Annotated in this window: 53 protein-coding genes and 2 pseudogenes (1 of these 55 only partly in view); 26 read left to right on the forward strand and 29 right to left on the reverse strand. The window is 63.4% G+C overall.

Features of this window, described 5'->3' with window-relative positions; genetic code table 11:
• Window positions 1–192 precede the first annotated feature (192 nt).
• Window positions 193–1,908, reverse strand: a complete 1,716-nt coding sequence (aceK, locus tag KY379_RS22030) for a bifunctional isocitrate dehydrogenase kinase/phosphatase (RefSeq protein WP_261241434.1) — start codon at window positions 1,906–1,908, stop codon at window positions 193–195.
• A gap of 160 nt (window positions 1,909–2,068) precedes the next feature.
• On the opposite strand from aceK, the gene KY379_RS22035 reads away from it, so the two are divergent.
• Window positions 2,069–2,944, forward strand: a complete 876-nt coding sequence (locus KY379_RS22035; protein WP_133328068.1) for a DMT family transporter — start codon at window positions 2,069–2,071, stop codon at window positions 2,942–2,944.
• A 108-nt stretch (window positions 2,945–3,052) separates the two neighbouring features.
• Entirely contained in the window at window positions 3,053–3,511 is a 459-nt protein-coding gene (locus KY379_RS22040; RefSeq protein WP_261241435.1) for a DUF4265 domain-containing protein, read from the forward strand.
• A 4-nt stretch (window positions 3,512–3,515) separates the two neighbouring features.
• Here KY379_RS22040 and KY379_RS22045 read toward each other — a convergent pair whose 3' ends face one another.
• Window positions 3,516–4,397 carry a DMT family transporter gene (locus KY379_RS22045; RefSeq protein WP_261241436.1) on the reverse strand — a complete coding sequence of 294 codons (882 nt, stop codon included), beginning with the start codon at window positions 4,395–4,397 and terminating at the stop codon, window positions 3,516–3,518.
• A gap of 471 nt (window positions 4,398–4,868) precedes the next feature.
• On the reverse strand, window positions 4,869–5,804 hold the full coding sequence (locus tag KY379_RS22050; protein WP_133328032.1) for an aspartyl/asparaginyl beta-hydroxylase domain-containing protein: 936 nt from the start codon (window positions 5,802–5,804) through the stop codon (window positions 4,869–4,871).
• Between KY379_RS22050 and KY379_RS22055 the strand changes: the two genes are divergently transcribed.
• The gene (locus tag KY379_RS22055) at window positions 5,803–5,934 is read left to right on the forward strand and encodes a hypothetical protein (RefSeq protein WP_261241437.1); all 132 of its coding nucleotides are present in this window, start codon (window positions 5,803–5,805) and stop codon (window positions 5,932–5,934) included. The genes KY379_RS22050 and KY379_RS22055 overlap by 2 nt on opposite strands.
• A gap of 42 nt (window positions 5,935–5,976) precedes the next feature.
• Here the strand turns inward: KY379_RS22055 and cysK are convergent, their stop codons facing one another.
• Complete coding sequence (gene cysK / locus KY379_RS22060; RefSeq protein ID WP_133328030.1) at window positions 5,977–6,951, reverse strand: cysteine synthase A; 975 nt, start codon at window positions 6,949–6,951, stop codon at window positions 5,977–5,979.
• Between the two features lie 146 nt (window positions 6,952–7,097).
• On the opposite strand from cysK, the gene KY379_RS22065 reads away from it, so the two are divergent.
• The 3 genes from KY379_RS22065 (at window position 7,098) to KY379_RS22075 (ending at window position 10,440) form a co-directional block, all read left to right on the forward strand.
• Complete coding sequence (locus tag KY379_RS22065; RefSeq protein WP_133328028.1) at window positions 7,098–8,171, forward strand: DUF748 domain-containing protein; 1,074 nt, start codon at window positions 7,098–7,100, stop codon at window positions 8,169–8,171.
• Between the two features lie 231 nt (window positions 8,172–8,402).
• Window positions 8,403–9,248 carry an AAA family ATPase gene (locus KY379_RS22070; protein WP_133328026.1) on the forward strand — a complete coding sequence of 282 codons (846 nt, stop codon included), beginning with the start codon at window positions 8,403–8,405 and terminating at the stop codon, window positions 9,246–9,248.
• Between the two features lie 13 nt (window positions 9,249–9,261).
• A complete protein-coding gene (locus KY379_RS22075; RefSeq protein WP_196174000.1) occupies window positions 9,262–10,440 on the forward strand; it encodes a vWA domain-containing protein in 1,179 nt (392 codons plus the stop codon).
• A 74-nt stretch (window positions 10,441–10,514) separates the two neighbouring features.
• On the opposite strand, the gene KY379_RS22080 is transcribed toward KY379_RS22075, so the two are convergent.
• The 3 genes from KY379_RS22080 to KY379_RS22090 are packed head-to-tail and all read right to left on the reverse strand — an operon-like array spanning window position 10,515 to window position 12,328.
• Window positions 10,515–11,036, reverse strand: coding sequence for a DUF2937 family protein (locus KY379_RS22080; RefSeq protein WP_133328022.1), 522 nt, complete (start codon window positions 11,034–11,036; stop codon window positions 10,515–10,517).
• A gap of 9 nt (window positions 11,037–11,045) precedes the next feature.
• The gene (locus tag KY379_RS22085) at window positions 11,046–11,819 is read right to left on the reverse strand and encodes a class II glutamine amidotransferase (protein WP_133328020.1); all 774 of its coding nucleotides are present in this window, start codon (window positions 11,817–11,819) and stop codon (window positions 11,046–11,048) included.
• A gap of 14 nt (window positions 11,820–11,833) precedes the next feature.
• Entirely contained in the window at window positions 11,834–12,328 is a 495-nt protein-coding gene (locus KY379_RS22090; protein WP_133328018.1) for an MFS transporter, read from the reverse strand.
• 94 nt (window positions 12,329–12,422) lie between these two features.
• On the opposite strand from KY379_RS22090, the gene KY379_RS22095 reads away from it, so the two are divergent.
• Window positions 12,423–14,465, forward strand: a complete 2,043-nt coding sequence (locus KY379_RS22095; RefSeq protein ID WP_261241438.1) for a S9 family peptidase — start codon at window positions 12,423–12,425, stop codon at window positions 14,463–14,465.
• 5 nt (window positions 14,466–14,470) lie between these two features.
• Here the strand turns inward: KY379_RS22095 and KY379_RS22100 are convergent, their stop codons facing one another.
• Window positions 14,471–14,752, reverse strand: a complete 282-nt coding sequence (locus KY379_RS22100; protein ID WP_133328014.1) for a hypothetical protein — start codon at window positions 14,750–14,752, stop codon at window positions 14,471–14,473.
• Between the two features lie 130 nt (window positions 14,753–14,882).
• On the opposite strand from KY379_RS22100, the gene KY379_RS22105 reads away from it, so the two are divergent.
• The 3 genes from KY379_RS22105 to KY379_RS22115 all read left to right on the forward strand — a co-directional run bounded on the left by KY379_RS22105 (window position 14,883) and on the right by KY379_RS22115 (window position 16,273).
• Complete coding sequence (locus tag KY379_RS22105) at window positions 14,883–15,254, forward strand: YajD family HNH nuclease (protein WP_133328012.1); 372 nt, start codon at window positions 14,883–14,885, stop codon at window positions 15,252–15,254.
• Between the two features lie 72 nt (window positions 15,255–15,326).
• Window positions 15,327–15,797 (forward strand): RNA methyltransferase, encoded by a 471-nt coding sequence (locus KY379_RS22110; protein WP_133328010.1) that lies wholly within the window; start codon window positions 15,327–15,329, stop codon window positions 15,795–15,797.
• Window positions 15,798–15,931: 134 nt separating this feature from the next.
• Window positions 15,932–16,273 carry a YgaP-like transmembrane domain gene (locus KY379_RS22115; protein WP_133328008.1) on the forward strand — a complete coding sequence of 114 codons (342 nt, stop codon included), beginning with the start codon at window positions 15,932–15,934 and terminating at the stop codon, window positions 16,271–16,273.
• An 18-nt stretch (window positions 16,274–16,291) separates the two neighbouring features.
• Here the strand turns inward: KY379_RS22115 and KY379_RS22120 are convergent, their stop codons facing one another.
• The 7 genes from KY379_RS22120 to KY379_RS22150 form a co-directional block, all read right to left on the reverse strand.
• Window positions 16,292–17,503: a hypothetical protein gene (locus KY379_RS22120; protein ID WP_261241439.1), complete on the reverse strand. Its 1,212-nt coding sequence runs from the start codon at window positions 17,501–17,503 to the stop codon at window positions 16,292–16,294.
• A gap of 40 nt (window positions 17,504–17,543) precedes the next feature.
• Entirely contained in the window at window positions 17,544–17,993 is a 450-nt protein-coding gene (locus KY379_RS22125) for a YcgN family cysteine cluster protein (protein ID WP_133328003.1), read from the reverse strand.
• A gap of 115 nt (window positions 17,994–18,108) precedes the next feature.
• A complete protein-coding gene (locus KY379_RS22130; protein ID WP_261241440.1) occupies window positions 18,109–19,041 on the reverse strand; it encodes a D-2-hydroxyacid dehydrogenase in 933 nt (310 codons plus the stop codon).
• A 74-nt stretch (window positions 19,042–19,115) separates the two neighbouring features.
• A complete protein-coding gene (locus tag KY379_RS22135) occupies window positions 19,116–19,409 on the reverse strand; it encodes a YcgL domain-containing protein (RefSeq protein ID WP_261241441.1) in 294 nt (97 codons plus the stop codon).
• Window positions 19,406–20,539: a ribonuclease D gene (rnd, locus tag KY379_RS22140; RefSeq protein ID WP_261241442.1), complete on the reverse strand. Its 1,134-nt coding sequence runs from the start codon at window positions 20,537–20,539 to the stop codon at window positions 19,406–19,408. Before rnd ends, KY379_RS22135 begins: the two co-directional genes overlap by 4 nt.
• 120 nt (window positions 20,540–20,659) lie before the next feature.
• A complete protein-coding gene (locus tag KY379_RS22145; protein ID WP_133328402.1) occupies window positions 20,660–22,297 on the reverse strand; it encodes a phosphoethanolamine transferase in 1,638 nt (545 codons plus the stop codon).
• A 152-nt stretch (window positions 22,298–22,449) separates the two neighbouring features.
• Complete coding sequence (locus tag KY379_RS22150; protein ID WP_133327995.1) at window positions 22,450–22,815, reverse strand: 5-carboxymethyl-2-hydroxymuconate Delta-isomerase; 366 nt, start codon at window positions 22,813–22,815, stop codon at window positions 22,450–22,452.
• Between the two features lie 117 nt (window positions 22,816–22,932).
• Between KY379_RS22150 and KY379_RS22155 the strand changes: the two genes are divergently transcribed.
• Complete coding sequence (locus KY379_RS22155) at window positions 22,933–23,169, forward strand: YdcH family protein (protein WP_133327993.1); 237 nt, start codon at window positions 22,933–22,935, stop codon at window positions 23,167–23,169.
• Window positions 23,170–23,229: 60 nt separating this feature from the next.
• Here KY379_RS22155 and KY379_RS22160 read toward each other — a convergent pair whose 3' ends face one another.
• On the reverse strand, window positions 23,230–24,411 hold the full coding sequence (locus tag KY379_RS22160; RefSeq protein ID WP_133327991.1) for a trans-sulfuration enzyme family protein: 1,182 nt from the start codon (window positions 24,409–24,411) through the stop codon (window positions 23,230–23,232).
• Between the two features lie 114 nt (window positions 24,412–24,525).
• Here KY379_RS22160 and KY379_RS22165 point away from each other — a divergent pair, with 114 nt between their 5' ends.
• Window positions 24,526–24,987: an Lrp/AsnC family transcriptional regulator gene (locus KY379_RS22165; RefSeq protein WP_133327989.1), complete on the forward strand. Its 462-nt coding sequence runs from the start codon at window positions 24,526–24,528 to the stop codon at window positions 24,985–24,987.
• Between the two features lie 82 nt (window positions 24,988–25,069).
• On the opposite strand, the gene KY379_RS22170 is transcribed toward KY379_RS22165, so the two are convergent.
• A complete protein-coding gene (locus tag KY379_RS22170; RefSeq protein WP_261241443.1) occupies window positions 25,070–27,400 on the reverse strand; it encodes an FdhF/YdeP family oxidoreductase in 2,331 nt (776 codons plus the stop codon).
• A 284-nt stretch (window positions 27,401–27,684) separates the two neighbouring features.
• Here KY379_RS22170 and moaA point away from each other — a divergent pair, with 284 nt between their 5' ends.
• Together moaA and KY379_RS22180 are read left to right on the forward strand one after the other, a co-directional pair.
• Complete coding sequence (gene moaA, locus KY379_RS22175) at window positions 27,685–28,689, forward strand: GTP 3',8-cyclase MoaA (RefSeq protein ID WP_133327985.1); 1,005 nt, start codon at window positions 27,685–27,687, stop codon at window positions 28,687–28,689.
• A gap of 20 nt (window positions 28,690–28,709) precedes the next feature.
• Window positions 28,710–29,609, forward strand: a complete 900-nt coding sequence (locus KY379_RS22180) for a bestrophin family protein (protein ID WP_261241444.1) — start codon at window positions 28,710–28,712, stop codon at window positions 29,607–29,609.
• A gap of 45 nt (window positions 29,610–29,654) precedes the next feature.
• Here KY379_RS22180 and moaB read toward each other — a convergent pair whose 3' ends face one another.
• On the reverse strand, window positions 29,655–30,194 hold the full coding sequence (gene moaB, locus KY379_RS22185) for a molybdenum cofactor biosynthesis protein B (protein WP_133327981.1): 540 nt from the start codon (window positions 30,192–30,194) through the stop codon (window positions 29,655–29,657).
• 140 nt (window positions 30,195–30,334) lie between these two features.
• On the opposite strand from moaB, the gene KY379_RS22190 reads away from it, so the two are divergent.
• On the forward strand, window positions 30,335–31,222 hold the full coding sequence (locus KY379_RS22190) for a LysR family transcriptional regulator (protein WP_133327979.1): 888 nt from the start codon (window positions 30,335–30,337) through the stop codon (window positions 31,220–31,222).
• Here KY379_RS22190 and KY379_RS22195 read toward each other — a convergent pair.
• Entirely contained in the window at window positions 31,210–31,992 is a 783-nt protein-coding gene (locus tag KY379_RS22195; RefSeq protein WP_261241445.1) for an AraC family transcriptional regulator, read from the reverse strand. The genes KY379_RS22190 and KY379_RS22195 overlap by 13 nt on opposite strands.
• A 378-nt stretch (window positions 31,993–32,370) precedes the next feature.
• Here KY379_RS22195 and KY379_RS22200 point away from each other — a divergent pair, with 378 nt between their 5' ends.
• From KY379_RS22200 to KY379_RS22220, 5 genes are all read left to right on the forward strand, one after another.
• A complete protein-coding gene (locus KY379_RS22200) occupies window positions 32,371–33,984 on the forward strand; it encodes an APC family permease (protein ID WP_261241446.1) in 1,614 nt (537 codons plus the stop codon).
• Window positions 33,985–34,007: 23 nt separating this feature from the next.
• Window positions 34,008–34,934 carry a 4-hydroxyproline epimerase gene (locus KY379_RS22205; protein WP_261241447.1) on the forward strand — a complete coding sequence of 309 codons (927 nt, stop codon included), beginning with the start codon at window positions 34,008–34,010 and terminating at the stop codon, window positions 34,932–34,934.
• Between the two features lie 42 nt (window positions 34,935–34,976).
• Window positions 34,977–35,924, forward strand: coding sequence for a dihydrodipicolinate synthase family protein (locus KY379_RS22210; RefSeq protein ID WP_133327973.1), 948 nt, complete (start codon window positions 34,977–34,979; stop codon window positions 35,922–35,924).
• A 168-nt stretch (window positions 35,925–36,092) separates the two neighbouring features.
• On the forward strand, window positions 36,093–37,670 hold the full coding sequence (locus KY379_RS22215; RefSeq protein ID WP_261241448.1) for an aldehyde dehydrogenase (NADP(+)): 1,578 nt from the start codon (window positions 36,093–36,095) through the stop codon (window positions 37,668–37,670).
• A gap of 3 nt (window positions 37,671–37,673) precedes the next feature.
• Complete coding sequence (locus KY379_RS22220) at window positions 37,674–38,924, forward strand: NAD(P)/FAD-dependent oxidoreductase (protein WP_133327969.1); 1,251 nt, start codon at window positions 37,674–37,676, stop codon at window positions 38,922–38,924.
• A 30-nt stretch (window positions 38,925–38,954) separates the two neighbouring features.
• Here the strand turns inward: KY379_RS22220 and xenA are convergent, their stop codons facing one another.
• Window positions 38,955–40,046, reverse strand: a complete 1,092-nt coding sequence (gene xenA / locus KY379_RS22225; RefSeq protein WP_133327967.1) for a xenobiotic reductase XenA — start codon at window positions 40,044–40,046, stop codon at window positions 38,955–38,957.
• Between the two features lie 50 nt (window positions 40,047–40,096).
• Between xenA and KY379_RS22230 the strand changes: the two genes are divergently transcribed.
• Entirely contained in the window at window positions 40,097–40,432 is a 336-nt protein-coding gene (locus tag KY379_RS22230) for an ArsR/SmtB family transcription factor (protein WP_133327965.1), read from the forward strand.
• A 93-nt stretch (window positions 40,433–40,525) separates the two neighbouring features.
• Here the strand turns inward: KY379_RS22230 and mqo are convergent, their stop codons facing one another.
• The gene (mqo, locus tag KY379_RS22235; protein WP_165976058.1) at window positions 40,526–42,163 is read right to left on the reverse strand and encodes a malate dehydrogenase (quinone); all 1,638 of its coding nucleotides are present in this window, start codon (window positions 42,161–42,163) and stop codon (window positions 40,526–40,528) included.
• A 322-nt stretch (window positions 42,164–42,485) separates the two neighbouring features.
• Here mqo and KY379_RS22240 point away from each other — a divergent pair, with 322 nt between their 5' ends.
• From KY379_RS22240 to KY379_RS22255, 4 genes are all read left to right on the forward strand, one after another.
• Window positions 42,486–43,025, forward strand: coding sequence for a sigma-70 family RNA polymerase sigma factor (locus KY379_RS22240; protein WP_261241449.1), 540 nt, complete (start codon window positions 42,486–42,488; stop codon window positions 43,023–43,025).
• Between the two features lie 4 nt (window positions 43,026–43,029).
• Window positions 43,030–43,995 (forward strand): FecR domain-containing protein, encoded by a 966-nt coding sequence (locus KY379_RS22245; RefSeq protein WP_261241450.1) that lies wholly within the window; start codon window positions 43,030–43,032, stop codon window positions 43,993–43,995.
• 108 nt (window positions 43,996–44,103) lie between these two features.
• Window positions 44,104–46,545, forward strand: a complete 2,442-nt coding sequence (locus KY379_RS22250) for a TonB-dependent siderophore receptor (RefSeq protein ID WP_133327957.1) — start codon at window positions 44,104–44,106, stop codon at window positions 46,543–46,545.
• Window positions 46,546–46,667: 122 nt separating this feature from the next.
• The gene (locus KY379_RS22255; RefSeq protein WP_133327955.1) at window positions 46,668–47,285 is read left to right on the forward strand and encodes a LysE family transporter; all 618 of its coding nucleotides are present in this window, start codon (window positions 46,668–46,670) and stop codon (window positions 47,283–47,285) included.
• Window positions 47,286–47,314: 29 nt separating this feature from the next.
• Here KY379_RS22255 and KY379_RS27485 read toward each other — a convergent pair whose 3' ends face one another.
• From KY379_RS27485 to KY379_RS22290, 8 genes and pseudogenes are all read right to left on the reverse strand, one after another.
• Window positions 47,315–47,872, reverse strand: coding sequence for a methyl-accepting chemotaxis protein (locus KY379_RS27485; RefSeq protein WP_409977292.1), 558 nt, complete (start codon window positions 47,870–47,872; stop codon window positions 47,315–47,317).
• 312 nt (window positions 47,873–48,184) lie between these two features.
• Window positions 48,185–49,207 (reverse strand): annotated as a pseudogene (locus KY379_RS27490) (cache domain-containing protein); the annotation flags it as partial.
• 59 nt (window positions 49,208–49,266) lie between these two features.
• Window positions 49,267–49,986, reverse strand: a complete 720-nt coding sequence (locus KY379_RS22265) for an ABC transporter ATP-binding protein (protein WP_133327951.1) — start codon at window positions 49,984–49,986, stop codon at window positions 49,267–49,269.
• Window positions 49,983–50,783, reverse strand: a complete 801-nt coding sequence (locus KY379_RS22270) for an ABC transporter ATP-binding protein (RefSeq protein ID WP_133327949.1) — start codon at window positions 50,781–50,783, stop codon at window positions 49,983–49,985. Before KY379_RS22270 ends, KY379_RS22265 begins: the two co-directional genes overlap by 4 nt.
• Window positions 50,780–51,646 (reverse strand): branched-chain amino acid ABC transporter permease, encoded by an 867-nt coding sequence (locus tag KY379_RS22275; RefSeq protein WP_196172164.1) that lies wholly within the window; start codon window positions 51,644–51,646, stop codon window positions 50,780–50,782. Before KY379_RS22275 ends, KY379_RS22270 begins: the two co-directional genes overlap by 4 nt.
• The gene (locus KY379_RS22280; protein WP_196172165.1) at window positions 51,639–52,532 is read right to left on the reverse strand and encodes a branched-chain amino acid ABC transporter permease; all 894 of its coding nucleotides are present in this window, start codon (window positions 52,530–52,532) and stop codon (window positions 51,639–51,641) included. The genes KY379_RS22275 and KY379_RS22280 overlap by 8 nt, the downstream gene beginning before the upstream one ends.
• Window positions 52,533–52,594: 62 nt before the next feature.
• Window positions 52,595–53,713, reverse strand: coding sequence for an ABC transporter substrate-binding protein (locus KY379_RS22285; protein ID WP_133327943.1), 1,119 nt, complete (start codon window positions 53,711–53,713; stop codon window positions 52,595–52,597).
• A gap of 192 nt (window positions 53,714–53,905) precedes the next feature.
• Window positions 53,906–55,207, reverse strand: a pseudogene (locus KY379_RS22290) (OprD family porin).
• Between the two features lie 500 nt (window positions 55,208–55,707).
• On the opposite strand from KY379_RS22290, the gene KY379_RS22295 reads away from it, so the two are divergent.
• Window positions 55,708–56,118, forward strand: the start of a protein-coding gene (locus KY379_RS22295) for a LysR family transcriptional regulator (protein ID WP_261241452.1). It continues 543 nt past the right edge of the window; only the first 411 of its 954 coding nucleotides appear in the window; its start codon is at window positions 55,708–55,710; its stop codon lies beyond the right edge, outside the window.

The following is a 56,118-nucleotide window of genomic DNA, read 5'->3' on the forward strand; positions in this document are numbered from 1 at the left end:
GGCCAACCTGGTGAAAATCAGGGCCTGCCTGGCGGCAGGCCATTACCGGCCCGAACACAAAAAAACTGACAGTCCCGGACCGGCCTCTTCGCGGGCAAGCCCGCTCCCACAGGATCGCCACAGCGCTCGATAGCTGTGGTAAACCTGTGGGAGCGGGTTTACCCGCGAAGAGGCCGGCACAGTCAACCTCAATCACCGCCCCCTGCGCCGATACGGAAACACATCGATCACCCTCCCCTCACGAATCGCCGCCTGCAACCCCTTCCAGTAGTCAGCGTCATACAGCTCCCCATGCAACCGGCTGAACAACCGACGCTGGCCCATGTCAGCGAACAGAAACGGCGGAAACTCCTCGGGAAACACATCGTGCGGCCCGATCGAGTACCAGGGCTCGCCCGACATCTCATCCTCCGGATAACGCGGCGGCGGGATGTGGCGGAAGTTCACCTCGGTCAGGAAACTGATCTCGTCGTAGTCATAGAACACCACCCGACCATGACGGGTGACGCCGAAGTTCTTCAGCAGCATATCTCCGGGAAAGATATTGGCCGCGGCCAATTGCTTGATGGCCAGACCATAGTCTTCCAGAGCCTCCAGCACCTGGGCCTCGCTGGCATGCTCCAGATACAGGTTGAGCGGAGTCATGCGCCGCTCGGTCCAGCAATGACGGATCAGCACCGTATCGCCTTCGAGGACCACGGTCGACGGCGCCACCTGCAGCAACTCGGTCAGGCATTCGGGCTCGAACTTGGCAAGCGGAAAGCGAAAGTCGGCGAACTCCTGGGTGTCGGCCATGCGCCCGACCCGGTCGACCCCCTTCACCAGACGGTACTTGGCGATGACCGTGGCACGGTCCACGGTCTTGGAGGGGGAAAAGCGATCTTTGATCACTTTGAACACGGTATTGAAGCCCGGCAAGGTGAACACGCTCATCACCATCCCGCGCACCCCAGGGGCCATGACGAAGCGGTCGTCGGTGCTGGCCAGGTGGTTGATCAAGGCGCGGTAGAACTCCGACTTGCCATGCTTGTAGAAGCCGATCGAGGTGTACAGCTCGGCGACATGCTTACCCGGCAAGATGCGCTTGAGGAAGTTGACGAACTCGCCAGGCACCGGCACATCGACCATGAAGTAAGAGCGGGTGAAGGAGAAGATGATCGACACCTCGGCCTCGTCGGTGATCAGCGCATCGACCTCGATGCCGTGACCTTCGCGATGCAACAGCGGAATCACCAACGGCCATTGTTCATCCAAGGTGTGCAGGCGACCGACCAGGTAGGCGCCCTTGTTGCGGTACAACACCGAGGAAAACAGCTCCACCGCCAAGGCCGGGTCCTTGCACACCCAATCCGGCAGGCTGTCGCGCAACTGCCCCTCGAGCCGGCTCAGGTCCGCCTCCAGGTTGGCGTAGGGCACCTGGAACACATGCTCGGTGAAAATCGCCCGCAGCAGCGCATGCAGCCCGGCCTCGGGCCGATAAGTGCGGGTCTGCGCAGCGCGCTGGTGAGCTCGCAGGGAAGGCCGGGTGGTGTGGATGAACATGCAGCCATCGCTGATCAGGTCATGGCTGAACAAGCTGCAGAACAGCGAGTTGTACCAGGTTTCCGCCAGCTCATCGTCCAGGCGCGGGTCGATCAACTGGATATAGGCATGCTTGACCAGCGGCCACTGCGCGACGTCGAGCAATACGTCGTCAGCGAACGCCTGACGCAGTCCGCCATTGATCTCGACCACTTTCTCTTCATAGAGATTGATGCGGGCAGCGGCGGCCTGCTGGATGTCCTGCCAACGCGCCTGCTCGAAACGAGCCTGGGCGCCGAGGGTGATGCGCCGGAAATGTTCGCGGTAGTCGTCGAAGCCGACCAGGATCACTCGGGCGATCTCGGCGGCGGGCCAGGTAGGGGGCATGCGGGGTGCCTCGGTGCCAGGGTTGGGAATATTCAGCTTAGACATTCCAGATAGTGGCGAGCGGCGATAGCCCGTGACTGATGCGCAGCGCAAGAAAGCACAAGAACCCACCGCCCACGTCACGTAAACTCCCCGCCCTGCCTTGTTCCTGGAGACCGCCGTGAGCCCCATCGCCCTAGCCCGCCTGCTGACACTTGCTGCCGTGTGGGGGGCGAGCTTCCTGTTCATGCGCATCATCGCCCCAGAACTGGGCACCGTGCCAACGGCCTTCTTCCGGGTCTCGATCGCCTGCCTGGGGCTGATCGCGTTGCTTGCCATCGGCCGCGTGCGCTGGACATTCAACGGCAAACTCGGGGCCTGCCTGGTATTGGGCATGATCAACTCGGGCATTCCGGCCACCTTCTATTCAGTGGCAGCCCAAGTCCTGCCGGCCGGCTATTCGGCGATCTTCAATGCCACGACGCCGCTGATGGGCGTGCTGATCGGCGCGCTGTGCTTCCGTGAGCCGATGACCTTGCCCAAGCTGGCAGGCATCTTCCTCGGTCTGCTCGGTGTCGCCATCCTCAGCGGCGCTGGCCCCGTGGCGCTGGACGCCGCCTTGATCAAAGGCGCCCTGGCCTGTCTGGCTGCCACCACCTGCTACGGCTTTGCCGGGTTTCTCGCCCGGCGCTGGATCAACGGCCTGGACAGTCGCCTGGCAGCGCTGGGCAGCATGCTCGGCGCAACACTGATGACCACGCCCCTGTTCGCCTGGAGCGCGATCACGCAACCACCTTCGAGCTGGGGCGGCTGGCAGGTCTGGTTGTCGCTGCTGGGGCTGGGGTTGCTGTGCACGGCGCTGGCCTACATCCTCTACTTCCGCTTGCTCGATGAAGTCGGGCCGGTGAAAGCCAGCACCGTGACCTTCCTGATCCCGGTATTCGGCGTGCTGTGGGGCGCCTGGTTGCTGGATGAGCCGTTGTCGATGGCGCACCTGTATGGCGGCGTGCTGATCGGAGCGGCGCTATGGCTGGTATTGCGTCCAACGCGGCGTTGAGCGACCGCCAATCACCATTACTAGCTTACCTTTCATCAATGGGGCCGCTACAGACAACCTCGCCAAAGCCAACTACGATAGCCCGCCCCTCACAACTGAACCGCGAACATGCCCTGCGACCACAAGATCGTCCTCTGGCGCCTGCAACAAGACGCCCAGGGCTACCCTCCCGCCTCGATCGAAGGCCTGTGGGTCAAGCGCTCCGAAGCCGGCTATGAGGTCGACGGTATCCCGCTCTACGCCTACGGTATCGCCCCTGGTGATACCATCGTGGTGGTCGAGGAAGGTGAACAGTTGTGGTTCGAAAGCCTGCGCTGCAGTGGCGGAGCATCGGTGTTCCGAATCCTGATCAAGATCCCAGGCACTCTCGACCAGGTGCGTGCGGCTGTCGAAGAATTCGGCTGCCGGTGCCAGGCAGAACCTGCAGTGAGGATGCTCGCCGTCGAGGTCCCGCCGTCACGCGCCCTCGACACCCTGCTCTACTACCTGCTGACCCAGCGCGACGCCGGCACCCTGGACTTCGAGGAAGGCGTGTTGCGCCACGCCATCCCCGAAGAGTTCCGCTAAGGTCTCAAGCCTGGGCCAGACGCGCCGCGGGCTTGCGGAACACGAACAGCAAGCCGACCACGATCAGGCCCATGCCCAGCAGGCTGAGCGGTGCCAGACGGTTGCCGAAGATCAGCAGGTCCATCACCGCGGTCACCGCCGGAACCAGGTAGAACAGGCTGGTGACGTTGACCAGGTTGCCCCGGGCGATCAGCCGATAGAGCAACAGGGTCGCCAGCAGCGAGACCACCAGTCCCATCCACAGCAGCGCCGCGACGAAGCCGGCGCTCCATTGGACATGCAAGGGCTGCAGTGGAGCGAACAGCGCGCACATGGCGAACCCTGCCAGGTACTGCAGCGGCAAGGTCCCCATGGGATTGTCGGTGATGCGTTTCTGCAGGATCGAGCCAAAGGTCATGCTGGCCAGCGCCAGCAGCGCGAACAACATGCCAAGCAGCGATACGCCGCCCAGGTTGATGCCCTGGTAGACCACCATCACCAACCCGCACAGGCCCAGGCCCAGCCCGAAAAGGCGGCTCCAGGAGCGCTGACGCTCCATCAGCACCACGGTGAGGATCGGTTGCACGCCCATCACGGTCGCCATCACCCCAGGGGTGACTTGAGTGTTGAGCGCCAGCAGGTAGAAGATCTGATACGCGCCGAGCAGCACGCAACCCGTGCCCAGGGCCCGCAGTACCGCGCCCCGGCTGCGCGGCCAGCGTAGGCCGAGCAACGGTCCGATCAGCAGCAGGCCGGTCAATGCCAGCGCCGAACGCAGCAGCAGGAAGGCGAAGGGGCTGGCCAGGGCCAGGCCGAGTTTGGAGACGATCGCCCCACTGCTCCACAGCAGGACGAACAGGATGGTAGTGGCCGCCGAGGCCACCGAAGCTTTATTGAAGACAGACATGTATTGCCACCTGATAATAGGCGAATGAGCCAAACGGCGGGCGCGAGCTTCAGCGGAGGAAGGTGCCGACCGCGTTCAGTAGGTTGCGTAGGTGAAGGGTTGCGGCGTGAAGCCGATCAGCCCAACACGACCACGCAAGGAGGCGGAGCTACGCCGCCTACGACGCCACTGACAGGTGGTGGGTAGTGACTGATCATGACCGGCTGCGGGCTGCCGCGCACGACCATGCCCGCGACTGGCGCGAAGGCAAAGCTTGTGGTGGCAGGGGTGGCGGGCATGATGGAGGACTTTGCAGAGGGAGTTGGTTTGGAATATAGCGGTGCATCAGCGGTTGGGCAATAGCCAGCTTTTGTGTTGCTTGACCGGGCCTCTTCGCGGGACAAGCCCGCTCCCACAGGTGCCCCACAGTACCTGAGAGATGTGGGGCACCTGTGGGAGCGGGCTTGTCCCGCGAAGAGGCCGGTCCTGCAATCAGAACAACCAGCGATACAACAGGAACGCCACCACCACCGCCAGCACCGGCCGCAGAATGCGGTAGGCCTTCGGGTTGGCACGTTTGAACTGCTTCACACGGGTGCTGATCTTGTTGCTGAAGCGCTTGCTCCAGGCATAGGCCTGGTTGATCCCGCCCACACGCTCGTCATCGGTGTTTTGCGGCGCGGTGGCACGACCGAGGAAAGCACTGACCTTGCGGTTGATTCGGGTCATCAACGGACTGCTCAGCGGGCGCTCGATGTCGCAGAACAGGATCACCCGGGTCACGTCGGTTTCGTTCTTCACCCAGTGCACGAAGGTTTCGTCGAACATCACGTCTTCGCCATCGCGCCAGGCATACGGCTGGCCATCGACGTAGATGCGGCAGGCGTCGGAGTTCGGTGTGGACAGGCCCAGGTGATAACGCAGAGAGCCTGCGAACGGGTCGCGGTGGGGGTTCAGGTGGCTTCCGCCAGGCAATAGGGCGAACATCGCCCCCTTTACATTGGGAATACCGCTGACCAGTTCGACGGTTTTCGGGCACAGCGCCTCAGCCGAAGGCAGTGGTTTGTCGTACCACTTGAGGTAGAAGCGCTTCCAGCCCTTCTTGAAGAAGGAGCCGAAGCCTGCGTCATTGTCCTTTTCCGCCGCGCGGATGTACCCCTCATCGAACAGGCGCATGGCCTCCTCGCGGATCACCTGCCAGTTGTCCTTGAGCACATCCAGCTCGGGGAAACGCTCACGGTCCAGGTAGGGCTTGGACGGCACGCCGGAAAACAGGTACATCAGGCTGTTATAAGGGGCGAACAGCGCCGAATGATTGACGAACTGGCGCAACACCGGCAGGCGGGCCTTGCCGCGCAGGTGCACGAACAGCACGCTGCCGAAGAACACCAGCAGGACACCCGCCTTGGCGACGAAGGAAAAGGTCATGCAACACTCCTTGGAAAGGAAGCAGGCCAGCGCCGCCGGCTCCCAGAAAAATCATCCGGCCATCATAAACCCATCCCGCCCCGGTAAAAACAACCTGGGCGGGATCTCACTGATGAAGATTTTGCAATGAACCCGGCCACCGAATGTTGCGCCGGATCAGCGCCACGGCTGATTACTGCTGGTTTTCCTGCTCGCTGAACAGATCGCTGAAGAGCATGCTCGACAGGTAACGCTCACCGGAATCCGGCAAGATTACGACGATCGTCTTACCCTGCATCTCCGGCTTTTCCGCCAGGCGCACCGCCGCTGCCATCGCTGCCCCGCAGGAAATACCGCACAGGATACCTTCCTCTTGCATCAGACGGATGGCCATGGCCTTGGCTTCGTCATCGGACACCGTCGCCACCTGGTCGACGATCGACAGGTCGAGGTTTTTCGGGATGAAGCCTGCGCCGATCCCCTGGATCTTGTGCGGGCTGGGGGTCAACTCCTGGCCGGCCAGGGTCTGGGTGATCAACGGCGAGCTCACCGGCTCCACCGCCACCGACAGGATCGGCTTGCCCTGGGTGTGCTTGATGTAGCGCGAAACGCCGGTGATGGTCCCGCCGGTGCCTACGCCCGCCACCAGTACATCGACCGCGCCATCGGTATCGTTCCAGATTTCCGGGCCGGTGGTCTGCTCGTGGATGGCCGGGTTGGCCGGGTTCTCGAACTGGCCCGGCAGGAAGTACTGCGCAGGGTCCGAAGCCACGATCTCATTGGCCTTCTCGATGGCGCCCTTCATGCCCTTGGCGGGCTCGGTCAATACCAGTTCGGCGCCCAGGGCCTTGAGCACCTTGCGTCGTTCCAGGCTCATCGAGGCCGGCATGGTCAGCATCAGTTTGTAGCCACGTGCGGCGGCGACGAAGGCCAAGCCAATGCCGGTGTTGCCGGAGGTCGGCTCGACGATGGTCATGCCCGGCTTGAGCCTGCCACTGCTCTCGGCGTCCCAGACCATGTTCGCGCCGATCCGGCATTTGACCGAATACCCGGGGTTGCGTCCCTCGATCTTGGCCAGGATGGTCACCCCACGCGGAGCGATGCGGTTGATCTGCACCAGCGGTGTATTGCCGATGGAGTGGGCGTTGTCTGCGTAGATACGGCTCATGGCAGGGTCCTTGAACATGAGAAGAAGCAGGGGAAAGACCTCAAGGGTAAGCCTGCCCCTTCAGCCCGTAAAGCCCCGAGAAGACCGTTCGAACTCCACCGAACGGCCGGCGGTCAACCGCTTGACCCGTTGTGGAGATTCCCCCGATGAAAGCTCGCTATCGCTGGCCGCTCGTCGGCCTGGCCGGCCTGATCGTGCTGCTGGTGGCCCTGCACCTGGCACTGCCTTATCTCGTGCGCGATTACCTGAACGACAAACTCGCCGACATGGGCGAGTATCGCGGCCAAGTCACCGACGTCGACCTGGCCTGGTGGCGCGGTGCTTACCAGATCAATGGCCTGCAGATCGTCAAGACCACTGGCAAGGTGCCCGTGCCACTGCTCGATGCGCCATTGATCGACCTGGCGGTGAGCTGGCACGCGCTGTGGTACGACAAGGCCGTGGTCGCTGAAGTGACCTTCGTGCGTCCCGAGTTGAACTTCGTCGACGGCGGCAACAAGCAAGCCTCGCAGACCGGTCAGGGCACAGACTGGCGTCAGCAGCTGGAAAAACTGCTGCCCATTACCCTCAACGAAGTGCGTATCGACGATGGCACCCTGACCTTCCGCAACTTCAACTCCAAACCGCCGGTCGACCTCAAGGCCACCCGACTGCAAGCGAGCATCCGCAACCTGACCAACGTGCGCGACGAGAAAGGGCGGCGCGACGCCAGCTTCGAAGCGACCGCCCTGCTGCTGGGCGACGCCAAGGTCGAGAGTCGGGCTACCTTCGACCCGTTCAGCGACTTCGACGATTTCGAATTCCGCCTGCGCGCCACGGGGATCGAGCTACGCCGACTCAACGACTTCGCCAGTGCCTACGGCAAGTTCGACTTCAACGCCGGGCATGGTGACGTGGTGATCGAGGCCCAGGCCGAACAGGGCCGGCTGACCGGTTACATCAAGCCGTTGCTGCGTGATGTCGACGTATTCGACTGGCAGCAGGATGTCGAGGAAAAGGACAAGGGTTTCTTCCGTTCGGTATGGGAAGCGCTGGTGGGGGCATCGGAAACAGTGCTGAAGAACCAGCCGAAGAACCAGTTCGCCACTCGGGTCGAACTCAGTGGCAGTGTGCACAATCAGGACATCAGCGCCTTCGAGGCGTTCTTGCAGATTCTGCGCAATGGCTTCATCCAGGCGTTCAATGCACGGTATGAGCAGCCCGCGCCGGATACCGATTAGACCCGCGTGACCCGGTATTCAGGGTCTGAATGCCGGGTCTGCGTTTTCAGCCGTCAAACCCCGCGTTATAGTCGGGGGCAAATCAACAAATAAGTTGTCTGTTCTGGCCCTTTCGCGGGACAAGCCCGCTCCCACAGCTTTCACCTCGGATTTCTGGAACGGTGATAGACCTGTGGGAGCGGGCTTGTCCCGCGAAAGGGCCGGGTCAGGCACCCCGCAGAGGAACCCCCCATGAAGTTCGAAGGCACCCGCGACTACGTCGCCACAGACGATCTGAAACTGGCGGTCAACGCGGCCATTACCCTCGAACGCCCACTGCTGGTCAAGGGCGAGCCGGGGACCGGCAAGACCATGCTCGCCGAGCAGCTCGCCGCTTCCTTCGGCGCCCGCCTGATCACCTGGCACATCAAGTCCACTACCAAGGCCCATCAAGGTCTTTACGAGTACGACGCGGTGAGCCGCCTGCGCGACTCGCAACTGGGCGTGGACAAAGTCCACGACGTGCGCAACTACCTGAAGAAAGGCAAGCTGTGGGAAGCCTTCGAGGCCGACGAGCGAGTCATCCTGCTGATCGACGAAATCGACAAGGCCGATATCGAGTTCCCCAACGACCTGTTGCAGGAACTCGACAAGATGGAGTTCTACGTCTACGAAATCGACGAGACCATCAAGGCCAAGCAACGTCCGATCATCATCATCACCTCCAACAATGAGAAGGAACTGCCCGACGCCTTCCTGCGCCGCTGCTTCTTCCACTACATCGCCTTCCCCGACCGCGAGACCCTGCAGCGCATCGTCGATGTGCACTACCCGAACATCAGCGAGTCGCTGGTCAGCGAAGCACTGGACGTGTTCTTCGATGTGCGCAAAGTGCCTGGGCTGAAGAAAAAGCCCTCCACCTCCGAACTGGTGGACTGGCTCAAGCTGCTGATGGCCGACAATATCGGCGAAGCCGTGCTGCGTGAACGCGACCCGACCAAGGCCATCCCGCCGTTGGCCGGTGCGCTGGTCAAGAACGAGCAGGACGTGCAACTGCTCGAGCGCCTGGCCTTCATGAGCCGGCGCGGCAACCGCTGACAGGAGGCGGGCCATGTTGCTCAACCTGTTCAATGAAATGCGTGCGGCCAAAGTGCCGGTTTCGGTGCGCGAACTGCTCGACTTGCACCATGCCCTGCAAAAGCGCGTGGTGTTCGCCGACATGGACGAGTTCTACTACCTCGCCCGCGCCATTCTGGTGAAGGACGAACGCCATTTCGACAAGTTCGACCGGGCCTTCGCCGCCTACTTCAAAGGGCTGGAGAACCTCGACCGGCATATCGAGGCACTGATCCCTGAAGACTGGCTGCGCAAGGAGTTCGAGCGCTCGCTGAGCGACGAAGAACGCGCACAGATCCAGTCCCTGGGAGGTTTGGACAAGCTCATCGAAGCATTCAAGAAGCGCCTCGAAGAGCAGAAGGAACGTCACGCCGGCGGCAACAAGTGGATCGGCACCGGCGGCACCAGCCCGTTCGGTTCGGGCGGCTTCAACCCTGAGGGCATCCGCGTCGGCGATGCTGGCAAGCGCCAGGGCAAGGCCGTCAAGGTGTGGGATCAGCGCGAGTACAAGAACCTCGACGACCAGGTCGAACTCGGCACCCGCAACATCAAACTGGCGCTGCGCCGCTTGCGCAAATTCGCCCGCGAGGGCGCCGCCGAGGAGCTGGACATTGATGGCACCATCGACCACACCGCCCGTGACGCCGGGCTGCTGAACATCCAGATGCGTCCCGAACGGCGCAACACGGTCAAGCTGCTGTTGCTGTTCGACATCGGCGGCTCGATGGACGCTCACGTACGGGTCTGCGAAGAGCTGTTCTCGGCCTGCAAGACCGAGTTCAAGCATCTGGAGTACTACTACTTCCACAACTTCGTCTACGAGTCGGTCTGGAAGAACAACCTGCGCCGCACCTCAGAACGGTTTTCCACCTTCGACTTGCTGCACAAGTATGGGGATGACTACAAGGTGGTGTTCGTTGGCGACGCGGCAATGGCGCCCTACGAGATCACCCAGCCCGGCGGCAGTGTCGAACACTGGAACGAAGAGGCTGGGTATGTGTGGATGCAGCGCTTCATGGAGAAATTCAGGAAGATCATCTGGATCAACCCGTACCCGAAACAGGCCTGGGAATACACGGCCTCGACCCACTTGGTGCGCGATCTGATCGAAGACAAGATGTACCCGCTGACCCTGCAGGGGTTGGAAGATGGGATGCGCTACCTGTCCAAGTGACTGAAGGTTCTAGGTTGGTCTTGGGTTTTGCGGGGGCGCTCGATATCCGCCACACTGCAACACTCCAGCCGACCTCAGCGCCAGCTCTCTTTCACCGCCCGCCGCCGCCCACCGAGAATCACCCAGCCGATCCCCAGCAGCAGGCTCTCGACCACGAACGCCAGCACGAATCCAACACCGATGCCCCAGCCGATCGCCTCGGGCACCAGCAGGATCTGATAGCTGTAGCCCTTGAGCGTCTCTTCGCGCAATTGCGGGTCGGCCTGGGTCAGCACATGCCAGGTCCGGCTCAGCCACGAACCTTGCAACGCCTGCCACTCGTCCTCGAACAACTGGTTGCGCAGCAACAGACTCTCGATGCTGTTGGCATCGCTGATGAATACCGGGTCGTCACTGCTGCGGTAATGCCGCAGCAGTGCCTGCAGGTCGCCCTTGAAGAATCGTTCGGCAGTTTGCTTGAAACCATCGAGCGCCTGGCGCGACTCGAACAGGTGCGCCTCGACCCGCTGGCTGTAGTCGGTGATCAGCCCCGGGATCTGGATACCGGCCAGCAGGCCGAAGGTGAACAGCAGCAACCGCAGGTAACTTCTGAACATGCAGCATCCTTAGCTCTGGCCGTGGGCAACGCACTCCCCGTGCCGCCACAGGGCCCACTGGCCCGGCTCGTAGCGGTGCCAGGTCTCGTTCTCGGTGAGCGGCTCGGTGGCGATCACCGTGACCACGTCGTTGGGGGTGGTTTGCGTGTGGAAATCGACGATCAGGTCGACATCCTTCAAGCGCGCAGCGCCAAACGGGGCACGACGGGTGATGTGCACCAGTTTGCTCGTGCAGAAGCAGAACAGCCAGTCGCCGTCGCTGAGCAGGCAGTTGAAAACGCCTTTACTCCGGTAATGCGCACAAGCTTCGACCAATACCGGCAGCAGCTGTTCCACCTCGACGGGCTCGGGGAAAGCGGCGCGGATGCGGTTGAGCAGATCACAGAACGCCGCTTCGCTGTCGGTGTCGCCCACCGGCCGGTAGAAGGTCGTCTGGGCGGTGAAATCGGCCAGTTGGCCGTTGTGCGCGAAGCACCAGTTGCGGCCCCACATCTCGCGTACGAACGGATGCGTGTTGGACAGGCAGACCCGACCGACGTTGGCCTGGCGGATGTGGCCGATGACCACCTCGCTCTTGATCGGGTAACGCTGTACCAGATTGGCGACTTCCGACTCGCTGCTCGCCGCCGGGTCCTGGAACAGACGCAGGCCGCGGCCTTCGTAGAAGCCGATGCCCCAGCCGTCACGGTGCGGGCCGGTACGCCCGCCGCGCTGCATCAGCCCGGTGAAGCTGAAGACGATATCGGTGGGGACGTTGGCGCTCATGCCCAGCAGTTCGCACATGGTGCTGACTCCGCTTACAACCGCGGCTCGACCCGGCCACCGACAGGCGCGGCTGCGGGCGGGTCGTCGCGGTAACGGTTGCGTGGCTCGGCGGCCAGCGGGGCGTCGACCAGCACCTGCTCATCCTCCTGCGCCCGGCGCGCTGCGGCAGCCTCGGCGTTGGCACGGCGCTCGCGGGCGCGTTTCTCCAACGGCCAGCGCAGCAGCACGAACAGCAGGTACAGGGCAAAGGCGATCAGGCCGTACATGGCGAAGTCGGACACCGCACGCCAGGCGTTGTTGCCGACCTTGAAGGCAACGTCGAGCGTGGTGATGGCAAGGGCCGGCGCGAAGGCTTCCTTGACCGGGTCGACGATGGTCGGGGTCAGCAGCAATACCGCCACGATCACCCGCAGCGGTTCACGCAGCCAGCGCCACATCCAGCCGGTGAGTTTGAAGCTCACCCACAGGCAGCCCAGGGCGGCCACGAGGTACAGGCCCCAGGCCAGGGTATAGTCGTTCTCGGTCATGGTGTTCGTGCAAGCCAGGCAAAGAGAGGCCTATGATAAACACTTTTACGGGCGCAGGCAGTGTTTGCCTGCCCCCCCGCCTACGAGATCACCGATGCCGACCAAGCCCCAGCCCCCCGTCGCCCGCCAGGAGCAGGCCGCCGATCCTTATGCCTGGCTGCAGCGCCGCGACAGCCCAGAGGTGCTCGAATACCTGCAGGCCGAGAACGCCTACCAGGAGGCCTGCCTGGCCGACCAGGCGGCCCTGCGCGAGGAATTGTTCGAGGAAATCAAGGGCCGTATCAAGGAAACCGACCTGTCGTTGCCCTCCCCGTGGGGGCCTTACCTCTATTACACCCGCACCACCGCTGGCGACGAATACCCGCGCCACTATCGCTGCCCGCGCCCAGCCGATGACTCGAACACGGTCGATGAAAGTCATGAACAGTTGCTGCTCGACCCCAACGTCCTGGCCAACGGCGGCTTCCTCGCCCTCGGTGCCTTCAACGTCAGCCCCGACCACCGACTGCTGGCCTACAGCCTGGATACCAGCGGCGACGAGATCTACACCCTCTACGTCAAGGACTTGGAAAACGGCAAGCTGACCACCCTGCCCTTCGACGACTGCGATGGCAGCATGACCTGGGCCAACGACAGCCAGACGCTGTTCTTCGCCGAACTGGATGACACCCACCGCCCCTGGCGCCTGCGTCGTCACACCCTGGGCGAAACCGGGGCCCACGACGTATTCGAGGAGCCGGACGGCCGTTTCTTCCTGCATTGCTATCGGACCAGCTCCGAACGCCAATTGGTGTTGCTGCTCAACAGCAAGACCACCAGCGAGGCCTGGGTACTCGACGCCCAGACCCCGCAAGCCGCGTTCGTCTGCCTGGCCCCGCGGGTCGAAGGCCATGAGTATTTCCCCGATCACGGTCAGCTCGAAGGCCAGTGGCGCTGGTTCATCCGCAGCAACCAGGCCGGTATCAATTTCGCCCTCTACCAGGCGCCCGCTGATCAGCCGCCGTCCCGCGAGCAGTGGCAGGTACTGGTCGCCCACCGCGACGATGTGATGCTCGAAGGTCTGAGCCTGAATGCCGAAGCCCTGACCCTGAGCCTGCGCGAGGGCGGCCTGCCGATCATCGAAGTACGTCCCGAGGGCCTGCCGGCGTACCGGGTCGAGCTGCCGGACGCGGCCTACAGCCTGTATGTCCAGGACAGCCTGGAGTTCGCCAGCCACCGTATCCGCCTGCGCTACGAAGCGCTCAATCGCCCGGCCCAGGTCCGTCAGCTGACATTGGCCACGGGAGAGCAGGCAGTACTCAAGCAAACCCCGGTACTCGGCCCCTTCGATGCCGACGACTATGTCAGCGAACGCCTCTGGGCCACCGCAGCGGACGGCACCCAGGTGCCGATCAGCCTGGTACGCCGACGCCAGGATGTCGGCCAGGCCGTGCCACTCTATCTTTATGGCTATGGCGCTTATGGCGAAAGCCTCGACCCGTGGTTCTCCCATGCCCGCCTGAGCCTGTTGGAGCGTGGCGTGGGCTTTGCCATCGCCCATGTACGCGGCGGCGGTGAACTGGGCGAGGCCTGGTACCGCGCCGGCAAGCAGGAGCACAAGCACAACAGCTTCGGCGATTTCATCGCCTGCGCCGAACACCTGATCGCCCAGGGCGTGACGAGCGCCGAGCGGCTGGCCATCAGCGGCGGCAGCGCCGGCGGCCTGCTGATGGGCGCGGTGCTCAACTTGCGCCCGGCGCTGTTCCGCTGCGCCATCGCCGAAGTGCCGTTCGTCGACGTGCTCAACACCATGCTCGACCCCGACCTGCCGTTGACCGTCACCGAATACGACGAATGGGGCAACCCCGAGGACCCTCAGGTGCATGCGCGCATCAAAGCCTACGCGCCATACGAGAACGTCAAGCACCAGGATTACCCGGCCATGCTGGTGGTGGCCGGCTACAACGACAGCCGTGTGCAGTACTGGGAAGCGGCCAAGTGGGTGGCACGCCTGCGCACCTGCAAAACCGACGACAATCTGTTGCTGCTCAAGACCGAGATGGGCGCAGGGCACGGTGGTATGAGCGGACGCTACCAGGGGCTGCGCGACGTGGCCCTGGAATATGCCTTCGTACTCAACGAGCTGGGTGTGGTGTAACGCCGTCAGTCATCGTCTTGGACCGGCGCTTTCGGCGGGTCCTGGTGCAAGCCAGGCAGAGGCTGGTCCCTGGGCGGCCCTGGGACCGGCATCGGCGGCAACAGCGGCGCTCCGGGCTGGCTGTCGTATGCCTTGGGCGGCGTGCTCGGAGTGATCTGCGGGTAAGGCGTGGGCGTCGGAGTACCGGGTGCGCCCGGCACTGGCGTGGTGAGCCGTGGTGGCGTGGCCGCTGCCTGGGCAAATGAGACGCAAGCCACGAGCAACGCGGCGAGGATCGCACGAAACATCAGCAACCTCCTGTCGGTAACCTTCCTACAGGCTACGCCGATAATCACCTTTTCGCCTGTCCGACGGCCCGGCAAGCGCGCTAGACTCAAGCCATAACCGTCATCGCCTGAATACAACGAAGGAAACACCATGAGCTCGGCCTCCACTTCTGCCGCCACCGCCCGCCTCGACCGCATCCTCGCCGACGCCAAGCGCGACAAGGAAATGGGCTACCGCGACAAGGCGCTGAAAATGTACCCGCACGTCTGCGGCCGCTGCGCCCGCGAGTTTTCCGGCAAACGTCTGAGCGAGCTGACCGTGCACCATCGCGACCACAACCACGACAACAACCCGCAGGACGGTTCCAACTGGGAGCTGTTGTGCCTGTACTGCCACGACAACGAGCACTCGCGCTACACCGACCAGCAGTACTTCAGCGAAGGTTCCACCAGTACCCCGAGCATCGCCAAGGCCACCCACAACCCGTTCGCCGGCCTCGCTGGCCTGATGAAGAAAGACTAGCCGTCACCACAGCCCCCCGCTGGCGCCGGCCAGCCCGTATAATCGCGGTTTTTTCGTGAAGGGCCCCGGCACGTGGCAAACAAACGGTACAGCTGCATCGGCCTGTTCAACCCCAAGTCTGCAGAGAACGTCGGTTCGGTGATGCGCGCGGCGGGTTGCTACGGCGTCAACTCGGTGTTCTACACCGGCAAGCGCTATGAGCGGGCGCGTGACTTCGTCACCGACACCAAGCGCGTGCACTACGACATTCCGCTGATCGGCATCGACGATCTACAGCGCATCATTCCCTTGGGCTGCACGCCCGTCGCCGTGGAACTGGTCGAGGGCGCACGGGCCCTGCCCGAATATACCCACCCCGACCGTGCCATCTACATTTTCGGACCAGAGGACGGCACGTTGAGCGAAGAAGTGCGTGGGTGGTGCGAAGAGACGATCTACATCCCCACCGAGGGCTGCATGAACCTGGCGGCTACGGTGAACGTCGTGCTGTATGACCGGCTGGCCAAGGGTCTCAATACCCGCTCAGGGCCAAAGTTCAAGTAAACGAAAGCGGCCGACCCTTCGGTGTCGGTCCATCACCCGCCAAAAAACAGGGACCGCGTACCATTTGGCACGCCAAAGGAACGCCAGCGTCGCCCTGCAGGTCAGCTGCTTACACTTCACACGGAGACCTCGCCATGCTGGATATCCATAGCGCTGCAACCTCGCGGGACCACAACGTCCATGGGCTGGAACGAGCAAGTTCACTGGCCGGGGGAGCCCTGATGATCAGCAAGGGGCTGCGCCACGGCGGCCTGCTGGGGCTGCTGCAAATCGCCGTGGGCGGCCTGGCTCTGGCCCGGGGCGTCAGTGGACATTGCTCGACCAAGGCTTGGTGGCAGCGCCATCGCCAGGAGTACAACGGTTTGAAAGCGGACATCGAGCGCAGTGCCGAGGAACTCAAAGCCTTGAAGGACAGCGCCAAGGCCGCGACCGAAGGGGTGACGGTGACCGGCAAGGACCCATTGCCGGGTATGTGATGGTTCAGTGCCTGTGCCCTACCGCAACACCTTGCTCTGTAACACCTCGGAGTGGCGCCCCAGCACGCTTTCGCTGATCTGCACGAACTCCTCGGTGCTGACGCTGGGCAGGCGCATCAGGGCCTGGGCCACATCGTCCAGCGAGCGCTTGGCCTGGGTATGGATACGGATTTCCTTGTCCAGCGCCTGCAACAGCAAGATGCCCCGCGCCACTTGGCCCGGGGTCGCCTGGGCGGCACGCAGTTCGGTGACTTTGGCGGCGCGCTTCTGCAGGCGCGCCTGCCACACCTCATAGCGGTCATCGCTGATGCCCCCTGCCCGGCGCAACAATTCGTTGGCGTAATAGTCGGTCAGGCTTTCGCCTAGCCAGTCGCTGCCAGTACGCGGGCGAATTTGCGCGAACAATTGCACCACTTCCCGCAGCAGAGGGCTGCTGCCGTTCTCGCTGACCATCGGCCTTGCACTGTGCAGGTACAAGGAACCATGCGCCGCCATTGCGCCGCGCCACATGCCGTCGCGCGCGCCAACCAGGAGCAGTTTCGGCGGATTGCGCGGGAATACAGCCTGCAAGTGCGGCCAGACGAAGGTGAGCAGGGTCAGGCTATCCATCCTTCGCATCCCCTGCCCCACCGGCGCCGCCACGGTGACGTCGGTATCACCCAGGCGCGCGCGACGGCTGCCCAGGTCGCCTGCCAGCATCCAGCCGGTCGGGCGGTCGAACAGCCGCGAGACGTTGTCGACGCGGAATTTGTCCTTGCCGATGCGTGGCCAGGAGGTTTCGATGCTGTTCCAATCGTCGGGCAGGTCGAAAGCCAGACGCGCTACTAACTCGGTGCCGTCCTGTTGATCGAGGCGTGCCGGTGGCACCAGTTGGTCGCCGAGGAACAGCGCCCAGTGCGGCGTGATGCGTGAGGAATAAGCGCCGCTGCGCAGGCGCTGGTCCAGCTGTACCCGGTAGCTGAGGCTGGTCTTGCCCGCTGCCGGGTGCCATACCCCACGCTCGCCCTTCTGCTGCCACTGGCCGTCGGCGAGAAAACCGCTGTAGGCCCCAGCCTTGCCCAGGTCGAAGTCCAGGCTGCGCACGGCACTGCCCTCGGACAGGGTCAGGCGGACTTCAGCCTGCCCATTGGCCGGAAGCAGGCGCACTTGATAGTCCAGATCGACTTTCTTGGCCCAGGCCGGCGAACAGGCCACCAGGCAAAGGAGCAACAACCGCTGGCTACGACGCATTCAGAAACTCCTTGTTTCGCGCAGACGAAGTCCGCGCCGATCAGCTGGCGCGGAAAATCAGGTGGTCTTCCCAGTCGTCCTCGTCCACCTCATGTTCGCTGAGCATACGCCCCGACTGGGAAATACGCTGCTCATGCACTTGCGAACGATCGCCGCACACCAGGTGATGCCACGCCGGCAGGTCCTTGCCTTCGCTGACCAGGCGGTAGCCGCAGGTGCTCGGTAACCACTTGAACTGGTCGGCCTTGCCGGGGGTGAGCTGAATGCAGTCCGGCACCTGGGCGAAACGGTTCGGATAGTCGCTGCACTGGCAACTCTGCAGGTCGAGCAGCTTGCAGGCGATGCGCGTGTAGTAAACGCTGTTGTCGTCCTCGTCCTCGAGCTTTTGCAAACAGCACAACCCGCAGCCGTCACACAGCGACTCCCATTCTTGCGGGTCGAGTTGTTCGAGGGTCTTGCGCCGCCAGAACGGCGCGCTGTCAGCGTTCATCACACGTATTTCCTGCGTCATCTTCAGGCCGCGGCGTGCGGCGGCGCCAGTCTAGAGCCTGGCCTGCGGCAACGCCAGACCGCTTGTCAGTGTCCGTCGGCGGCCCGCTTCCGAGTCAATAACCGCGCTCGAAGTCCACTTCCCCCCTTATCGCCTGCCCGGACGCGAAGGCCTGCGCATTCTCGACGAACAACCGCACCATCGCCTGTGGCGAAGTCGGCGCCGAGCTGTGCCCGGTCAGCAGCAGGCCCCAGGCCGTCCAGAATGGGTGGCGCTGGGGCAGAGGTTCCTGGCGGCAGACGTCGATCACCGCCCCTGCCAGGTGCCCCTGCTTGAGTGCCTCGACCAGATCGGCGTCGACCACCGCCCCCCCACGCCCGGCATTGATGAACAACGCGCTGGGGTTGAAGCACTTGAACAAGGCAGCATCGTAGAGGTCATGGGTGGCCGGGGTATCGGGCAGCAGATTGAGCACGTAGTCGACCTGGCCGACCAGACGCGGCAACGCCTCCAGCCCGGCCACCTCGACGAACGGCGCCAGCTCGCGGGCGCTGCTGGCCACGCCATACAGGGTGACGCCGAACGGCTGGAGGAACTGCGCCACGCGCTGGCCGATATCGCCGGTACCGACGATCAGTACCCTGCGCCCTTCCAGGCTGACGCCCGGTCGATCGTCCCAGCGTCGCTCCACCTGGCTGACCAGACGCGACAGCACCTCGCGCTCATGACCGAGCATGTAGGTGAGCATGTACTCGGCCATCACCTGGCCAAAGATGCCCACGGCGCGGCTCAAGCGGTAATCGCGAGGCAGTCCTTGGGCCAGCAACGGGGTGATACCGGCCCAGGTCGACTGCATCCACTGGGGTTTGTGGCCTTGGCGCAGCAAGGTCGCCAGCAGGTCGGGCTGGCCAAGCCAGACCGGACATTGCGGCGCCAACTGCGCCAGTTCGGCGGAGTCGCCGCTGGTGAGGATTTCCAGGTCCGGTGCCGCCTCGCCCAGCAGGCGAGCGTAGTTGGCATGATCCTGTTCGACGATCAGAACGCGCATCGAGAAAACAACCTTGGCAGACACGACGACGGCCCGACACGCGGGCCGCCAGACAAAAGAGGTGATCCGCCGGGTCAGGCCGGATCGTTACGGCGCAGCAGCTCTTCGGGGAGGTGCTCGATGTAGTCGTCTTCCGGCGGCGGCATCTGCAGGTGGTAACCCTGCGTGTCGAGGTTCTCCAGCACCTTGGCGATGTCCTCGCGAGCCAGCTTGCGTTCGGGTGAGAGCACTAGATCGAAAGCATGGACAGGGGTGCCGAAGAACGGCAGCAAGCCTTCGGGCACGCGCTCCAGGCACTCGGCCTTGAGCACGTAGAGGTACATCTCGTTCTTGCGGGGGCTCTTGTAGATCGAGCAAATACGTTTCATCGGGTCTCTCCGGCACCTGCCAGGTCATCGAGCAGGGCCTGGCCCATGCGCTCACGGCGCCAGCCGCGCAGCGAATCGGGCAGTTGGTAGGGGCCATTGGGATAGCCGCTCTTGAGCAGGGCTTCCAGGGCTTTCTTGCGTAGCATCAGCTCGGGGGCGATGCCCAAGCGCTCGCCTTCGGCCTGGCCGATGGCGCGCAGACGCTTGAGGATGCCGGAGGCTTCGATCGGCAGCGGCTCAGGCAACGCCTGCGGCCACTGCTCGGCAGGCAGGCTGGCGGCGTGCTTGATCAGCTTGAGCAGCGTCTCGCCGTCCTGGCGAATGGTGCGCGGGTGCATCTCGTCGATCTTGGCCAGAGCCGACAGGTTGTCCGGCTGGTACTTGGCCATGGGCCACAACGAGTGCTCCTTGAGGATGCGGTTGCGCGGTACGTCGCGGCTGCGTGCCTCGCGTTCGCGCCAGGCGCAGAGCTCGCGCAGCACTGCCAACTGTTGCGGTGCCAGCTTCCAGGCCAGCTTGACGTCGCGGTACAGGGTTTGTGGCTCGACTTCGCGGCGCAGGGCCGCGACCAGTTCGGCGCCGTCCTCAAGTACCCAGGCGTATTTGTCATCGGACAGGCGCGGGCGCAGGGCAGTGAACAGTTCGGCCAGGTGCACGGCATCTTCGGCAGCGTAGCTGACCTGGGTATTGGACAGCGGGCGCTGCAACCAGTCGGAGCGGGTTTCGCCCTTGGGTAGCTCGATGCCCAGTACCTCCTGCACCAGGCGCGAATAGCCCATGGAGAACCCCAGGTTCAGGTAACCGCCCGCCAGTTGGGTATCGAACAACGGTTGCGGCAGCTTGCCGGTCAGACGCAGCAGCACTTCGAGGTCTTCGCTGCAGGCATGCAGTACCTTGACCACCGCGCAGTCTTCCAGCAGATCGGCCAACGGCTGCCAGTCCTTGATGGTCAGCGGATCGATGAGAAAGGCGCGCTGGCCGTCACCGACCTGCACCAGGCCGGCCTTGGGGTAGAAGGTATCGACCCGCATGAATTCGGTATCGAGCGCCACGAAGGGCAGGTCGTGCCAGGCACGGCAGTGTTCGGCCAGGCTCTGGTCGTCACGGATCCAGTGTATTTCGATGGCCACGAGGCTCTCCCACTATCATTGGCGCGCAGTATATACGGCGCAGCCACTGCGGGTGAAACCTGCGCCATCCCTTGCTTCGATAAACGGCATCCCTGCAGGCGGATGCCCCGCCCCGACACCTCAGCGATCGGCCGCCAGCCATGGCCGGCAACTGGCGAACATGTCCAACGAACGCTGGTAGACCTCGGTGCGCACCTGCAACAGCCCGAGCATCGAATGGAACAGGTTGTCCTGGGACAACGGCGCATCGCTCAGGCGAGCCAGGCAGCCGGTGTCCAGACCGAAGTCCTGTTGGTAACTGTCGGAAAACCAGGTCAACAGTGGCACATGCTTCTGCTGTTCCGGGGCCATCATGTAGGGGGTGCCGTGCAGGTACAGGTTGTACTCCCCCAGCGACTCGCCGTGGTCGGACAGGTAGATCATCGCCGTGTCGACCTTGTCCTGGTGACCGCGCAAGGTATCGATCAGCTTGGCCAGGAAGCTGTCGGTATAGGCCAGGGTATCGTCGTAGGCGTTGACGATCTCGTCCTGGCTGCACTGATCCAAGGCATTGCTGCGGCAGACCGGGGTGAACGGCTCGGCGCCAGCGGGATAGCGCTTGTAGTACTCGGGGCCATGGCTACCCATCTGGTGCAGCACCAGCACGGTGTCTTTGTCGAGGTTGTCGATCAATTCGCCCAAGCCCTGCAGGAGGATTTCGTCGTGGCACTCGCCGTCGCCGCACAGCGCCGGGTCCTTGAGGTTGCTGACATCGATGAACTGCACCCGGTCGCAGGTGCCCTTGCAACCGGACTGGTTGTCCCGCCACTGCACGGCCAGGCCGGCACGCTGGAGAATGTCGAGCAGGCCCTCGCGGTTCTTGGCCACCCGGGCGTCATAGTCCTTGCGACCCATGCCGGAGAACATGCAAGGCACCGATACAGCGGTCTCGGTGCCGCAGGAATGGACATCGGTGAATGCCAGCAGGCCTTGCTCCTGGGCCAGTTTGGGCGTGGTGTTGCGGGCATAGCCGAGCACGCCGAAGTTTTCCGCCCGCGCACTTTCACCCACCACCAGAACCGTCAACGACTTGCGTTCGTGGCGTTGCCAGGCGGCGTCGCGCCGGGCGTCCTCGCCATAGGCCTGGAACGGCCGGGCCGCCGTGCCCACGCGCTCGCTGACATAACTGAACGATGCACCGACGATGTTGCTGGGGGTGAGCATCAGGCGCAGTTCATGGTGATTGCGCAACAACGACGACAGCCCTTGATAGTTCACCAACGCCACTGCCCCCAGCGCGACCACGCAGGACGCGCTCACCACCAGCTTGCCCAGCAGCTCGCGGTGCCAGGCGCGGTAAGCGATAGGCGCCTTCCACAGCAACACCGAAGGCAATACACCGAGCAGCAGGATATAGGCGAAGAACTTGAATGATAATAAGTCCCGAACTTCCGCAACATTGGTTTCGGCAATATTGCGGAACATACCGGAATCAATCAGCACGCCGTATTGATTCATGAAATAAGCCACACCCGCGCCACTCATGAACAATAGGATCAGCACCGGCTTCAACACATATCGGAATGCCAATAAAGTGAGGATAAGGTTGAACGCGAACAGCATCATCACGGCGAACGCCAGGCTCAACCAGAGTCCGGTCAACCCGGCAGGCACGACCTGTTCCAAGTGTTGCCACAAGAACACGTTGAAGCCAATCAGCAGGTAAAGACTGGCCAACAGCGTGACCCATTCAGTCCGCAGGGATTTGAATTTGTGCATGGACATTCGCATTCGAGAGTGATTATCAACCCACGGAAAAACACGCACCGCGGAAAGTTGGGCGAACTCTAGAAAGCGTGCCATCAATATTTCGTGAAAAAGACGCCAACAAATTCGTGAGTGGCGTCTGGGTTGGATTAAATGTCGTTCATTCAGCCGGGCAGGCGCAGCTTGACGTAGCTGTCGCGGTCCATGTCGAGGACCTCGACGCACAGTTGCAGGTCCAGACCGGCCTGCGCCGGAATCGCCTCACGCAGCACGTCGAGCAGCCCCTCGGAGAGTTGTTTCTTCAGCGCCGGCGAACGCCCGCTGAGAATGGCCAGCCGCACATGAGCGAAGGCCCGCTGGACGGGCGCAGTGCCTACGCGAAACTGGCTGAAGGCTTGGGCGCGGCTCTTGATGTCCGCTTCATCGGCGAACTGGCCGCTGCCGACCAGGGCATGGTTCAGGCGTAACAGCAGAACGTCGACGTTCAGTTCGGGCAGGTTGTCGCTGTATTCCAGGTTCAGGTGGGGCATGGCGCGGGTTCCAGGCTCTGGGAGATGCGACAGCCTACCCCAGTCCCCCAGCTGCGCAAAGACGGCTATCCTCAAAGGTCAGGACACCTACCGACAACCCCTGACAGAGGTGAAGAAATGCCAGTTCCGCATGATTTGCTCGCTGACCTGCACGTTACCGCTGACCAGTTCCAGGCACTGATCGACAAGGACCCATCGCTGCATTTGCTGCACAAGGAATACAACGCCAAGGACAAGGAGGTGGTGGCCGCCGAAGGCAATGGCACCAGCGACGAAGCCGTCAATCGTCTGCGCAAGGAGCGGCTGCTGATCAAGGACAAGATCGAACGCATCATTCATCCGCCGAAGTCCTGATGGTCCTTCATTGAATTCACCGGTCCCCTCGCCCGCTTGCCGGCGAGGGGACCCACAGCTTCATCCTGCTACCGAAGCCTTGAGCGCCCCGTCCAGGTCCTCGATCAGATCCCGATAATCCTCGATCCCCACCGACAGCCGCAGCAGGTTCTCGCTGATGCCCATGGTCTGCTTCTGCGCCGGGCTCAGCGACACGTGCGACATGCTCCAGGAGTGGTTGATCATGCTCTCCACCCCGCCCAACGAATCGGCCAGGACGAAGATCTGCAGCGCCTCGACCAGGCGGTTGAGTGCCGCCCGATCGCCCTTGACCTTCATCGCCACGACCGCCCCGCCGCTGCGCATCTGCCGCTTGCACAAGGCATGCTGCGGGTGGCTCGGCAGCCCTGGGTAGTACACCTGCTCGATCTGCGCATGACCTTCGAGGAAGCGTGCGACCTCCAGGGCATTGGCGCACTGGCGCTCCATGCGCACGTCAAGAGTCTTCAGCCCGCGTAAGGCCAGGTAGCAATCGAACGGCCCCTGCACCGCCCCCACTGCCATGCTGATACGGCGCAGACGGGCCAGCAGCGCGTCGTTGGCCGCGACCACCACGCCGCCGGTCAGGTCGGAATGACCGCCGATGTACTTGCTCGCCGAATGCATCACCAGGTCCACGCCCAAGCTGATTGGGCGCTGGTTCCAGGGCGAGCAGAAGGTGTTGTCGATGCACGTGAGAATGGAGCGGGCGCGCGCCAGGTCGCACACAGCCTTGATGTCGACCAGGTGCAGCAGCGGATTGGTCGGCGACTCGATCCAGATCAGTTGGGTTTCCGGCCTGATGGCGGCAGCGATGGCGTCGAGGTCATTGAGGTCGACATAGGTGGTAGTCAGGCCCGACGTGCGCCCACGGAAGTCTTCGAGGATGCGGAAGGTGCCGCCGTACACGCCGTTCATCACCACCACGTGGGCGTCCTTGGGCAGCAACTCGAGCACCGTGGCGGTGGCATTCACGCCCGAGGCGCAGGCCACCGCGCCAACGCCTTCCTCGAGTGACGCCACGCAGGTTTCATACGCATGCCGCGTAGGGTTGCCGACGCGGCTGTAGGAGTATTCCGGGCGATCGTCCAGGCCACGCTTGATGAACGAACTGGCGGTCACGATGGCAGGGAAGATCGCGTTGTCGGCGACGCTGAACTGCTCGCCGGCGTGAATGGTGCGGGTGGCGAACTGGCGCGGCTTGTCGGACATGGTCGGGCCCATTGGCAGGAGTGGATGTACAACTATCGCACACGCACGGGGCAGCGGGCCGGTGGAGGATATTTTTCTCCCGCTGGAGTAACCTGAAGAATATCTTTGCGACGACCAGCCCTCTCCATGGACCGTTTTGACCAGCACATCCTGACCCTGCTGCAGCGCGACGCTTCCCTTTCGCTCAAAGAACTGGCCGAGGCGGTCAACCTGTCCACCACGCCCTGCTGGAAGCGGGTCAAGCGCCTGGAGGAAGACGGCTACATTCTCGGCCGCGTGGCCTTGCTCGACCCGGCACGACTGGGCCTGGGCCTGACCGTGTTCGTCCAGCTCAAGACCCAGCGCCACGACAATGCCTGGCTGGAGCAGTTCGCCACGACGGTGCGCGGCTTCGAGGAAGTCATGGAGTTCTACCGTATGTCCGGCGACTGGGACTACATGCTGCGGGTGGTGGTGAGCGACATCGCCGCCTACGACCGCTTCTACAAGAAACTGATCACCAGCACTGAAGGGCTTTCCAACATCACCTCCAGTTTTGCCATGGAACAGATGAAATACACCACGGCGTTGCCGGTGCACCGGTCTTGAGCGGCGTTGAATGCTTCGCGGGTGAACCCGCGCCTCCCGGCAACGCAGGGTTTCCGGGAGGCGCGGCGGCCCGGGCAGCCGATCAATCAGCCGCCAGCACCGCCTCGATTCGATTCCCGACCTTGGCCTTCTCCAAGCGAATCGCCACGAACTTGGAAGTTGGCGTGTAGGTCCCGTCGCCATAGCTGTCCAGGGGCACCAGCGGGTTGGTCTCGGGATAGTAGGCCGCTGCCTGTCCGTCGGGAATGTCATAGGGCACCAGGCGGAAGCCCGACACCCGCCGCTCGACGCCATCCTCCCACAGCGACACCAGGTCCACATGCTCGCCCGGCTCGAAGCCCAGCCGGCGGATGTCCGCCTCGCTGACGAATACCACTTCACGCAGACCGAACACTCCACGGTAACGGTCGTCGAGGCCATACAGGGTGGTGTTGTACTGGTCATGTGAACGCATGGTCTGCAGGATCAGGTCCGGTTTGTCGCCGCGCGCCAGTACCTGGGCATTGACCAGTTCCTCGGGCAAGGCATGGGGCATGAAGCGGGCCTTGCCGGTGGCGGTGCGCCAGCTGCGTTCGGCGGCACTGTTGCCCAGATGGAAACCACCGGGATGTTGCAGACGCTGGTTGAAATCGCTGAAGCCTGGAATGACGTCGGCGATCATGTCGCGAATGCGGTCATAATCCGCCACCGCATATTCCCAGTCGATCGGCTGGTTACCCAGCGTGGCCTTGGCCATACCGGCAATGATCCAGGGCTCAGAGCGCATGTGCGCCGAACGCGGGCGCAGTTGCCCGTTGGAGATATGCACCATGCTGAACGTGTCTTCCACCGTCACCCCCTGCGCCCCTTCGGCCTGCAGGTCGATCTCGGTACGGCCCAGACATGGCAGGATCAACGCATCGCGGCCGGTGACCAGGTGCGAGCGGTTGAGTTTGGTGGAAATCTGCACGGTCAGCGCGCAGTTGCGCAGCGCCGCATGGGTTCGCGGGGTGTCCGGCGTGGCCTGGGCGAAGTTGCCGCCCAGACCGATGAAGACCTTGGCCCGCCCCTCCTCCATGGCCTTGATCGCCAATACCGCGTTATGCCCGTGGGCACGCGGCACACGGAACTGGAAGCGCTGCTCCAGGGCATCGAGCAGCGCCGCCTTGGGCTTCTCGTCGATGCCCATGGTGCGGTCGCCCTGCACGTTGCTGTGGCCGCGCACCGGTGACAGACCAGCCCCAGGCTTGCCGACGTTGCCGCGCAGCAACTGCAGGTTGACGATTTCCTGCACGGTCGGTACCGAATGGCGATGCTGGGTGACGCCCATGGCCCAGCACATGATGACGCGCTCGGCCTTGCGGTACATGCGCGCGGCCAGCTCGATCTCGGCCAGGGTCAGGCCCGACTGCTTGACGATATGCGCCCACGGGGTGGCATCCACCGCCGCCAGATAAGCATCGACGCCCGAGGTATGCTCAGCGATGAAGGCATGGTCGAACACTGCCGGCTCGCCCTTGGCCTGGGCCTCGCGCTCCCATTGCAAGAGGAACTTGGCCATGCCGCGCAGGGCCGCCATGTCGCCGCCAAGGGCCGGGCGGAAGTAAGCGCTGGTGGTCGGCTCGGAGCCGTTGCTGAGCATCTCCAGGGGATGCTGGGGGTGCTGGAAGCGCTCCAGGCCACGCTCCTTGAGCGGGTTGAAGCACACCACCTGAGCCCCGCGCTTGACCGCCTCGCGCAGGGGTTCGAGCATGCGTGGGTGGTTGGTGCCTGGGTTCTGACCGATGACGAAGATCGCGTCGGCCAGTTCCAGATCATGGAACACCACCGTGCCTTTGCCGACGCCGAGGGTTTCCGCCATGCCGGCACCGCTGGCCTCATGGCACATGTTCGAGCAGTCGGGGAAATTGTTGGTGCCATAGGCGCGCACGAACAACTGGTAGAGGAACGCGGCCTCGTTGCTGGCACGCCCGGAGGTGTAGAACTCGGCTTCGTCGGGCGAGTCGAGCGCGCGCAGATGGCCGGCGATCAGCTCGAATGCCTCTTGCCAGGAAGTCTCGACGTAGTGATCGGTGGCCGCGTCGTAACGCATCGGGTGGGTGAGACGACCCTGGTATTCGAGCCAGTAGTCGGTCTGGTCGCGCAGCGCGCTGACGCTGTACTTGGCGAAGAACGCCGGGTCCACCGAGCGACCGGTGGCTTCCCAGTTGACGGCTTTGGCGCCGTTCTCGCAGAACTTGACCATGTCGCTTTCCGGCGATTCGCCCCAGGCGCAGCCGGGGCAGTCGAAGCCACCGTTCTGGTTGGTCTTGAGCATGGCCCGCAGGTTCTTGAAGGCATTGTCGCTGCCCAGCCAGCTCTTGGTCACGCTCTTGAGTGCGCCCCAGCCGGCGGCAGGGCCCTTGTAGTCCCTGATGTGTTGGTCCTGGCTCATACGGTGGTGTCCTCACGCTCGGTGCTTTTATTCAGCCTATTGAGCGCGGGTGGAGGCCGTCCAATCGAAATACCTTACGGCGTGATAGGCGGTTTCGATCATGGGTTTTCAAAGTTTGTCATGGCATTTTCAGGGCCTGAGCGACCGAGCGCCGCCCAGGCGCTGCAAATCCTGCCTCAATCGATAGACGCCATTGATCAAGCAGTCGGAGAAAGCAATTTGACGGGTGTGGCCACAGGTTATAGCTTGGACCCAATGGTCCTGACCCCTACTCGAGCGAACACGTGGAACAGAACAGTGGCGCCCTGATCGACGGTTTCAACCGGAAAATCGACTACCTGCGGATGTCGGTCACGGATCGTTGCGACTTTCGCTGCGTCTACTGCATGGCCGAGGACATGCAGTTTCTGCCGCGCCAACAGATTCTCAGCCTCGAAGAACTGTTCCAAGTGGCCGAACGCTTCGTCGCCCTGGGCACCCGCAAGATCCGCCTGACCGGGGGCGAGCCCTTGGTGCGCCAGGGCATCGTCGATCTCTGTCAACGTATCGCCGCCCTACCGGGTCTGCGCGAACTGTGCATGACCAGCAATGGCTCGCAGCTCGACCGCCTGGCCCAGCCGCTGTTCGATGCCGGCCTCTCGCGCCTGAACATCAGTCTCGACAGCCTCGATGCCGAACGCTTCAAGCAGTTGACCCGCACCGGCGACCTCCACCAGGTGATCGCCGGCATCGACGCCGCTCGCCGCGCCGGCTTCCAGCGCACCAAACTCAACTGCGTGGTGCTCAAGGGCCGCAACGACCATGAACTGGTCGATCTGGTGCGCTTTGCCATCGACCGCGAACTGGACATCACCTTCATCGAAGAGATGCCCCTGGGTGTGATCAGCGAACATGAGCGCGGCGAGTCGTTCTGCTCCAGCGACGATGTTCGGGCGCGCCTGGCCGAGCAGTTCACCCTGATCGAATCGACCGAGTCTTCGCAAGGTCCGGCCCGTTACTGGCGGCTGGCCGAAGCCCCGCACATCCGCGTCGGCTTCATCTCACCGCACAGCCATAATTTCTGCGCCACCTGCAACCGCGTGCGCCTGACCGTCGAAGGCCGGCTCCTGCTGTGCCTGGGCAACGAACATTCGATGGACCTCAAGCAGGTATTGCGGGCCCACCCAGGCGATGCCGAGCGGCTGGACAACGCCATCCGCGACTCCCTGCACCTCAAGCCCTACCGTCACCACTTCGAAGTCGGTGGCGACGTGCAGATCCTGCGCTTCATGAACATGACCGGCGGCTGACCGGCTGCCTCTGGAACACCATGATCGTCCACCCCCGCCCCGATGTGCTGCGCGTGCTGTTCACCCTCAAGGGGTCCATCGTCAAGCGCATCGCCCTGCGCTGTCTGATGATCACCTTGCTCGCCGCGCTGATCGTGCTGGTCGAGCGGCATTTCCCGGCATTCTTCTACCCGGTCAGCGCCACGCCGTTCACCTTGCTCGGGCTGTCGCTCTCGATCTTCATGAGCTTTCGCAACAACGCCTGCTACGACCGTTGGTGGGAAGGACGCAAGGCCTGGGGACAATTGATCATCGAAGTGCGCTCGTTCGCCCGCGAAAGCGTGGCGATCGCCGACCCACAGCAACGCCAGACGATACTGCGCGCCTTGTGCGGCTTTGCCCATGCGCTCAACGCACGCCTGCGTGGCGAGGACGAGCTGGCCGTGGCCCGGCCCTGGCTGGCCGAACCCTCTGCAGTCGGTCCGCACAATGTCTGCGACGGCATCCTGCGCGACGTCGGCGCGCAGTGCTCGCGATTGGCCGAACAACAGTTGATCAGCGAATGGCGCTACACCCTGCTGGAACAACGCCTGGTGGGACTATCCCAGGTTCAGGCGACGTGCGAGCGGATCAAAGGCACGCCATTGCCGTTTCCTTACACCCTGCTGCTGCACCGCACCATTTACATCTTCTGCCTGCTGCTGCCCTTCGCCCTGGCCGAGCCGCTCGGCTGGCTGGCGCCGCTGTTCACCACCATCGTCGGTTATACCTTCTTCGGGCTCGACGCCATCGGCAATGAGCTGGAGGACCCGTTCGGGCGAGACGAGAACGACCTGCCGACCGATGCCATGGTGCGCACCGTCGAACGGGATGTGCTGTCGGCGTTGGGAGAGGCGGCGCTGCCGCCGGCCTTGCAGCCGGTGGAGTATGTGTTGAGCTGAGCGGCGGCCCTTTCGCGGGCTTGCCCGCGAAAGGGCCGCTGCAATTCAACCCCGGCTGCCACAGGCTCCGATGGGCTTCAAGTGCTTGACGAAATTGCAAGGCCGATGCCGCGCATCAAGCTGTTCCGCAAGGATTCCTTCCCAGGCCGTGCGGCAGGCCCCGGTCGAGCCGGGCAGGCAGCACACCAGGGTGCCGTTGGCCATGCCAGCCAATGCCCGGCTCTGCACGGTGGAACTGCCGATATCGAGAATCGACAAGGCTCGAAACAGCTCGCCGAACCCATCGATACGTCGATCCAGCAAGCACTCCACCGCCTCCGGCGTGCTGTCGCGCCCCGTGAAACCGGTGCCACCGGTGATCAGCACGACCTGCACCTGGTCATCGGCAATCCAGGTAGCGACCTGGGCGCGGATCTTGTAGAGATCATCCTTGAGCAGCGCGCGCGCCACCAGGCGGTGGCCGACTTCCAGCGAGCGGCTGGCCAGCAGTTCACCGGAAGTGTCGTTGTCGTAGGTACGGGTGTCGCTGACGGTCAGCACGGCGATGTTGAGCGGTACGAAGACCGCATCAGGTTGGACGCGCACGGTGGAACTCCTTCAAGGGCATTGTCGCCACGCTAGGCCGATGGCCATGGGGCGTCCAATCGATATGACGTACCGACCGATCAATGACATCTATCGCAGAGCTGGGTTAAGGTCTGCACAACCAGACGCCAGGCATCTCCATGGACATCAAGCAGCTCAAGTTCCTCATCGCCCTCGACCAGACCCGCCACTTCGGCCAGGCCGCGGCGCTGTGCCACATCACCCAGCCGACGCTGTCGATGCGCCTGCGCAACCTGGAGGATGAACTGGACCTGGTACTGGTCAAGCGCGGCCAGCGCTTCGAGGGCTTCACCGAGGCCGGCGAGCGCATCCTGGCCTGGGCCCGCACCCTCCTCGCAGCCCACGATGGCCTGCAGGCCGAGGCCGCCAGCTGTCGTGGCCAGGTGGTCGGCAGCCTGCGCCTGGGCACGGTGCCGCTGGCCAGTTTCAATCCGATGCACCTGCTGTTGCCGCTGCGCGAAAAATACCCCGAATTGCAGTTTCAGCTCAGCTCCCACAGTACCGAACAGATCATTGATGGCCTGAGCCGCAATCAGCTCGACCTGGGTATCTGCTACCTCGACCAGGTCAATGCCAGCTTCTTCGAAGTGATCGAACTGGGTACCACCACCATGGGCCTGTTGCACGACACCCGGCACTTCTCCTTCGAGCAGGAGCAACTGCAATGGAACACCCTGACCGACATCCCGCTGGGGTTGCTGAGCAAGGGCATGCACTACCGGCAATCACTGGACCTGAGTTTCCGTAGCCGGGGTCTGGAGCCACTTGCCGTGCTCGAAAGCGACTCCAGCTTCCAGCTGATCCAGGCCATCACCACCGGCGTCTGCTGCGCGGTGATGCCGTTGGACTGTGGTCTCGAAGACCTCAGCGAGCACCTGCGCATCATCCCCATTGCCGATGCCAGCATTCATAGCCAGGTCGGCCTGCTGTTGCGCCGCAGCGAGCCGCGTTCAGCCATCGCCGAGCAGTGTTTCGCCGAAGCCCGTACGCTGTTTCAGCCCGACTGATCGGCGGTCGCCTGGCGGTACTGGCGTGGCGTGAACCCGGTCAACTGCTTGAACTGACGGCTGAAGGCACTGTGGTCGGTGTAGCCGCAGCGCAGCGCCACCTCGGTGATCGGCAGGTCCGAGTGCAGAAGTCGATGGGCGTGCTCCAGGCGCGCCTTGTGGATCATCTGCCGAGGCGTGAGGTGAAACACCCGCTTGCAGTAGCGCTCCAGCTGAGCCACGGAGATTCCGGCGATACGCGTCAATTCGCCCATGCTGATCGGCTGGTGGAAGTGTTGGCGGATGTGCTCGTCCACCGCGGCCAGGCGCTGGTACGCCGGGTGACTGTCGGCGGCTGACTGCAGATCGACCGAGATACCTACCAAGCCAATGATCTCTCCTGCCGGGTCGCGCAGCGGTCGTTTGTGGGTGAGGCACCAGCCGGCCTCACGGCTGCCGTACAGGTGCAGTTCGAGCTGGTCCTCCAGTACCCGCCCCTCTTCCAACACTCGACGGTCCTGCTCGGTGTAACCAGGACCCAGCTGCGCCGGAAACACCTCGGCACTGGTCTTGCCCAGCAAGGGCTGCAGACGCTTGAGACCACAGCGCTGGACCAGGGTGGTGTTGGCCAGCACATAGCGGGCCTCGGCATCCTTGATGAAGATGGCCGCATTGGGGATGGCATCGAGGATCGGCAAGAGCAACGACACGCTGGCCAGCAACGCCTCCAGCGTGGTGGGACGCAGATGGTCGAGGGACTGGTACAGGTTTGCCAACGGGGGGTTGGTCATCAGCTTCATCTCGGGTGGCTGTCCCGGCCTATTCGCGGGCAAGCCCGCTCCCACAGGTACAACGCATTCTTCAAAGCCTGTAGAGATCCTGTGGGAGCGGGCTTGCCCGCGAATAGGCCGGCACTAGGTATAGATCACTCAAACCCTTGCACGGTATGCCCTCCAGCCTATCTACCTACTCCCCCCAACCGCCAGTGTTTTTCGCAATTGTGCCGATTTCGTCACGCCCCCTGCCGAAAACCATCAAGAACACTGCCCCCTTGTCGGTTCACTCTATGCCCCACGCAAGCCGCCCAACACCGACAAGAGCGCGGCGCAGCAAACCGCAAAACGTGACATCAGACCTGCCTATCCAATAACCAACAAAAAGGCGAACCCATGTCAGGCAAATTCAAGAAACAGCTGTCATTGCTCGACCTCACCTTCATCGGCCTCGGCGCCATCTTCGGCTCCGGCTGGCTGTTCGCCGCCAGCCACGTCTCGGCCATCGCCGGTCCGGCGGGTATCCTTTCCTGGTTCCTCGGCGGTTTCGCCGTGCTGTTGCTGGGCATCGTCTATTGCGAGCTCGGTGCAGCCCTGCCGCGTGCCGGTGGCGTAGTGCGTTACCCGGTATATTCGCACGGGCCGCTGCTCGGCTACCTGATGGGCTTCATCACCCTGATCGCCTTCTCCAGTCTGATCGCCATCGAAGTGGTCGCCTCGCGCCAGTACGCCGCAGCCTGGTTCCCCGGGCTGACCAAGGCTGGCTCCAGCGACCCAACCGTGCTCGGCTGGCTGGTGCAATTCGCCTTGCTGGGACTGTTCTTCTTCCTCAACTACCGCAGCGTGAAGACCTTCGCCAAGGCCAACAACCTGGTCAGCGTGTTCAAGTTCATCGTGCCGTTGCTGGTGATCGGCGTGCTGTTCACCTTCTTCAAGCCGGAAAACTTCACGGTCCAGGGCTTTGCCCCGTTCGGCCTGTCCGGCGTGGAAATGGCCGTGTCGGCCGGCGGCATCATCTTCGCCTACCTGGGCCTGACACCGATCATCTCGGTGGCCAGTGAGGTCAAGAACCCGCAACGCACCATTCCCATCGCGCTGATTCTCTCGGTACTGCTGTCCACCGCGATCTATGCCTTGCTGCAGTTGGCCTTCCTCGGCAGCGTACCGACCGAAATGCTCGCCAATGGCTGGGCGTCGGTGACCAAGGAGCTGGCCCTGCCTTACCGCGACATCGCCCTCGCCCTAGGCGTGGGTTGGTTGGCCTATCTGGTGGTGGCCGACGCGGTGATCTCGCCCAGCGGCTGCGGCAACATCTACATGAATGCTACCCCGCGCGTGGTGTATGGCTGGGCGCAGACCGGAACCTTCTTCAAGTACTTCACCCGCATCGATGCACAGTCGGGCATTCCGCGTCCGGCGCTGTGGCTGACCTTTGCCCTGGCGGTGTTCTGGACCCTGCCGTTCCCGTCCTGGGAAGCGCTGATCAACGTGGTCTCCGCCGCCCTGGTGCTGAGCTATGCCGTGGCCCCGGTCAGCGTCGCCGCACTGCGCCGCAACGCGCCCGACATGCCTCGCCCGTTCCGGGTCATGGGCATGGGTGTGCTGGGCCCGCTGTCGTTCATCATCGCTGCGCTGATCGTCTACTGGTCCGGCTGGAACACCGTGTCGTGGCTGCTGGCCCTGCAGATCCTGATGTTCGTGCTGTACCTGCTGTGCGCTCGCTTCGTGCCGACCCAACACCTGTCGCTGGCCCAGCAGGTGCGCTCGTCGGCCTGGCTGATCGGCTTCTACGCCGTGACCATCCTGCTCTCCTGGCTGGGCAGCTTCGGCGGCCTGGGCATTCTCGGCCACCCGTTCGACACCCTGGCCGTGGCGGCCTGTGCCTTGGCCATCTACTACTGGGGCGCGGCGACAGGCGTGCCGGCACACCTGGTGCGCCTGGAGGGCGAAGATGAAAGCGAAGCCTCCAGTGACACCTATGCCGGCCGCCCCGCCACCGCTGCCTCCTGATTCTTCATTCAATGGACTCGCCCATGAAACAGATCCATGTCATCGACTCGCATACCGGCGGCGAACCGACCCGTTTGGTGATGAAAGGCTTCCCGGCACTGCACGGGCGGAGCATGGCCGAACAGCGCGACGAGCTGCGCGAACTGCACGACGCCTGGCGCCGCGCCTGCCTGCTGGAACCACGCGGCAACGATGTACTGGTGGGCGCCCTGTACTGCCCACCGGTGTCGGCGGATGCCACCTGCGGCGTGATCTTCTTCAATAACGCCGGCTACCTGAACATGTGCGGCCACGGCACCATCGGGCTGGTCGCCTCGCTGCAGCACCTGGGCCTGATCGAGCCCGGCGAGCACAAGATCGATACCCCGGTCGGCCAGGTCAGCGCCACCCTGCACGAAGACGGCTCAGTGACCGTCGGCAATGTACCGTCCTACCGCTATCGCCAACACGTGGCGGTGGACGTCCCCGGCCATGGCGAGGTCAAGGGCGATATCGCCTGGGGCGGCAACTGGTTCTTCCTGGTGTCCGAGCACGACCAACGTATCGAGCTGGCCAACCGCGAAGCCCTCACCGATTACACCTGGGCCATGCTCAAGGCCCTGGAAAGCCAGGGCATCACCGGCGAGAACGGTGCGCCGATCGACCATATCGAGCTATTCGCCGAAGACCCGCAGGCCGACAGCCGCAACTTCGTCATGTGCCCCGGCAAGGCCTACGACCGCTCGCCGTGCGGCACCGGGACCAGCGCCAAGCTTGCGTGCCTGGCTGCCGACGGCAAGCTCGCCGAAGGCCAGACCTGGGTCCAGGCGAGCATCACGGGTAGCCAGTTCCAGGGCCGCTACACCCGCGATGGCGAACGTATCCGCCCGTTCATCACCGGCCGCGCCTACATGACCGCCGACAGCCAGTTGCTGATCGACGAACAAGATCCCTTCGCCTGGGGCATCTGACCCGGCGTCTTCTCAACCCGAATACCGTTAGGAGTGACAACCATGACCCAGAATATCTTCACTGGCTGCATGCCCGCCTTGATGACGCCCTGCACCGCCGAGCGCAAGCCGGACTTCGACGCCTTGGTACGCAAGGGCCGCGAACTGATCGAGGCCGGCATGAGCGCCGTGGTCTACTGCGGCTCGATGGGCGATTGGCCGCTGCTGACCGAGGCCGAGCGCCAGGAAGGCGTGGCACGCCTGGTGGCTGCCGGCATTCCGACCATCGTCGGCACCGGTGCGGTGAACACCCGTGAGGCGGTATCGCATGCCGCACACGCAGCCCAGGTTGGGGCTGCGGGCTTGATGGTCATCCCCCGCGTGCTCAGCCGCGGCGCCTCGCTGATCGCCCAGAAGCACCATTTCTCGGCCATCCTCGCCGCTGCACCGAAGCTGCCGGCGGTGATCTACAACAGTCCCTACTATGGCTTCGCCACCCGCGCCGACCTGTTCTTCGAACTGCGTCGTGAATACCCGAACCTGATCGGCTTCAAGGAGTTCGGTGGTGGCGCCGACCTGCGCTATGCCGCTGAGCACATCACCTCCAAGGACGACGACGTGACCTTGATGGTCGGTGTCGACACCCAGGTGGTGCATGGTTTCGTCAACTGCAACGCCACCGGCGCCATCACCGGCATCGGCAACGCCCTGCCCCGTGAAGTGCTGCAATTGGTGAGCCTGAGCAAGCAGGCTGCCAAAGGCGATGCCAAGGCCCGTCGTCTGGCGCGTGAACTGGAATCGGCACTGGCGGTACTGTCGTCGTTCGATGAAGGCTGCGACCTGGTGCTGTACTACAAGCACCTGATGGTGCTCAACGGCGACCGCGAGTACAGCCTGCACTTCAACGAAACCGACGCGCTCACCGATGCCCAGCGCAACTATGCCGAGCAGCAGTACGCCCTGTTCCGCACCTGGTACGCCAGCTGGTCGGCAGAGCAGAACCTGGCCTGAGGCAAAAGCACAGGCTCTGTGGGAGCGGGCTTGCCCGCGAAGCAGACACCGCGATGGATGGCACGGGCCTCGCCCGTGTTCTCGGGACACATCGGGTCATCGAACCGCCACTCCCACAGGGTCTGCCTCAGCTTCTAGATCTTCACTTCCGAACTCAAAGGACGCTCCATGACCCTGACAGGCAACCTGCTGATCGGCCAGCGCAGCGTGACCGGCAATCAACCCTCGATCCGCGCCGTCGACCCGACCACCAACCAGCCACTGGAACCCGCCTACCCCGGCGCCAGCGGCGAACACGTGGCCGAGGCCTGCGCGCTGGCGTGGGCAGCTTTCGACAGCTACCGCGAAACCCCACTGGAGCAACGCGCCACCTTCCTCGAGACCATCGCCAGCGAAATCGAAGCGCTTGGCGATACCCTCATCGACCGCGCCGTCGCCGAAAGCGGCCTGCCCAAGGCGCGTATCCAAGGCGAACGCGGCCGCACCTGCACGCAGTTGCGTACCTTCGCCCGTGTGGTACGCGATGGCGAATGGCTCGACGTGCGGGTCGACAACGCCCAGCCGGAGCGCCAGCCCCTGCCCCGCGCCGACCTGCGCCAGCGGCAGGTGGCCCTGGGACCGGTGGCGGTATTCGGCGCCAGCAACTTTCCCCTGGCCTTTTCGGTGGCCGGCGGCGATACCGCTTCGGCCCTGGCGGCCGGCTGCCCGGTAGTGGTCAAGGCCCATGGCGCGCACCCGGGCACCAGCGAACTGGTCGGCCGGGCCGTGGCCCGTGCCGTGCAACGCTGCGGCCTGGCGCAAGGGGTATTTTCGCTCCTCTATGGCGCTGGCACCGCGATCGGCACGGCACTGGTCAGTGACCCACGGATCAAGGCCGTAGGCTTCACCGGCTCGCGCAGCGGCGGTATCGCCTTGAACCAGGTGGCCCAGACGCGGCCGGAGCCGATTCCGGTTTATGCCGAAATGAGCTCGATCAACCCCGTCTTCGTTTTCGACGCCGCACTGCACAACCGTGGCCCAGCTCTGGCGCAGAGCTTCGTCGCTTCGCTGACCCAAGGCGCCGGGCAGTTCTGCACCAACCCTGGCTTGGTCATCGCCCGCCAGGGCGCCGCCTTGCAGGGCTTTATCGAGGCCGCCGGCCAGCACCTGCGCCAGGCGCCCGCTCAAACCATGCTCACGCCCGGTATCTTCAGCGCCTATGAGGCCGGCGTCGCCGACCTGGCCGGCAACCCCAACGCCACGAGCGCAGCCAGTGGCCAGCCAGCGCACGGCCCGAACCAAGGCCAGGCGCAGTTGTTCACGACCCATGCCGACGCTTTTCTCGCCGACCCTGCGCTTCAGGCCGAGGTGTTCGGCGCCGCATCGCTGGTGGTGGCCTGCGCCAGCGATGAGCAAGTCCGCCAGGTGGCCGAGCACCTGGAGGGCCAGTTGACCGCCACGCTGCACCTGGACGAAGGCGATATCGAGCAGGCCCGCGGCCTGTTGCCGATACTGGAACGCAAGGCCGGGCGGCTCCTGGTCAACGGCTGGCCCACCGGCGTCGAAGTGTGCGATGCGATGGTCCACGGCGGGCCGTTCCCGGCCACCTCCGACGCCCGCAGCACCTCGGTGGGCACCGCAGCGATCCTGCGCTTCCTGCGTCCGGTGTGCTACCAGGATTTCCCCGATGCCCTGCTACCCACCGCCCTTCGACAGGACAACCCGCTGCACGTGCGGCGTCTGCTCGATGGCCAAAGGGAAGCCTGAACCATGGCCGATGCCCCGTTAGATACCGATGTCGCCGTGGTAGGCGCCGGCATTGTCGGCGTCGCCTGCGCCCTGCAACTGGCCCGTCAGGGACGTCGGGTACTGCTGATCGATCGCAATGAGCCTGGCCAGGGCGCGTCCTATGGCAACGCCGGACACCTGGCCACCGAGCAGGTGTTCCCGATCGCCGATCTGTCGATCCTCAAGCGCCTGCCACGCATGCTGCTCGACCCCATGGGCCCGCTGCGTCTGGACTGGAAATACCTGCCCAAGGCCATGCCCTGGTTCGTCCGGCTACTGCTCAACCTGCGCCCGGCGCCGTTCCAACGCAGCGTGGCAGGCATCCGCGCGCTGAACGAAGGCAGCCTTGGGGCTTGGCAGCAACTGCTCGAATCAATCGGGCACAGCGCATTGTTCAAGGAAGACGGCTCGCTGCTGGTATTCGAAAAGCCTGCGTCGCGCCCAGTGCTCGAGGCCCTGGCTGCGCGCATGCAAAGGCAGAATGTCGCGGTGGATCTGTGGTCGGCCGAGAGCGTGCGGGCAGCCGCCCCTCAGTTGAACCCGGCCTTGCTCGGCGGGCTGTTCTTCCCCGGCACCGGACACTTCATCGACCCGTACCGCGTCGTCTGCGAAGTGTTCGAGGCGGCCAAGGCCAGTGGGGTACGTTTCATCCGCGCCGAGGTCGACGGCGGCCAGCCCAACGCAGCCGGCGTCAGCCTCACCAGCAGCCAGGGCAGATTCCAGGCGCGCCAGGTGCTGGTCAGCTGTGGCGCTCATTCGGCACGACTGACGGCGGCGCTGACTGGTAAGCACGTGCCACTGGATACCGAGCGAGGCTATCACCTGATGTTGCCGGCTGAGCATCAGCGCTTGCCGTTCGCCGTCACGTCACTGGAGCGCAAGTTCATCATGACGCCGATGGCCGAGGGCCTGCGCCTGGCCGGCACGGTGGAGTTCGCTGGGTTGGACGCAGCGCCGAGCATGCAACGGGCTTGGCAGTTGCACCGATTGAGCACGGGGTTGTTCCGCGATGAACTGAGCACCGAGGGCGCAACGCCGTGGATGGGCTTCAGGCCGTCGCTGCCGGATTCTCTGCCAGTGATCGACCGGGTCTGTGATGGCCGTGTGCTGCTCGCGTTCGGGCATCAGCATCTGGGGCTGACCCAGGCGGCGGTGACGGCGCAATGGGTGGGGCGTTTGGCGGAGCAGTCCGCAGGGCCCGAGATGCAGGCCTACCGGCTGGATCGGTTTTGAGCGCGGGGCCGCTGTGCGGCCCCGAGCACCTCAGCGATAACGCTCGAGCCAGTGGGCGTAAGGTGCCGGCAAGGTCCAGGAAGCCTTTTCCACACCCAACTCCTTGGCTGCGAAATACGCCCAGTGCGGATCGGCCAGGTGTGCCCGGCCCACCGACACCAGATCGAGCTGGTTGGCCTGCAGCGCACCTTCTGCCAGTTGCGGGGTGCCAAAGCCCCAGGCCGAAGTCACCGGCAAGCCCGCTTCGCGGCGCACGCGCTCGGCAATCGGCCCCATGAATGCCGGGCCCCACGGGATGTTGGTGTCGGGGATGGTGAACCCGACACTGACGCTCAGCAGGTCAAGCCCGCCGGCCTTGAAGCGACGAGCCAGTTCGATCGACTCCTGCAGGGTCTGCTCGTCGCGACCGTCGTACTCCAACACACCGAAACGGGCAGTCAGCGGCAGGTTCTCTGGCCAGACTTCGCGCACGGCAGCGAGCGTTTCGAGGAGGAAGCGGCTGCGGTTGTCGAAGCTGCCACCGTAGGCATCGGTACGCTTGTTGGAGTGCTCGGAGAAAAAGCTCTGGCCCAGGTAACCATGGGCGAAATGCAGTTCGATCCATTCGAAACCGGCATCGCGGGCACGGCGTGCGGCATCGACGAAATCCTGTTTGACCCGGGCGATATCGTCCAAGGTCATCTCACGCGGCACTTTCGGCAGGTGGGCACCAAAGGCGATGGCCGAAGGCGCGATGGTGTCCCAGCCACGGGCATCGTCAGCGGCGATGTGGTCATCACCTTCCCAGGGACGATTGGCGCTGGCCTTGCGCCCGGCGTGGGCGATCTGGATGCCCGGTACCGAACCGGCAGCCTTGATGGCCTGCACCACGGGGACGAAGGCCTGGGCATGGGCATCGCTCCAGATGCCGGCGCAGCCGGGAGTGATGCGCCCTTCCGGCGCCACCGCAGTGGCCTCCACCACCAGCAACCCGGCACCGCCACGGGCCAGGCCGGCCAGGTGCACGTGGTGCCAATCGTTGATCATGCCGTCCTCGGCCATGTATTGGCACATCGGGGGAATGGCGATGCGGTTGCGCAGGGTGACGTCCTTGAGGGTGTAGGGTTCGAACAGTACGGACATGGGCAAGCTCCCGGTTGGCTTGAATACGATAGTTCGATCATAATCGAACTATGGCAATAATGGAAACCCTCGTTATCATGTCGACCATGCGAGCCTACAAACATCCCAATCCTGAAGACCTGCTACTCGAACGCGTGCTCTACGCCTTGAGCGACCCGGTGCGCCTGGGTATCGTCCGCCACCTGGCCGGCGTGACCGAGGCCAGCTGCGGCGAGCTGGACGGTGGTCGACCGAAGTCGAGCATGTCCCATCATTTTCGCGTGTTGCGTGACGCGGGGCTGGTGCATACCCGCAATGTCGGCACCACGCACATGAACTCCTTGCGCAGCGAAATGCTCGAGGAGCGCTTTCCGGGTTTGCTCGACTGCATTCTGCGTCAGCGCTGATGCCTGTTCCGGCCACGGCCAGCTCATCGATTTTCAGCCAACAAAAAAGCCACGAGGTCACCCCCGTGGCTTTCGATCACAACCGGTCGCCGCTTACAGCGCCATGTCGTTTTCAGGGTTGCTTTCAACCGGCTTGCTCAGATCGGTGCTGGTGCCGACGCTCTGGTCGATCACCGGCGGCTTCTGCAGCTGCAACACTTCGGCAGTGTAGTTCCACTCTTTCTGGGTGGCCGCTGCCGAGTCGTTCAGCTTGGTGCCGTAGCTCGGTACGATTTCCTTGATCTTGGCCTGCCACTCTGGAGTCGCGACCTTCTCCTTGAACACGGTTTCCAGCACGTTCAGCATGATCGGCGCGGCAGTCGAGGCACCTGGCGAAGCGCCCAGCAGGCCGGCGATGGTGCGGTCCTGCGAGGCCACCACTTCGGTACCCAGCTTCAGCACGCCGCCCTTCTCTGCGTCACGTTTGATGATCTGCACACGCTGGCCCGCCTGCCACAGCTTCCAGTCTTCCTTCTTGGCGTTCGGGAAGTAGGTGCGCAGCGCCTCGAAGCGGTCGTCATCCGACAGCATCAGCTGGCCGGCGAGGTACTCCACCAGCGGGTACTGGTCGATACCGACCTTGGTCATCGGCCACACGTTGTGCAGGGTGGTGCTGCCAAGCAGGTCGAAGTACGAACCGTTCTTCAGGAACTTGGTCGAGAAGGTGGCGAATGGCCCGAACAGAATCACGCGCTTGCCATCGAGCACGCGGGTATCGAGGTGCGGAACCGACATGGGTGGCGCACCGGTCGAGGCGATGCCGTAGGCTTTGGCCATGTGCTGCATGGCGATGGTCGGGTTCTCGGTGACCAGGAACGAGCCACCTACCGGGAAGCCTGCGTACTCCTTGGCTTCCGGAATGCCGGACTTCTGCAGCAGCTTCAGCGCGCCGCCACCGGCACCGATGAACAGGAACTTGGCGTCGGTGGCATGCTCGGTGCCATCCTTCAGGTTCTTGTACTCGACGTGCCAAGAGCCGTCTTCGTTGCGGCTGATGTCCTGCACTTCGCTGGAGAGCTTCAGGTCGAAGTTCTTTTGAGTCTGCAGGTGGCCGACGAACTGGCGGGTGATCTCACCGAAGTTGACGTCTGTGCCGATCGGCGTCCAGGTCACCGCGAGCTTCTGGTTCGGGTCGCGCCCTTCCATCATCAGCGGGACCCACTTGGCGATCTGCGCGTGGTCCTCGGAGTACTGCATCGGGCGGAACAGCGGGCTGGCCTGCAGCGCGTCGTAGCGCTTCTTGAGGAACTTGATGTTGTCGTCGCCCCACACGAAGCTCATGTGCGGAGTGGTGTTGATGAACGAGTGCGGGTTCTTCAACACGCCCTGGCGAACCTGCCAGGACCAGAACTGACGGGAAATCTGGAAGGCTTCGTTGATCTCGATGGCCTTGGAGATGTTGACGTTGCCGTCTTTGTCTTCCGGGGTGTAGTTCAGCTCGGCCAGCGCGGAGTGGCCGGTACCGGCGTTGTTCCAGCCGTTGGAGCTTTCTTCGGCGACGCCGTCCAGGCGCTCGACCATCTCCATCGACCAGCTCGGCTCCAGCTCGTGCAGCCACACGGCCAGGGTGGAGCTCATGATGCCGCCGCCGACCAGCAGCACATCGACTTTCTTGGTGTCTTCGGCATGCGCCTGCATGAAGCTTGCGGCGACAGCGAGGCCCAGCAAGGTTTTGCCAGCTTTCTTGAACATTGAAAAATCCAGTCAGTAGAACAGGTAGGTGGGCCTGTGGCTGGCCCAAGTGTTTCGTGTTCTTCCGCGCAGGCTTTTTGTGGTCATTGTTCAGCGGCTAGAGAACCAGAAAATGACTCAGGCTTTTGTCGAATTGACCTACAGCGCTGAATCGTTTCGGCGATTGTAACTGAAATGCCAGTACAAACAAATTGCCTGGCCGGGCGCAAGGCGACAGGTTGTCTCATGGCCACGTGCCACTTATCGGGCGATTGCAGTATTGATCAGTCGCCCCTACTATTGCGATCATTTCTCATTCGCACCAGCTATGCGCTTGCGCCGGATGCCCGCCGTGGTCTCGATACCTGAGTTGAACAGCTCCATTCACAGCCTCTACCAGAGCCATTCGCGCTGGTTGCTTGGGTTTCTCCAGCGGCGCCTCGGCAATCGCCCCGATGCCGCCGACCTGGTGCAGGACACATTCGTGCGCATCCTCCATCGACCGCGACAGTTCGACGGCCAGGCAGGTGAGCGCTCGTACCTGGCGACCATCGCCCGCGGCCTGTGCATCGACCATTGGCGCAGGCAGAAACTGGAGCAGGCCTGGCTGGAGCACCTGGCGTTGCAGCCCCCCGCCCTGCAGCCCTCCCCCGAACAACGTGCGCTGATCGTCGAGACCCTGCACGAGGTCGACGCCATGCTGCTGCGCCTGCCGTCCAAGGTCCGCCAGGCTTTCCTTCTAGCCCAGATCGACGGCCTGGGCTACCGCGATATCGCCGCGCACATCGGCGTGAGCGAACGCATGATCAAGAAGTACCTGGCCCAGGCGTTCCTGCATTGCGCCATCCTAGAGGCCGAACTCGACGGCCTGCTGGTGGAGTGACGCCATGACCCGCCAGCCCCCCAGGCTCAGCCACGCAAGCCTCGAACAAGCTGCTCACTGGTACGTGCAACTGCAAGACGAGCACGCCGATGCGCAAGTGCGCACGCAATGGCAACGCTGGCTCGACCAGCACGATGACCACCAGTTGGCCTGGCTGTACGTGCAACGGGTCGGCCAGCGCTTCGCTCCGTTGCAAGGCCCAGGCAACAGTGCCGGGCGAGTGCTGCGCGACCAGGATGCACGGCGCTTCAGCCGCCGCAGCGGGCTCAAGACCTTGCTGGTGCTGGGCGCCAGCTCGCTGCTGGGCTGGCACGCCTGGCGTGGGGCGCCGTTGTCGGGGTGGCGCGCGGACCTGGCCACGGGCATCGGTGAAACCCGAGAAACCCAACTGGCCGATGGCAGCCAGCTGTGGCTGGGCGCACAAAGCGCTGTCGACCTGGAGTTCTCGCCGCTGTCGCGGGTGGTGCACCTGCGCTTCGGTGACATCCTGGTGGAAACCGCACACGACCCTCGGCGGCCGTTCTTCGTCGAGACTACCCAAGGGCGCATGCAAGCCCTAGGGACCCGCTTCAGCGTGTTGCAGCAGGACGAGACCACCCAGCTGAATGTCTATGCCGGCGCCGTCGAGGTGTGTACTGCCCTCAGCGAGCAGCGCTGCGTGGTACAGGCCGGCCAGCAACTCGCGTTCAACGCCCGCGGCTTAGGTGCCATCGGCCCGGCACTTAGCGCGGGGGAGTCCTGGATTCACCGGCGGCTCAATGCCGAGGGCATGCCCCTGGCAGACTTGCTGCAGACCCTGGGGCGCTATCGGCATGGGCATCTTGGCTGGCACCCGGCAGTGGCGCAGCTGTCGGTGATGGGGGCGTTTCCCCTCGACGACACCGACCGTGCGCTGGCATTGCTGCAAGCGGCCTTGCCGATCCGGGTACAGCGATTGACGCCTTGGTGGGTCACTGTGGAGCCCGCGTGAACGGCGGTTCGAGAAAAAATAGCAAACGGCTGGTTCCCTTTTTCCCGTCTCGTTCGGTTTACCTCCCGTAAGCCACATCAACCCACCGTAACGATTCCAGGGATCCGCATGCCGACGCCTTTCCACCCCGCGTTTCGCCTGGCGCTTGCCGCGCCGCTTTCTCTTTGCGCCGCCGCGCCGCTGATGCTGCCGGCATCACCGGCCCTGGCCGAACAGGTAGTTCACGCCGAAACCCTGTTCGACATCGCCCCCGGCTCGCTGGCAGCCGCTCTCAACCAATTCAGCAGCCAGGCCGGCATCTACCTCGCGGGCAGCAACGAACTGGCCGCCGGCAAGAGCAGCCCTGGCCTGCAAGGTCGCTACAGTGTTGTCCAAGGACTGGCCCAACTACTCCAGGGCAGCGGCCTGCAAGCCGTGCCTCAGGGCAACACCGGTTACGTGCTGCATCCGCTCGCCGAAGACAACGCCCTACAACTGGACGCCACCGCCGTCAACGCTGCCGCACTGCTCGCCAGCAACGGTCAGGGTGACAGCGGCTATCGCGCGGTCGCTAGCAGCACCGCCAGCAAGACCAGCAGTGCCTTGGCCGACACGCCGCGCTCGGTCTCGGTGGTGACCCGCCAACGCATGGACGACCAGCAATCGCAAACCCTGACCGAGGTGCTCGGCTACGTGCCGGGGATTTTCTCGCCACCCTTCGCCGGCGGTGATGGGCAGGCGGGTGACCTGTTCTTCATCCGCGGCTTCAATGCCACCGACTATGGCTATGGACTGCTGCGCGACGGCCTGCGCGTGCAAGGCAACCGCTACGACACCAGCAGCGAACCCTATGGCCTGGAGCGGGTGGAGGTGTTCCGCGGCCCGACTTCGATCCTGTATGGCGAAAACGCTCCAGGCGGCGTAGTCAACCTGGTGAGCAAGCGCCCGACCGCCGACCCGCGGGGCGAAGTGCAACTGAGCTACGGCTCGCACAACCGCCGGCAGCTGGGTGTCGATGTGTCTGGGCCCCTGTCCGATTCAGGCAACATCCTCGGCCGTCTGGTGATGATGGGCCGCAAGTCCGACACGCAGATCGACCACCAGCCTGATGACCGCCTGTACCTCGCCCCTTCGCTGACCCTGAACTTCGACGACTTCAACAGCCTGACCGTGCTGGCCACCTACCAGCGCGACCGTACCCTGATGGAGCTCGGCTACCCGGCCGCCGGTACGCTGTTGCACAACCCCAACGGCAAGATCGACAAGGATCAGCTTTCCGGCAACCCGGACTGGGACAATTTCGAGCGTGAAACCTGGAGCCTGGGCTACGAGTTCAGCCATCGTTTCAACGACACCTGGCAATTTCGCCAGAACTCGCGCTACCTGCAGTCGCGCATCGACCGCCAGGAAATGTGGCCGGGCACCCTCGACGAGGGTGGCTTCGGTACCACGCTTACCAACCAGGCCTATGATCGCTACAACAAGTCCATCGCCTACTCCCTGGACAACCAACTCGAAGGCCACTTCACCAGCGGCGCGTTCGAAAACACCGTATTGATGGGTGCAAGCCTGGACCGCACCTCGTTCAACCAGGACTGGGACGCAGGCTTCGGCGGCACCATCGATGTCTTCAACCCGGTCTGGGGTGGCAAGCCGAGCACCCCATTCGCGGTGCAGAACGCCCTGCTCGAACAGACCATGTATGGCCTGTACAGCCAGCTGCAAACCAAGGTGGACAAGTGGGTGTTGCTGCTGGGCGGGCGCCTCGACCGGGTCAACAGCCAATTCCGCAACAAGGCCGGTACCCTCAATGCAGAAGCCGACATGGACAGTTGGGACAGCAAGTTCACCTGGCAGACCGGGGTGATGTACCAGTTCGAAAACGGCCTGTCGCCGTACTTCAGTTATTCCACGGCCTTTGCGCCGACCCAGCAGATCGAAAGTAGCAGCGGGCCGCTCGATCCGACCACCAGCGAACAGTACGAAGTGGGTATCAAGTACGAGCCCAAAGGCTGGAACACCACCGTCACCGCTTCGGTGTACGACCTGCGCAAGAAGGACGATGTGCTGTTCGACTCGGCCGTGGGCGATTACCGCCAGATCGGCGCCAGCCGCTCCAAAGGCGTGGAACTGGAACTGAACAGCGACATCACTGAAAACCTCAACCTCACCGCCGCCTACACTTACACGGATTCGCGCATCACCAAGGACGTGGCCGGGTCGCTGTACGAGGACCATCAGATGACCGGCGTGCCGCGCAACCAGGCGTCGGTATGGAGCACCTACCGATTCCGCGACGGCTTGCTCAAGGGGCTCCAGATCGGTGGCGGCGTGCGTCACTTCGACAGCACTTTCGCCTACACACCTGCAACCCTGTACGGCACGCTCGACACCGGCGACGTGACCCTGGTGGACGCCAAGGTCGGCTACGAGATCGACGAGAACTGGTCGGTGGAGGTCAATGCACGCAACCTGTTCGACAAGGAGTACGTGGCCGGCTGCAACAATGCCGGACGTTGTTACTGGGGCGAGGAGCGCACGCTGCTAGGGACCGTTTCGCTGCACTGGTAACCGGTCACTCGCGCAGCAACTACCTAAAGTGCGACAGCCCCCATGAATCATGGCTTGTGGCCTGACGGGCAACCGAAAGCACGATAATCTAGGTGCTTTCGCACTGCCCTACAGGAGTTTCCATGCTCGGCGTCACCGACTACGGCGCGTTCGTCATTGCCTTCATCATCGTCCTGGCCATTCCTGGCCCAGGCAACTTCGCCCTGATCACCGCCACCGGCAAGGGCGGTATCAAGGCTGGCATGGCCGCGACCTGTGGGGTGATCCTCGGTGACCAGGTGCTGTTGTGGCTGGCGGTGGCTGGCGTGGCAACCTTGCTCGCCGCCTACCCTGCCGCGTTCCACGTGGTGCAATGGGCCGGCGCGGCCTACCTGGCGTACCTGGGCCTGCGCATGCTGCTGAGCAAGCCGGGCGGCGCACCGCGCGCCAGCCGCATGGACCACGGCCATTACTTGCGCCAGACGATGATGATCACCTTGCTCAACCCCAAGGCGATCATGTTCTACATGGCGTTCTTTCCCCTGTTCGTCGATCCGGTCAAGCACCAAGGGTTGGTGACCTTCGGCTTCCTGGCCCTGACAGTGGCCGTGGTGACCTTCTTGTACGGGCTGCTCGCCGTGGTGCTGACCCACCTGTTGGCCGAACGCATGCGCGCCAACCCACGCATTGCGAACCTGTTCGAGCGGCTGGCGGGGGTATGCCTGCTGGGGTTTGGCATCAAGCTGGTGGCGATGCGCTGAGGCATTCCCTCGGGAATGGTATTCGGCGTTCAGCCACGCTGCACGATGCGGAAACTGTCCACCAGGCGGCGCAACTGCGCCGAGCGCCCGTCCAAGCGCTCGCACACCTGCAACGCCTGCTGCTGGCTGGCCTGCACCTGTTGATTGAGCGTCGAAATCTCGCCCACCTCGCGACTGATCGACTCGACTACCGTCCGTTGCTGCTCGGTAGCGGCAGCCACTGACTGGTTCATCTCGTCGATATCGACCAGACGCCCGATCACCGTGCCGATACCGTCGCAGGCCTGCGCGATGACCGCCACGCTGCTCTGGGCATGGGCGTGACTGGCGACCATCGCGGCAACCGACTCACGGGCACCAGCCTGCAAGGCTTCGATCATGGTGTGGATCTCCTGCGCCGAGCCTTGGCTGCGATGGGCCAGTTGTCGCACTTCGTCGGCCACCACGGCGAAACCACGACCAGCCTCCCCGGCCCGCGCGGCCTCGATGGCCGCGTTGAGGGCGAGCAGGTTGGTCTGCTTGGCAATGCCGTGGATGACCTCGAGAATCTGGCCGATGGCCTCAGTCTGGCCACCCAACTGCTCCATGCTGGCCCGGGCGCTGTCGACCTGGGCGGCCAGGGCATCCAGCGCAATCGAGCCCTCACCGAGGATGCGTTGGCCTTGCTCGGCCTGGCTACGCGCCTCGGCACTCTGCAGCGAAACGTTGGCAGCATTGCCGGCGATTTCCTGGGCGGCTGCTCCGAGCTGCTCGATGGCAGCGGCGACACTGTCGCTGCGTTGCACCAGAGCGTCTGACTGGTGCAACGTGCTCTGACTGGCCTGGACCACGCTGCGCGCACCTTCATCGACGCCGACGCTGCCGCTGGCGACCTGGCCGATGGTGCTCTGCATCCGCTCGACGAAGCGGTTGAATGCTTGCGCCAGCAGCGACAGCTCATCACGTCCGGCAGCAGGCAGACGCTGGGTCAGATCGCCTTCGCCTGCAGCGATGTCCTGCATCGCCACGGTCATGTGCAGAAGCGGCTTGAGCAGCAGGCGCAGCAACGCGCCAAGGGCCAGCATGACCAGCAGGACGGAAACCAACATGGCGATCATCGCCGAGCGACTGAAGTCACGCAGGGACTGGTAGGCGAGATCCCGATCGACCGATAGCCCGACGTACCAATCTGCCCCCGGCAGGCCCGCGACCGGAATGAAGGTATCGACACGAGCCCGGCCAGCGACTTGATGTTCCTGCAACTGCCGACTGACCTTGAGCGGCTGCGCCGGGTCCAGTTCATCCAGACGGCGGTTGATCAACTCGGTCTGCGGATGCACCAGGATCTTACCGGCACCGTTGACCAGATAGGCATAACCTTTGCCCTGCAGATCGACACTGCCGATGATCTGCACCAGGGTATCGATAGGCATGCCGGCGCCCACTGCCCCCACCAGTTCACCGGAGCGCACCACGGGGGCAGCGACGGCCATGATCATTTCCTGGGTGGCGGCGTTGACATAGGGCTCGGTCAACACACTGTCGTTGCGTGCCTGTACGCGCTGGTACCAGTCGCGCTGGCGAGCATCGTAGCCGGCAGGCATGTCCTGTTGCGGGCGGATGCTGAAACTGCCATCGGCACGCGCGAGGTAAACCATATTGAACGTACTTTTCAGGACATCCTGGTCGAACGCCTGCTCCACCGCCGCCTCGCCGGTATCGGCCGACAGACGTTGCGCCAGGCTTTCCACCAGCAACACACGGCCACCCAGCCAGTTCTGAATGCTCTCGGCAGACAGCGCACCGACTTCGCGGAGCTGGCTCTGCAGCTCGCGAGCCAGCACGCGCTGCTGCCACAGGTAGTTGAACAAGGTGAACGAGGCGAATGCACTGATCACGACCAGGGCAGCGGCCAGCAGGATCTTGTGGCTGAATTTCATCATCAAACGCTCAAAAATGGACCGCGCAGGCAGCTGCGCGGCCAGACATCCCCACCTGCACGTCAGGCGACCCGACCACCCAGGTACAACTCGCTGACTTGAGGATCGTGCATCAACTCGCGGGCGTTGCCGGTCAACGCCACACTCCCCAGCGACAGCACGTAGGCGCGGTCGGAGATCCGCAGGGCCTCCATCGCGTTCTGCTCCACCATCAGGATGGTCACGCCCTCCTGGGCGCGAATCAGCTCGATGGCTTCGAACACTTCCAGCAAGACCTTTGGCGACAACCCCGCCGAGGGCTCGTCGAGCAGCAGCAGACGCGGCCTCGGCATCAGCGCCCGGGCCAGTGCCAGAATCTGCCGCTCGCCTCCGGACATCGACGCGGCCGGGGCGTTGAATTTCTTCGCCAGAATCGGATACGCCGTGCACAGTTCCTCGATGCGTTGCTGATTGTCCTGCTTGCCCTGATGATGGCCGCCCACGTTGAGGTTCTCGGCAATGGTCAGGTTGGCGAAGACATTGTCGGTCTGTGGCACGAAGCCCAACCGGCAGCGACGGATCTTCTCGTGCACCGGCACCCGCGACACATCACGCCCCTCCAGCAGCACCTGGCCTTGGCGCGGCAGCAGGTAGCCGGCGATGGTCTTGAGCAGGGTGCTCTTGCCACAGCCGTTGGGCCCCAGCAAGGTGACGATTTCCTTCGCCTTGGCCTGCAAGGTCATGCCTCGCAGGATATCCACCTCGGTGCTGTAGCCGGCGACGACGTCCTTCACTTCGATCATGGCGCATTCTCCTCGAGGGCTTGTGGGGTATGGCGACCACCCAGGTAGGCCTGGATCACCCGCTCGTTGGAGGCGAGCTTGTCCGGCTTGCAGCTGGCGACGATCTCCCCCCGGTCGAGCACCACGCAGCGGCTGCAGACATCGCGAATGAAGTGCATGTCGTGCTCCACGATGACCAGCGTCATGCCCTGGCTGTTGAGGCGCTTGAGTGCCTGGACAAGATCACGACGCAGGTTGGGATGCACGCCGGCGGTCGGTTCGTCGAGCAGTACCAGTTCAGGCTCACCCATCAACGCGCAGACGATCCCGAGCAGTTTCTTCTGCCCACCCGACAATGCCGATGCGGGTAGATCGCGTACCGCCCCGAGCAATAAAGCGTCGATCAATCCTTCAGCCTTGATCCGAGCTTCTGCCTCGGCGCGGCGCAGCGCCGGCGTACCCAGCAATGTGGCGAACACGCCGTGCTGAGCGGCGCTGGCCGCCAGCGCCACTTCGAAGACCGACATCTTGGTGGGCATCGATGGCAACTGGAACGTGCGAGCGACACCGTGGCGGACGATCCGGTGAGCGGGCAACCGCTCGATGCGCTGACCGCCCAAGGCGATGACACCGCCATCGACCGCTTCGAAGCCGGTGATGCAGTTGAGCAAGGTGCTTTTGCCCGAGCCGTTGGGACCCAGCAGGCCGACGATTTCGCCTCGCTGCACATCGAAGCTGACGTCACGCAGCACCTGATTGCCGCCAAACGCTTTGGCGACCGAACGCACACTGAGCAGGTTGGTGCGAGAAGCACTCATGCGATCTTCCTTACTTTTTCAGGGATCAGGCCTTCGCTGCGCCACATCAGGCAGGCCAGCAGGATCACACCGATCAAGCCCAGACGCAGGGCACCGGCCAAATCGGAATCGAAGCCCAGGTAGTCCTTGGCGAACGGCACCAGGCTGTAGGCAGCCTGGACCAGCAACACGCCCAGCAACACACCGCGCAGATTGCCCAGCCCGCCGATCATCAACATGGTCCAGAGCAGGAAGGTCTCGGAGGCGAGCAGGTAATCAGGGCCGACATAGCTCATGAAGTGGGCGTACAGCGAACCGGCGATGGCGGTGAGCGCGGCACCGGTCATGATCGCCCGCGACTTCAGCGACGTCAGGTCATAGCCCATGCAAGCCGCCAGTTGCGGCTCCTCGCGCATCAAGCGCAAGGCACGCCCGAAGCGTCCATCGGCCAGACGCCGGCACAGCAGCGTGGCCACGCAAAGCAACGCCAGCATCAGTAACAGGAAGCCGCCGCCCTCGAACAAGGTCGGGATGGCGCCTATTCCCTGGGCACCGCCGGTCAGCCAGCCTTCGTTGGTGGCTACCACGCGTAGGATTTCGGCAATGGCCAGCGTGGCGATACCCCAGTAGTCCGAGGCCAGGCTGCGCCCCAACCGTGCCACGCATGCGCCCAGCGCCATGGCCGCCAGTACGCCGATACTCATGCCCAGCCACGCTGAATAGCCCGCCTGCACGGCGATGCCGGTGGCGTAGGCCCCGAGTCCGGCGAAGGCGATATGGCCGAAGTTGAGCAAGCCGCCATAGCCGGCCTGCAGGTTGAGCCCGAGCGCCATCAGCCCATACAGACTGGCGAAGGTCAGCGCTGAAACGAGGAAATCAAACACGGCGGACCTCCCGATCGAACAAGCCGTAAGGCTTGAACAGCAGTGCCAGCAGCAGGATGAGGAACGCTGCACCACTGATGTACGAGACCGGCAGGAAGGCCATCTCCCGACCCACCAGCCAGCCGAAATCGAGGTTGGTGACCAGGGTCTCGGTCAGGGCGATCAACAACGCGCCTGCGACCGCGCCCAGCGGATTGCCCAAGCCTCCGAGAATGGCCGCGGCGAACACCGGCAGCAGCAGATCATGGCCAAGGTTGATATGGGCGCCGGTCGATAGCGCCAGCAGCCCACCGCCGAGCCCGGCGACGGCGCCGCTGGCGAAGGTGACCATCAGGGTGATGCGCGCAGCATGCAGGCCACAGGCATTGGCCAGTGCCGGATTGCCCGCCAGCGCCCGCATGGCGCGGCCCAGGCGGGTATGGAACAGCGCCACGGTGAACACCGCGAGCAACCCCAGGGTCGTGAAGAAGAAGTACAACTGGGTATGAGTGATACGCGCATCGCCCAGCACCAGCGGCGCCTGTAGCGGCAACTGGAACATGCGCGGGAAGCTACCGGCCCAACCTTGGACGGTCGCGACCAACAGCATGGCGATTGCCAGCGAGCCGATCATGGCGATGGCCGGGCCACTTTTGAGCAGACGCTGGAACACCAGGCGCTGCAACGCCAGAGACAGTGCACCGACCAACAGTGCGGCCCCCAGCAACGCCACGGGCAGCGGCACACCGACCCCATTCAGACCGTAGGTCAGGTACGCGCCGAGCATGGCGTATTGCACATGGGCGATATTGGGAAACTTGACCAGCCCGTATACCAGACTGAGGCCGAAAGCGATCAGCGCCAAGTCGGTTGCCCGAAGCAAGGTATCGATCAGGAACTGCAACATGGAAAGCACTCCGCAAGAGCAGGCAGAAACCGCCCGGCGGACCGGGCGGGTGTGTTGCGTAGTTATCGAGGCACGACCTTGCCGCCGTCGTACTTGAGCTTGGCGTAGGGTGGGTCGATACGCTGACGGCCATCGTCGAAGGCGACCTTGCCGGTCACGCCGTCATAACCCTTGCCCACATCCTTGAGCGCGGCCTGCACGGCAGCCGGGTCGGTGGAACCCGCTTTGTCGATGGCCTTGGCCGTCATCAGCACGGCATCGTAGGCATAACCGGTGTACGAGGTTTTCATGCCCTCCTTGTACTTGGCGGCGAACGCATCGGCGTAGGCCTTGCCGGTCGGACCGACGAAAGAGCCGACTTCCATGCCCAGTTGGCCTTGGGCGATGTTGGCCGGGGTGTCCGACAGGCTCATCGAAAGCAGGATCGCGTACCACGGTTTATCCCGCAGCCCCAGCTCCAGAGCCTCACGGTTGATGACCGCCGATTCCTGGCCATAGGCGGTGTAGATGTAGGCATCCGGTTTGGTCCGGGCGATCTGCTGCAGCTCGCGGCGGTAGGTGGACTGACCCGCGGTGTAGAGGGTCTCGTTGACGATCTTGCCGCCGAGCTTCTCGAACTCCGCACGGAAACCATGGGCTACACCCTGGCCGTAGGCATTGTTCGGAGCCAGGATGGCGACATTCCGAAAGCCCAGGTCCCAGGCGTCCTGGGAGGAGAACTTGTTGCCCTTGTCTTCCAGGCCGATCAGGTTGAACGAACTGCTGCCCAGGTCGCGGACCTTGACGCTGGTGCTGGCGATGTTGATATGCACCACGCCTTCCTTGACCAGGTACTGGCCCATCGGAATGCTGATTCCCGATGAGTACTCACCGATCACCACCGGCACTTTGTCGACACTGACCAGTTTGCGGGCAGCGTTGATGGCGGTCGTGGGGTTGCCGCCGGAGTCCTCGACGATGACTTTGAAGGGTTTGCCGAGCACACCACCGTCGGCGTTGACCTTGTCTTCGGCGAGCTTGACCGCCCGCCGCACATCCTCGCCGACGGTGGCGTTGGGCCCGGTCAGCGACAGCACCGCGCCCATCTGCACAGCATCGGCGGCATGGGCGAATGGTGTCGCCAGCCCGAGGGTGAACAACACGGACATCGAGGTAAGCATGGAGCGGAACTTGAATGGCATAACTGTCTCCTTGGAATGATCGTGACGGCGCGGGCCGTCGCTCACTGCGTCATGCAGCCCCCGGCATTTGCGGGGCAAAACAGCTCAAGTACCGGTGCTCCCCGAGTCGCTCGTGGCGAATCGCAGATGCACCGCTCCGGTCCTCCCGGGGTGCCGGGCGGGGGGAGGATCTGACGTGATCGCGTCGGGTGCTTACCAGATTGGCAAGGTGTAGCTGATGGTCAGGCGGTTGTGGTCGATGTCGCCGAGCACGTCACTGCGCAGCATCCCGTTGCGCCAGGCAACGCCTACGCCCTTGAGTGCGCCGCTCTGCACCACATAGCTGAGCACGATGTCGCGCTCCCATTCCTCGCGGTCGGAACCGACGGCGGTCTTGATCTGGTCGCCTTTGAGCCAGGTGACGCTGGCATTGAGGCCGGGCACGCCCAGGGCGGCGAAGTCATAGGCGTAACCGCCGAGAATGGTGCGCTCACCGGCGTAGGTGAAGTTCTGCACCAGGCTGTCGGTGATGACATAAGTGCTGGCGCCACCGGCCCCTTCGTTGGGCAGGCCTCCCTGGTTGAGCTGGGCAAAAATGCTGTCGTCCGAGACCTGCTGGTAGCCCAGGCTCAAGGCATGGCCACCCAAGGCGTAGGTGAACTTGGCACTCCAGGTGGTGTTGTCCAGCTCACCATCGTTGCCACTGCCGCTGGTGGCCGCCCGATAACCGGCAGCGAGGTCGGCGTTCTTGCCATCGGAGGTGGTGCGGAAGTAGCGCAGGTCGGTCTTCAGCACGCCCGGACCCACCGGCAGGCTGTGCAATGCACCGAGGAAATGCTGGTCGTAGTAGTCCTCGAGGTTGGCAAAGTAGTACTGCAGAGTCAGGTCCTTGATACCCTTGTAGTCACCGCCGACGAAACGGAACTGGTTGCTCTGCTGGGTACCACCGGAGATCGACATTCCGGTGAAGTTACTCGACATCCGTCCAACCACGTGTTCGATCTGGCCACCGGTAAGGGTCAGGTTGTCGATCTCGTTGCTGGTGATCTGTCCACCCTCGAACAGTTGCGGCAGCATCCGGCCATCGTTGGACCAGAGAATCGGCAACTTTGGGGTGAGGATGCCGTAGCGGGCCTCGGTCTTGGAGAGCCGCCAGGTTCATGCAGCCCTCGGTGGGGATGTAGATCGGCTGAAGTTGTCCACCGCCTCCCCGTCGGAGTCGGCCGGGAATATCGACCGTGCCCCGGGTGCATCGAGTTTGACGCCCAAGGTATAGGTGGCATCGGCGCCAAAGCCGACGGCGCCTTGGGTGAACCCTGACTGAACGTTGAGCAAGAACGCCTGCCCCCATTCGTCCTGGGTCTCGGTGTGCGTGTCGCGGAAGTCGTGGTTGAAATAGAAGTTGCGCAGCTCGAGCTTTGCACTGCTGTCTTCGATGAATCCTCCGGCCAGCACCTGCCCGCCGAAGCCCCCCATGGCCGAAAGAATGGCCAGGCTCAATAGTTTTTTCTTCATGTGAAGCGACTCTCCCTTGTGTTTCTTTTTTTTCAGGACGCACTTGTCCACAAGGCAGGCCAGCGTGGCTGCCTGGGTCAAGGATGCGGAGTGGCGACAGGTCAATCCGAAGTGCGAACTCTTCGGTTACTGCATACAGACGTGGCTTGTGGGCCGACTATTTTTCTTAGTGGTCATGGGCACACTACTCGGCGAGGTATTACCGGGTAGCACCTTGCTAGAGAATCCTAGTTTTCTGAAGGCTATAGGTGCAACCACATACTTTTTCATAGGTATAACCAAACCTACGAATCAGCCGCCATTGCACCAGTATGGCGCATGGATGATCAGGGCCAAACGTTTGCTGCTCATTGATAAGACATCATTGTTTTTATTGAACAAACCTCCAATTAAAAGATGAGTGTCAATTTGGTTGCACCAGGTTGCACCTTGTTTCGCACCAGGTTTAATCTTCGCCTCATGGCAATACGCCAGACTCCTTCCAAGAAAACAAAAAGCCTATGAAGCTCCATCAACTGAAGGTGCTGATCACGATCTGCGAGAGCGGCAGCATCCAGGAAACTGCCCGGTTGTTGCACCTTTCCCAGCCCGCTCTCTCGAAAACGATCAAAGAGCTGGAAGCGTCGCTTGGCGTACCCCTGCTGGTGCGCTCCAACCGAGGTATCACCACCACCGAATACGGCGAGCGCCTGGTGCGCAGGGCACGCCTGATGCTGGAGGAGGCCCGCCGCGCCCGCGAAGAGATTGCCGTGCTCAAAGGCGAAACCGGCGGCACCGTATCGATCGGTATCTCCCCGGCAACGCCAAGAACGCAGATGATCACGGCAATCAACCAGTTCATCGAGCGCAATCCTGAAGTACGCCTGCGCATCCATGAGATGCGCCCTTCCAAGTTGATGGAGGGCCTGCGT

This window comes from Pseudomonas sp. HD6422 (assembly GCF_025377065.1).
In the GTDB taxonomy this organism is placed as follows: domain Bacteria; phylum Pseudomonadota; class Gammaproteobacteria; order Pseudomonadales; family Pseudomonadaceae; genus Aquipseudomonas; species Aquipseudomonas putida_U.

Excerpts from the sequence above, each read along its gene's own strand:
- aceK (WP_261241434.1), bottom strand. The coding sequence starts at position 1,908 with ATGCCCCCTACCTGGCCCGCCGCCGAGATCGCCCGAGTGATCCTGGTC.
- KY379_RS22040 (WP_261241435.1), top strand. The coding sequence starts at position 3,053 with ATGCCCTGCGACCACAAGATCGTCCTCTGGCGCCTGCAACAAGACGCC.
- KY379_RS22045 (WP_261241436.1), bottom strand. The coding sequence starts at position 4,397 with ATGTCTGTCTTCAATAAAGCTTCGGTGGCCTCGGCGGCCACTACCATC.
- KY379_RS22055 (WP_261241437.1), top strand. The coding sequence starts at position 5,803 with ATGCAACACTCCTTGGAAAGGAAGCAGGCCAGCGCCGCCGGCTCCCAG.
- KY379_RS22050 (WP_133328032.1), bottom strand. The coding sequence starts at position 5,804 with ATGACCTTTTCCTTCGTCGCCAAGGCGGGTGTCCTGCTGGTGTTCTTC.
- cysK (WP_133328030.1), bottom strand. The coding sequence starts at position 6,951 with ATGAGCCGTATCTACGCAGACAACGCCCACTCCATCGGCAATACACCG.
- KY379_RS22065 (WP_133328028.1), top strand. The coding sequence starts at position 7,098 with ATGAAAGCTCGCTATCGCTGGCCGCTCGTCGGCCTGGCCGGCCTGATC.
- KY379_RS22070 (WP_133328026.1), top strand. The coding sequence starts at position 8,403 with ATGAAGTTCGAAGGCACCCGCGACTACGTCGCCACAGACGATCTGAAA.
- KY379_RS22075 (WP_196174000.1), top strand. The coding sequence starts at position 9,262 with ATGTTGCTCAACCTGTTCAATGAAATGCGTGCGGCCAAAGTGCCGGTT.
- KY379_RS22080 (WP_133328022.1), bottom strand. The coding sequence starts at position 11,036 with ATGTTCAGAAGTTACCTGCGGTTGCTGCTGTTCACCTTCGGCCTGCTG.
- KY379_RS22085 (WP_133328020.1), bottom strand. The coding sequence starts at position 11,819 with ATGTGCGAACTGCTGGGCATGAGCGCCAACGTCCCCACCGATATCGTC.
- KY379_RS22090 (WP_133328018.1), bottom strand. The coding sequence starts at position 12,328 with ATGACCGAGAACGACTATACCCTGGCCTGGGGCCTGTACCTCGTGGCC.
- KY379_RS22095 (WP_261241438.1), top strand. The coding sequence starts at position 12,423 with ATGCCGACCAAGCCCCAGCCCCCCGTCGCCCGCCAGGAGCAGGCCGCC.
- KY379_RS22100 (WP_133328014.1), bottom strand. The coding sequence starts at position 14,752 with ATGTTTCGTGCGATCCTCGCCGCGTTGCTCGTGGCTTGCGTCTCATTT.
- KY379_RS22105 (WP_133328012.1), top strand. The coding sequence starts at position 14,883 with ATGAGCTCGGCCTCCACTTCTGCCGCCACCGCCCGCCTCGACCGCATC.
- KY379_RS22115 (WP_133328008.1), top strand. The coding sequence starts at position 15,932 with ATGCTGGATATCCATAGCGCTGCAACCTCGCGGGACCACAACGTCCAT.
- KY379_RS22120 (WP_261241439.1), bottom strand. The coding sequence starts at position 17,503 with ATGCGTCGTAGCCAGCGGTTGTTGCTCCTTTGCCTGGTGGCCTGTTCG.
- KY379_RS22125 (WP_133328003.1), bottom strand. The coding sequence starts at position 17,993 with ATGAACGCTGACAGCGCGCCGTTCTGGCGGCGCAAGACCCTCGAACAA.
- KY379_RS22130 (WP_261241440.1), bottom strand. The coding sequence starts at position 19,041 with ATGCGCGTTCTGATCGTCGAACAGGATCATGCCAACTACGCTCGCCTG.
- KY379_RS22135 (WP_261241441.1), bottom strand. The coding sequence starts at position 19,409 with ATGAAACGTATTTGCTCGATCTACAAGAGCCCCCGCAAGAACGAGATG.
- KY379_RS22145 (WP_133328402.1), bottom strand. The coding sequence starts at position 22,297 with ATGCACAAATTCAAATCCCTGCGGACTGAATGGGTCACGCTGTTGGCC.
- KY379_RS22150 (WP_133327995.1), bottom strand. The coding sequence starts at position 22,815 with ATGCCCCACCTGAACCTGGAATACAGCGACAACCTGCCCGAACTGAAC.
- KY379_RS22155 (WP_133327993.1), top strand. The coding sequence starts at position 22,933 with ATGCCAGTTCCGCATGATTTGCTCGCTGACCTGCACGTTACCGCTGAC.
- KY379_RS22160 (WP_133327991.1), bottom strand. The coding sequence starts at position 24,411 with ATGGGCCCGACCATGTCCGACAAGCCGCGCCAGTTCGCCACCCGCACC.
- KY379_RS22165 (WP_133327989.1), top strand. The coding sequence starts at position 24,526 with ATGGACCGTTTTGACCAGCACATCCTGACCCTGCTGCAGCGCGACGCT.
- KY379_RS22170 (WP_261241443.1), bottom strand. The coding sequence starts at position 27,400 with ATGAGCCAGGACCAACACATCAGGGACTACAAGGGCCCTGCCGCCGGC.
- KY379_RS22180 (WP_261241444.1), top strand. The coding sequence starts at position 28,710 with ATGATCGTCCACCCCCGCCCCGATGTGCTGCGCGTGCTGTTCACCCTC.
- KY379_RS22190 (WP_133327979.1), top strand. The coding sequence starts at position 30,335 with ATGGACATCAAGCAGCTCAAGTTCCTCATCGCCCTCGACCAGACCCGC.
- KY379_RS22195 (WP_261241445.1), bottom strand. The coding sequence starts at position 31,992 with ATGACCAACCCCCCGTTGGCAAACCTGTACCAGTCCCTCGACCATCTG.
- KY379_RS22200 (WP_261241446.1), top strand. The coding sequence starts at position 32,371 with ATGTCAGGCAAATTCAAGAAACAGCTGTCATTGCTCGACCTCACCTTC.
- KY379_RS22205 (WP_261241447.1), top strand. The coding sequence starts at position 34,008 with ATGAAACAGATCCATGTCATCGACTCGCATACCGGCGGCGAACCGACC.
- KY379_RS22210 (WP_133327973.1), top strand. The coding sequence starts at position 34,977 with ATGACCCAGAATATCTTCACTGGCTGCATGCCCGCCTTGATGACGCCC.
- KY379_RS22215 (WP_261241448.1), top strand. The coding sequence starts at position 36,093 with ATGACCCTGACAGGCAACCTGCTGATCGGCCAGCGCAGCGTGACCGGC.
- KY379_RS22220 (WP_133327969.1), top strand. The coding sequence starts at position 37,674 with ATGGCCGATGCCCCGTTAGATACCGATGTCGCCGTGGTAGGCGCCGGC.
- xenA (WP_133327967.1), bottom strand. The coding sequence starts at position 40,046 with ATGTCCGTACTGTTCGAACCCTACACCCTCAAGGACGTCACCCTGCGC.
- KY379_RS22230 (WP_133327965.1), top strand. The coding sequence starts at position 40,097 with ATGGCAATAATGGAAACCCTCGTTATCATGTCGACCATGCGAGCCTAC.
- mqo (WP_165976058.1), bottom strand. The coding sequence starts at position 42,163 with ATGTTCAAGAAAGCTGGCAAAACCTTGCTGGGCCTCGCTGTCGCCGCA.
- KY379_RS22240 (WP_261241449.1), top strand. The coding sequence starts at position 42,486 with ATGCCCGCCGTGGTCTCGATACCTGAGTTGAACAGCTCCATTCACAGC.
- KY379_RS22245 (WP_261241450.1), top strand. The coding sequence starts at position 43,030 with ATGACCCGCCAGCCCCCCAGGCTCAGCCACGCAAGCCTCGAACAAGCT.
- KY379_RS22250 (WP_133327957.1), top strand. The coding sequence starts at position 44,104 with ATGCCGACGCCTTTCCACCCCGCGTTTCGCCTGGCGCTTGCCGCGCCG.
- KY379_RS22255 (WP_133327955.1), top strand. The coding sequence starts at position 46,668 with ATGCTCGGCGTCACCGACTACGGCGCGTTCGTCATTGCCTTCATCATC.
- KY379_RS27485 (WP_409977292.1), bottom strand. The coding sequence starts at position 47,872 with ATGGAGCAGTTGGGTGGCCAGACTGAGGCCATCGGCCAGATTCTCGAG.
- KY379_RS22265 (WP_133327951.1), bottom strand. The coding sequence starts at position 49,986 with ATGATCGAAGTGAAGGACGTCGTCGCCGGCTACAGCACCGAGGTGGAT.
- KY379_RS22270 (WP_133327949.1), bottom strand. The coding sequence starts at position 50,783 with ATGAGTGCTTCTCGCACCAACCTGCTCAGTGTGCGTTCGGTCGCCAAA.
- KY379_RS22280 (WP_196172165.1), bottom strand. The coding sequence starts at position 52,532 with ATGTTGCAGTTCCTGATCGATACCTTGCTTCGGGCAACCGACTTGGCG.
- KY379_RS22285 (WP_133327943.1), bottom strand. The coding sequence starts at position 53,713 with ATGCCATTCAAGTTCCGCTCCATGCTTACCTCGATGTCCGTGTTGTTC.